Consider the following 57,031-nt stretch of genomic DNA (forward strand, 5'->3'; position numbering starts at 1 on the left):
CGGTACGGCCGACCGTGCACAGCGCGGTATTGCCGGCGGTCACGCCCGACAGGGCGACGGATTTCTTCGGCTTCGGGCCGTTCTGCGGGACTGGCTGCTGCTCTGACATCGCGTTTCCTGTCTGGTCTCTTGCCCGAGCCAAGCGCGGGGTCGATCCTGTGGCACACCGTGGTCATCGCCTGGCGCGCGCCAGGCAACGTTCAAGCAAAGAAGCGTTCGAGCACCGTGCCGGGCAAATCAGCACCGGTGGCGTGCGCCCGCTGCAGAAGCGACCAGTAGTACCGGTAGCTGGCCCGGTCGTGCAACTGGCCCTGGTGGCGGATCGGCGCCCAGTTGTTCTCGTAGGCGGCCAGCAGGATCTCGCTGGACGCGCCAATCTCCGTGCCGCTGGGGCGGAAGGCCGCCACGATCGGCTGGATCTGGCTCGGGTGGATGCTCCACTTGCGCAGGTAGCCGAATTCGGCCCGAGCGCGCAGGGCATCGTCTCCGGCGCGGGATGGCTGCTCGATATCGGTGCTGACGTTATGCGAGGGCACCTTGCCGTACCGATGGCAGGCGGCCGAGATCTCCAGCATGGCGCGCCGGATCAGCGGGTGCTCGAACTGCTGCGGCGAGCGCATGGCGTCGCCCGGGATGGCGCCGTGGTGGGCGGAAACGAAATCCATCAGCCCGAAGCTGAGACATTCCACCTGCACGAGGCGGGCGATATCGAATACCTGGTCCAATGCGGCATGCGTCTCTATCAGCACATGAATAGGGATGTGCCGTGCGATGCCGGCGGCGCGGGCCGCCTGGTTCACGTGGTCTGTGACGCGCGCGACCTCGACCACATCGGTCACCTTGGGCACCACCACATAGGCCAGCCGGGCGCCGGCGCTGCCCACCAGGATGTCGATGTCCTGGCGCCAACAGGGGTGCGCCGGGTCATGGATGCGCACGCCCACGCGGTTGAAGTGGTTTTGCGGGCTGTTGATGAGGCGTGCGCACAATTCGGCGTGCTCGCGCTCCAGCCCGACGGCGGCGCCGTCTTCGCAGTCGAAGGTGATATCGAAGACGGGCCCAAGCTCTTGCTGCAGGGCAAGCGATTTCAGCATCAGCTTTTCGTTGCCGGCATAGTGGTCGCAGACCGGCAGTTGCGTCGGAATGGCTTCGCCCTGGAACAAGACCTCGGAAGGATGCACTTTATTCAATCGAATAGCGGTTGAGGGAGGAAGGGGCGGGGCGCCAGAATGAAAAAACCGGAGCCTGCGCCGATTCGTGAATCGATGCGAGGCTCCGGTCTAGTCATTGGCGCTGCCTGGATCCTGGATCAGCCGAGCAGGTGCTGCACGCCGGCACGCTCTTCTTCCAGTTCCTTGAGCGTGATATTGATCTTTTCCTGGCTGTAGGCGTCGACTTCGAGGCCCTTGACCATTTCGTACTTGCCGTTGGCGGTGGTCACCGGGAAGCCGAACATGGTGTCTTCGGGGATGCCGTACGAACCGTCCGACGGGATGCCCATGGTGACCCACTTGCCGTTCGAGCCCAGGACCCAGTCATGCACGTGGTCGATGGCAGCGTTGGCGGCCGAAGCTGCCGACGACAGGCCACGGGCTTCGATGATGGCGGCGCCGCGCTTGCCAACGGTCGGCAGGAACACGTCGTTGTTCCAGGCGTGGTCGTTGATCAGGTCCTTGACGCTCTGGCCGTCGACGGTCGCGTAGCGGTAGTCGGCGTACATGGTCGGGCTGTGGTTGCCCCAGACGAACATCTTCTCGATCGACGCGACCGGCTTGCCGGTCTTGGCGGCGATTTGCGACAGGGCACGATTGTGATCCAGGCGCAGCATGGCGGTGAAGTTCTCCTTGGGCAGGCTCGGAGCCGACTTCATCGCGATGTAGGCGTTGGTGTTGGCCGGGTTGCCGACCACCAGCACCTTGATGTCGCGGGCGGCGACTTCGTCCAGCGCCTTGCCTTGCACCGTGAAGATCTGTGCGTTGGCTTCGAGCAGGTCCTTGCGTTCCATGCCCTTGCTACGCGGACGGGCACCGACCAGCAGCGCGACGTTGGCGTCCTTGAACGCGACCTTGGGGTCGTCGGTGATCACCACGCCGGCCAGCAGCGGGAATGCGCAATCTTCCAGTTCCATCACCACGCCCTTGACGGCGGCCTGGGCTTGCGGGAGGTCGAGCAATTGGAGGATGACCGGCTGGTCTTTGCCAAGCATGTCGCCATTGGCGATGCGGAACAGCAGGGAGTAGCCGATCTGGCCAGCGGCGCCGGTGACTGCGACGCGCATTGGGGCTTTAGCCATGAGTAATTCTCCAAACAAGAAGAGGGGGAAACTGGTCGGTGTCTGGCCGGAGGGTAGTCCGGACGTCACCGGTTGCGGGTTTGTCGCCACGGCGGCAAGCGGCAATCCGCCGGCGCGCTGCTAGCGGTACCGACTGGAGAGAGCCACAACGGGTCATGGGGTGCGACAAAGCGTAAGTCTACTGCGAAGAGGGGTGCCGTATCCAGAGCGGGTGCAGGCGTGAAACCTGCGGGAGTGTAGGCCTGCCCATTTGTGTTGTCAATTCATATGTCTTATATAAGACATAAGACATTTGATGGTGGGCTGGACGTGCTTCCTCGTTTTGTGGTGAAATTCGCCTATGTCATCCCTGCCCCCGTCCCTCGCCGGCACTGCCGTTGCTGCAGTGCAGGATAACGGCGCCGCTACGTCCGGCGCCGGGACGCAGCCGTCCGCGGCGGCGGCCTCGCCAACATTCAGCCCACTCTACCAGCAGATCAAGGCGCTCATCACGCAGAGCCTGCAGTCCGGTGAATGGAAGCCCGGCGACATGATCCCCAGTGAAATGGACCTGGCGGCCCGCTACAAGGTCAGCCAGGGCACCGTGCGCAAGGCCATCGACGAACTCGCAGCCGAGAACCTGGTGGCGCGCCGCCAGGGCAAGGGCACCTTTGTCACGACGCACCACGAGGATGGCGTGAAGTTCCGCTTCCTGCGTCTGGTGCCGGACGAGGGCGAGCCCCATTATGGGGCCAGCCAGGTGCTGGAATGCAAGCGCCTGCGCGCGCCGGCCGAAATCGCACGCCTTCTCGACATCCGCACCGGCGATGGCGTGGTGCAGATCCGCCGCGTGCTGTTTTTCTCCGGCGAGCCGACCGTGCTGGACGAAATCTGGCTGCTGGGCACCAACTTCAAGGGCCTGACGGCCGAGAAGCTGACCGAATGGAAGGGCCCGATGTATGCGCTGTTCGAGGCCGAGTTCGGCACGCGCATGATCCGGGCGAGCGAAAAAATCCGCGCGGTGGCCGCTGACCAGGCCACCGCGTCGCTGTTGTCCGTGGATGCGGGCACGCCGCTTTTGTCTGTCGAGCGCGTCTCGTTCACCTATGGCGACCGGCCCGTCGAAGTCCGCCGCGGCCTGTATGTAACCACCCGGCACTATTATCAGAACGATTTGAGCTGATACGCCGGAATGCAATCCATGTCGATTATTGCTGTTGCAGCCACGGCAGCCGCCGCTGTTGCGCAAAGCAGGGATGATTACCTCGCGGCATGGTTGCGTGCGATTGTCGGGCACGCCATGTTGGTGCGCGATAGCTGAAAATTATTGGTGCGCCGCGCAACAAAGGCGCTAAAATTATCGGGATTTGCTCCGGCTGCATCCATTTGCATCCAGGGCGCTCAGAAGTTTCGTTTTTTGTTTACCGCAAATGGGGTCTAGCAATGGCTGAAGCCAAACAAGCCAGGCCGGAGTTCAGGAACATCCATGTGACGCAGCTGGCGCGTTACAGGTTGCCCTGGGCCGGCAAGGTGTCCATCCTGCATCGCGCAAGCGGCGCTCTGATGTTCCTCCTCCTTCCTTTCGTCCTGTATCTCTTCGAGCAGAGCGTCACTTCCGAACTGAGCTTCGCAAAGTTCTCGGCGCTTCTGTCCGGCGGCTTCGTCAAGCTGGTTCTGCTGGCTCTGATCTGGGGTTACCTGCACCACTTCTGCGCCGGCATCCGTTTCCTGCTGCTCGACGTGCACGTTGGCGTGACCAAGCCCGCTTCGGCGAAGTCCGCTGTTGCCGTGCTGATCATCAGCCTGTTGCTCACCGCTGTGTTCGGCCTGAAGCTGTTCGGCCTGTTCTGAGGAGAGAGTCAACGTGGCAAATAATAATATCGGTCCCAAGCGTCTGGTCGTCGGTGCGCACTACGGTCTCAAAGACTGGCTCGCGCAGCGCGTCACCGCTGTCATCATGGTGGTCTTCACCATCGTGCTGGCAGTCGCCTTCCTGCTCTCGAACGGCGCTTCCTACGAAGCGTGGGCAGGTCTCTTCTCCAACCAGTGGATGAAGATCATCACGTTCCTCACCATCCTGTCGCTGCTGTATCACGCCTGGATTGGCGTGCGCGACATCTGGATGGACTATGTGAAGCCGATGGCAGTGCGCCTCGTGCTGCAAGTTCTTACGATTCTGTGGCTCGTCGGTTGTGCGGGCTACGCAGCTCAGATTCTCTGGAGGGTGTAATAAATGGTCGCAGTCAAGACAGGATTGCCGCGTCGTCGCTTTGACGTGGTCATCGTCGGGGCGGGCGGCGCTGGGATGCGCGCATCCCTCCAGCTCGCGGAAGCCGGCCTGAATGTCGCCGTGCTCTCCAAGGTTTTCCCGACGCGCTCGCACACCGTGGCGGCGCAGGGTGGCATTGGCGCTTCGCTCGGCAACATGAGCGAGGACAACTGGCACTATCACTTCTACGACACCATCAAGGGTTCCGATTGGCTGGGCGACCAGGACGCAATCGAATTCATGTGCCGTGAAGCCCCCAAGGTCGTCTACGAGCTCGAGCACTTCGGCATGCCGTTCGACCGTAACGCCGACGGCACCATCTACCAACGTCCGTTCGGCGGCCATACGTCGAACTACGGCGAGAAGCCGGTCCAGCGCGCTTGCGCGGCTGCCGACCGTACCGGCCACGCACTGCTGCACACGCTGTACCAGCGTAATGTGCGCGCCAAGACGCATTTCTTCGTCGAGTGGATGGCGCTGGACCTGATCCGCGACGCCGACGGCGACGTGCTGGGCGTGACCGCGCTGGAAATGGAAACCGGCGAGGTCTACATCCTCGAGGCCAAGACCACGCTGTTCGCCACCGGCGGCGCCGGCCGTATCTACGCCGCGTCGACCAATGCCTTCATCAACACCGGTGACGGCCTGGGCATGGCAGCGCGCGCAGGCGTGCCGCTGGAAGACATGGAGTTCTGGCAGTTCCACCCGACCGGCGTGGCCGGCGCGGGCGTGCTGATCACCGAAGGCGTGCGCGGGGAAGGCGGTATCCTGCGTAACAAGGACGGCGAGCGCTTCATGGAGCGCTATGCGCCGACGCTGAAGGATCTGGCGCCGCGCGACTTCGTCTCGCGCTCGATGGACCAGGAAATCAAGGAAGGCCGCGGTTGTGGCCCGAACGGCGACTACGTGCTGCTGGACCTGACGCACGTCGGGGCCGACACCATCATGAAGCGCCTGCCGTCGATCCGCGAGATCGGCGTCAAGTTCGCCAACGTCGACGCGATCAAGGAACCGATCCCGGTGGTGCCGACCATCCATTACCAGATGGGCGGTATCCCGACCAATATCAATGGCCAGGTGGTGGCGCCGAAGAACGGCAACCCCAACGAAGTCATCAACGGTTTCTACGCGATCGGCGAATGCTCCTGCGTGTCGGTGCACGGCGCCAACCGCCTGGGCACCAACTCGCTGCTGGACCTGGTGGTGTTCGGCCGCGCGGCCGGCAACCACATCGCGGCGACCTCGATCAAGCAGAAAGAGCACAAGCCGCTGCCGGCCGATGCTGCCGACCGCGCCATGTCGCGCCTGGCCAAGCTGCAATCGTCGTCGTCGGGCGAATACACCCAGGACGTGGCCAACGACATCCGCAAGAACATGCAGTCGCATGCGGGCGTGTTCCGTACGCAGAAGCTGATGGACGAAGGCGTCGAGCGCATCCTCGAAGTGGCGGAACGTGCTGACAACATCCATCTGAAGGACAAGTCCAAGGTCTTCAACACCGCACTGGTGGAAGCCCTGGAAGTGGCCAACCTGGTGGAAGTGGCCAAGGCCACCATGATTTCGGCAGCTGCCCGCAAGGAATCCCGCGGTGCGCACGCGCACAGCGACTTCCCGAATCGCGACGACGAGAGCTGGCTCAAGCACACGCTGTTCTACAGCGAAGGCAACCGCCTCGACTACAAGCCGGTGAAGATGAACCCGCTGACGGTGGAAAGCGTTCCTCCCAAGGCCCGGACCTTCTAAGCACCGCGTAGGACCCACAGGACCCACAGAAATGAAGCGTATTTTCGAAGTCTACCGCTACGACCCGGACAAGGATGCGGCCCCCCGCATGCAAACGTACGAAGTCGAGCTCGACGGTCATGAGCGCATGCTGCTGGACGCGCTGGTCAAGCTGAAGAAGCTGGACGAAACCATTTCGTTCCGCCGCTCGTGCCGCGAAGGCGTGTGCGGATCGGACGCGATGAACATCAACGGCAAGAACGGTCTGGCCTGCCTGACCAACATGCTCGAGCTGCCGGAACGCATCGTCTTGCGTCCGCTGCCCGGCCTGCCGGTGGTGCGCGACCTGATCGTCGACATGACGCAGTTCTTCAAGCAGTACAACTCGATCAAGCCGTACCTCATCAACGACGAGCCGCCGCCCGAGAAAGAGCGCCTGCAGTCGCCCGAGGAGCGCGACGAGCTGGACGGCCTGTATGAGTGCATCTTGTGCGCAAGCTGCTCGACGTCGTGCCCGTCGTTCTGGTGGAACCCGGATAAGTTCGTCGGCCCGGCCGGCCTGCTGCAAGCCTATCGCTTTATCGCGGACAGCCGCGACCAGGCGACCAGCCAGCGCCTGGACGACCTGAACGACCCGTACCGCCTGTTCCGTTGCCACAGCATCATGAACTGCGTCGACGTTTGCCCGAAGGGGTTGAACCCGACCAAGGCCATCGGCAAGATCAAAGAGCTGATGGTTCGCCGCTCGGTCTGATCCTGCGCGGTTGTTGTAAGCGGCGCGTCAGTCCGGGCTATCAAACTGCATACCCGACCGGCGCGCCGGAAGTAGGTACCTATGACCGAAAGTGTTTCCCCCAGTTTCTCCCACCAGGCCGACCCGCACCGGCGTGCACGACTGCGCTGGCGCGCGCGGCGCGGCCTCCTGGAGAACGACATCATCGTCGAACGTTTTTTCAACCGTTACGAAGAAAGCCTCTCCGACCAGGACGTGGCCTCGCTCTCCGAACTCTTCGAGCTGAGCGACAACGAGTTGATGGACCTGCTTCTTGCGCGCAAGGAGCTGGACGGTGAGCTCGACACGCCCCCGATGCAGCACGTGATTGCCCTGCTGCGTTCGGTCTGAGTTTCGTCAACATTATTAGTCAGCATTAGAAGGAACCGACATGACGCCGTCCGATGTGAAAGCCACGCTATCGTTTTCCGATGGTTCCCCCAGCGTTGAGCTGCCGATTTATACGGGTACCGTTGGCCCCGACGTAATCGATATTCGCAAGCTGTACGGACAAACCGGCAAGTTCACCTATGACCCCGGTTTCATGTCGACGGCTTCGTGCAATTCGAAGATCACCTACATCGACGGGGACAAGGGTGAGCTGCTGTATCGCGGCTACCCGATCGAGCAACTGGCTACCAAGTGCGACCACCTGGAAACCTGTTACCTGCTGCTCAAGGGCGAACTGCCCAATGCCAAGCAGAAGGAAGAATTCGTGGGCGCCGTGATGAACCACACCATGGTTCACGAGCAGATGCAGTTCTTCCTGCGCGGCTTCCGCCGCGATGCCCACCCGATGGCCGTCCTGACGGGCCTGGTGGGCGCCATGAGCGCGTTCTACCACGACGCCATGGACATCGATGATCCGCACCAGCGCGAAATCTCCGCGATCCGCCTGATCGCCAAGATGCCGACCCTGGTCGCCATGGCCTACAAGTACAACATCGGCCAGCCGTACATCTATCCGCAGAACGACCTGTCCTACTCGGGCAACTTCATGCAGATGATGTTCTCCACGCCGTGCGCCCCGTACAAGGTGAACCCGGTGCTCGAGCGCGCGCTCGACCGCATCTTCATCCTGCACGCGGACCACGAGCAGAACGCCTCCACCTCCACGGTGCGCCTGGCTGGCTCCTCGGGTACCAACCCGTTCGCCGCCATCGCCGCCGGCGTGGCTTGCCTGTGGGGCCCGGCCCACGGTGGCGCCAACGAAGCCGCCCTCAAGATGCTTGAGGAAATCGGCAGCGTCGACAACATCACCGAGTTCATCAAGCAGGTCAAGGACAAGAACTCGGGCGTGCGCCTGATGGGCTTTGGCCACCGCGTGTACAAGAACTACGATCCGCGTGCCAAGCTGATGCGCGAAACCTGCTATGAAGTGCTGAACGAACTGGGCCTGCACAACGACCCGCTGTTCAAGCTCGCCATGGAACTGGAAAAGATCGCGCTGGAAGACGAGTACTTCGTCAGCCGCAAGCTGTATCCGAACGTCGACTTCTACTCTGGCATCGTGCAACGCGCACTCGGCATCCCGACGTCGCTGTTCACCTGCATCTTCGCTCTGGCCCGTACCCCGGGCTGGATCTCGCAGTGGGAAGAAATGATCACCGATCCGGAATACAAGATCGGCCGTCCGCGCCAGCTGTTCAACGGCGCGGCAAGCCGCAACGTGCCGGATATGGGCACGCGTTAATGCCCCGGTAAGGCGGCGCTGGCAGTCACGGCGCCGTATGCATCACGAAACGCCCCGGCCATGGCCGGGGCGTTTTTGTTTTTTGCGCGTGCACGTGCACGGATCTGATCCCCCAGCCAAGACGCGAAATGGCTCGCTGGGGCGGCGCAGCAATACCAAACGCATCGGCCTTGCCAAGGCCTTGTCCTCCAAGCTCGCCGGCACTTGTGCGGCGCAAAAGATTTATTGCGTGAAACGTGGCGATAACGCCAATTTCCGACGATTTGTGCTGTGTTACTACCATTAAGATCCTCATTTGTTGTGCAAATGTGCCATCCGGCGCGGAATTTGACCCTATAATGCGGGCTGCTTTGCCGACAGCAGCCGGGCCACCCTTCCGGACTGCGTTGAGGCGAGCGGGGCAGGCGAATCACCTGCGCAATAGAGAACGCATCAACGTTGTCTTTCCGAACCAAGGTCTTCCGTTGCATGGATTGCATAGGAGGGCTGACACATGCCGGGCCCCGCACACGCTTCATTTCTTGCAGGCCCGTCTTCCGCGTCTCGGGCGTCTTTTCCAGGTTTTAGCTCGCGGGTGTTGTTCGATTGCGCAGGTCATGCCGTCTCAGCCCATGACCCAACCATAATCGAGGAGCTCCTGAATGACGCTGTCCCGTCTTACGTCCATCTCCCTGGCCACGGCCCTGTGCGCTTTCGGCGCCGCTGCCAACGCTGAAACCGTCAAGATTGCCATTGCCGGCCCCATGAGTGGCTCCGTCGCCCAGTACGGCGACATGGTCAAGGCTGGTGCGCTGACTGCCATCGAGCAGATCAATGCCGCCGGCGGTGCGGGCGGCAACAAGTTCGAAGTGGTGATGATGGACGACGCCTGCGAACCGAAGCAGGCCGTGGCGGTAGCCAACAAGATCGTCAGCCAGAAGATCCATTACGTGATCGGCCACGTGTGCTCGGGCTCGACCATCCCGGCTTCGGACATCTACGAGAACGAAGGCATCGTCATGGTGACGCCGTCGGCCACCGCGCCGCAGCTGACCGAAAACAAGAAGCGCAAATTCATCTTCCGCACCATCGGCCGCGACGACCAGCAAGGCCCGGCTGCTGCCCAGTACATCATCACCAAGATCAAGCCCAAGAAGGTCGCGATCCTGCACGACAAGCAGTCGTACGGCCAGGGCATTGCCTCGTCGGTGAAGAAGGACCTGGAAGCCGCCAAGATCCCCGTGGCTGTGTTCGAAGGCGTGAACGCCGGCGATTCGGACTACTCCGCCGTCATTACCAAGCTCAAGTCGCAAGGCGTGGACTTCGTCTACTTCGGCGGCTATCACCCGGAAATGGGCCTGCTGCTGCGCCAGGCGCGCGAGCAGGGCGTCAAGGCGACCTTCATGGGTCCTGAAGGCGTGGGCAACAAGGACGTGACGGCCATCGCCGGCGCGTCTTCGGAAGGCATGCTGGTCACGTTGCCGGCCGACTTCTCCGCCGATCCGTCCAACGCCGCGCTGGTCAAGGCCTTCGCCGACAAGAAGCGTGACGCCAACGGTCCGTTCCAGATGCCGGCCTACGCCGCGGTCCAGATCATTGGCGACGCCATCGCCGGCGCCAAGAGCACCGATCCGACCAAGGTTGCCGCGTACATGCACAAGAACGCCTTCCAGACTCCGATCGGCAAGGTCGAGTACGACGCGCAGGGCGACCTGAAGTCGTTCAAGTTCGTTGTGTTTACCTGGCACAAGGACGCCACCAAGACCGCTGCCAACTAAGCCGCACATTGGCTTTGCGCGCCCCGCTCATGGCTTGAGCGGGGCGTTTTGGTATCGGGGTCCGGTTGCCCGGCCGGCGCGGTTTATCCGCCGCGCCCGGGGCCTGGGCATATCCGGCATTACGGAGCCGGCCCGGCGCTTGCGCACCTCCTGCAACGCCGGCGTCTCCAGCTTCAAAGTTATGGGGCTTCCCGCATGAACGAGTTCCTTCCACAGTTTACCCAGCAGCTGGTCAATGGCCTGACGCTGGGTGCGATCTATGCGCTGATCGCCATTGGCTACACCATGGTCTACGGCATCATCGGCATGATCAATTTTGCCCACGGCGAGATCTATATGATCGGCGCCTACGTGGGCCTGGTGACGCTCACCGCCATCGGCGCGAGCGCGGGCTATCCGCTGCCGCTGGTGCTGGGCGCCGCCTTGCTGGTGTCCGTCCTGGTCACCGGTTTGTATGGTTTTGCCGTGGAGCGCGTGGCCTACCGGCCCCTGCGCGGCGGTCCGCGGCTGGTGCCGCTGATCTCCGCCATCGGCATGTCGATCTTCCTGCAGAACTATGTGCAGATCGGGCAGGGCGCGCGCGACATGTCCGTGCCGGTGCTGATCTCCGGCGCCATCGAGTTCCAGATGGGCAGCGATTTCACCGTGACCGTACCGTATTCGCGCCTGCTGATCGTGGGCGTGACGCTGGTGCTGATGCTCGCGCTGACGCTGTTCATCGGCCACTCGCGCATGGGCCGCGCCTGCCGTGCCTGCGCCGAGGACATGCGCATGGCCAACCTGCTCGGCATCGACACCAACCGCGTGATCTCCTTCACCTTCGTGCTGGGCGCGATGCTGGCCGCGGTGGGCGGCGTGCTGATCGGCCTGACCATCGGCAAGCTCAACCCGTATATCGGCTTCGTGGCCGGCATCAAGGCCTTCACCGCGGCCGTGCTGGGCGGCATCGGCAGCATCCCGGGCGCCATGCTCGGCGGCGTGCTGCTGGGCCTGGCCGAGACCTTTGCTTCCGGCTATATGCCGGCCGAGTACAAGGACGTGGTGGCGTTCGGCCTGCTGGTGCTGATCCTGCTGTTCCGCCCGACCGGGCTGCTGGGCAAGCCTGACGTTGAAAAGGTGTGAGGACGCTATGACACAAGCTATTTCTACGCCAATCAGTTTGGCGCAGGGCGCGCCGGCAGGGCAGAACCTGAAGAACGCCATCGTCGCGGCCGTGATGACGGCCATCCTGACCATTCCCGTGCTGGGGCTGCAGTTGAAGCTCGATGGCTACAAGGTCGTGCTCGAGCCGCACTGGAAGCCGGTGTGGCTGGCGGTGGGTGCGGTCTTCCTGTTCCAGCTCTTCAAGCCGCTGTTCCAGCGCGCCACGGCCGGCGTCAAGGTGCCGAGCCTGCCCGCGCTGGGCGCGACCCAGCAGCGCAAGGTGATCTGGCTGCTGCTGGCGGTTGGCCTGGTGTTCCCGTTCTTCGGCTCGCGCGGCGCGGTGGACGTGGCCACGCTGGCGCTGATCTACGTGATCCTGGGCCTCGGCCTGAATATCGTGGTGGGCTATGCCGGCCTGCTCGACCTGGGCTACGTCGGCTTCTACGCGGTTGGCGGCTACACCTACGCGCTGCTCAACCAATACTTCGGGCTGACCTTCTGGGAGTGCCTGCCGATCGCCGCCGGCATGTCGGCGCTGTTCGGCTTCGTGCTGGGTTTTCCGGTGCTGAGGCTGCGCGGCGACTACCTGGCCATCGTCACGCTGGGCTTCGGCGAGATCATCCGCCTGCTGCTCAACAACCTGACCGGCCTCACCGGTGGACCGGATGGCGTGTCGGGCATCCCGAAGCCGACCGTGTTCGGCATCGAGATGGCGCGCAGTTCGAGCGTGGAAGGCGTCAAGACCTTTCATGAGTTGCTGGGCTGGGACTACAGCGGCGAGCACATGGTGATCTTCCTCTACCTGCTGGCGCTGCTGCTGGTGGGCTTCACGCTGTTCGTCACCAGCCGGCTGATCCGCATGCCGATGGGCCGCGCATGGGAAGCCCTGCGCGAGGATGAAATCGCCTGCCGGTCGCTGGGCTTGAACCCGACCCGCATCAAGCTGTCGGCGTTCACGCTGGGCGCGGCCTTCGCCGGCCTGGGCGGCGCGTTCTTCGCCGCGCGCCAGGGCCTGGTCAATCCCGAATCGTTCACCTTTATCGAGTCCGCGCTGATCCTGGCGGTGGTGGTGCTGGGCGGCATGGGCTCGCAGCTGGGCGTGATCCTGGCCGCTATCCTGCTGACCGCGCTGCCGGAAATGGCGCGCGGCTTCGCCGAGTACCGCATGCTGATTTTCGGCCTGGTGATGGTGCTGATGATGATGTGGCGTCCGCAGGGCCTGCTGCCCGCGAGCCGCCCCCATGTGGAGTTGCCGCAATGAGCCAAGTTCAATCAGCGGAACTGCTGAAAGTCTCCGGCCTGCAGATGCGCTTCGGCGGCCTGCTGGCGGTCGACGGCATCGATTTCGATGTGCGCCGCGATGAGGTCTTCGCCATCATCGGCCCCAACGGCGCGGGCAAGACCACGGTGTTCAATTGCGTGGGCGGCTTTTATAAGCCCACCGCCGGCGAGGTCATGCTGGACGGGCATTCGATCGCCCGCCTGCCGAGCCACCAGGTGGCGCGCCGTGGCCTGGTGCGCACGTTCCAGAACATCCGCTTGTTCAAGCAACTGACGGTGGTCGAGAACCTGCTGGTGGCGCAACACCTGCAGGTACGCTCCGGGCTGCTGCGCGGGCTGTTTGCCACGCCGGCCTACCGCCGTGCCGAGCGCGAGGCGCTGGAGCGTGCCGCGCTGTGGCTCGAGCGCATGGGGCTGCGTGGCGTGGCCAACCGCGAGGCGGGCACGCTGTCGTATGGCCACCAGCGCCGGCTGGAAATCGCGCGCTGCATGATCACCAATCCGCGCCTGCTGATGCTTGACGAGCCGGCTGCCGGCCTCAACCCGCAGGAAAAGGTCGAGCTGTCGCAGCTGATCGACCAGTTGCGGCGCGAGCACAAGATCTCGGTGCTGCTGATCGAGCACGACATGAGTCTGGTGATGGGCGTGTCCGACCGCATCCTGGTGATGGAACACGGCCGCCCGATCCTGGTCGGCAAACCGGCCGAAGTGCGCAACGACCCGCGCGTGATCAAGGCTTACCTGGGAGAGGACTGATGCTGAAGCTGGAACAAGTCCATACCCATTACGGCGCGATCGAAGCGCTGTCTGGCGTATCGATTGAGGTGAACAAGGGCGAGATCGTCACGCTGATCGGCAGCAACGGCGCTGGCAAGACCACGCTGATGATGACCGTGTGCGGCTCGCCGCGCGCGTCGAGCGGGCGCGTGATGTTTGAAGGGCAGGACATCACGCGCCGTCCCACGCACGAGATCATGCGCCTCGGCATGGCGATCTCGCCGGAGGGGCGGCGCGTGTTTCCCAGCCTGACGGTGCTGGACAACCTGAAGATGGGCGCCTTCTTCGGCAAGCGCGACGAGATCGAGGCGGGCGTCGAGCACGTCTATAAGCTCTTCCCACGGCTCAAGCAGCGCTCCACGCAACGCGCCGGCACCATGTCCGGCGGCGAGCAGCAGATGCTGGCCATCGGCCGCGCACTGATGAGCCGGCCCCGCCTGCTGTTGCTGGACGAGCCGACGCTCGGCCTGGCACCGCTGGTGATCGCACAGATCTTCGACATCATCCGGACCATTCGTGACGAGGGCGTCACAGTGTTCCTGGTCGAGCAGAACGCCAACAAGGCGCTGGGCGTGGCGGATCGCGGCTATGTGCTGGAGACGGGGCGCGTGGTGCTGGCGGACACCGGCGCCAATCTGCTGGCCAACGACCGCATCAAGAGCGCTTACCTGGGCGGTTGAGCCCAGTTTTTCTCCCGCTCACCCGCCTGGCGGGCGAGCGGGAGAAGACCCTCGCCATTCCCCCTTTTCGCCATCGGCGAAATCCCCCTTTCGCCAATCACATTACATTTCCGCCGCCGCGCAGGCCGGCCACGGCCCGGTCGCGCGCTATCGCTGTGGCATAATCGATTGTGAAGTCAAGCATCGCAGCAAGCCGCATTTCGTTGCCCGCGTTCCTGCGAAAAATCCCCCAAACTACCGCGCGACGCCGCCAACCGTGCTGTACCAAACGGTCCCGGCCCGCCCCCCCTGCATCATGGCCAAGACGCTTTACGACAAACTTTGGGATGACCACACCGTGCACGTCGAGGATGACGGCACCACGATGCTGTACATCGATCGCCATCTGCTGCACGAAGTCACCAGCCCGCAGGCGTTCGAAGGCCTGAAGCTGGCGCAGCGCCCGGTCTGGCGCATCAGCGCCAACCTGGCGGTGTCGGACCACAACGTGCCGACCACGGATCGTAGCCAGGGCATTGCCGATCCGGTGTCGAAGCTGCAGGTGGATACGCTGGATAACAACTGCGACGCGTACGGCATCACCCAGTTCAAGATGAACGACCTGCGCCAGGGCATCGTGCACGTGATCGGGCCGGAGCAGGGCGCTACGCTGCCGGGCATGACGGTGGTCTGCGGCGATTCGCATACCAGCACGCACGGCGCGTTTGGCGCGCTGGCGCACGGCATCGGCACCTCCGAGGTGGAGCACGTGCTGGCCACGCAGACGTTGCTGGGCAAGAAGGCCAAGAACATGCTGGTGCGCGTGGAAGGCAAGCTGCCGCGCGGATGCACCGCCAAGGACATCGTGCTGGCGGTGATCGGCAAGATCGGCACCGCGGGCGGCACCGGCTACACCATCGAGTTCGCCGGCTCGGCCATTCGCGACCTGAGCATGGAAGGGCGCATGACGGTGTGCAACATGGCCATCGAGGCGGGCGCGCGCGCTGGCCTGGTGGCGGTGGACGATGTCACGCTCGAGTACGTCAAGGGCCGCCCGTTCTCGCCGCAGGGCGTGGAGTGGGAGCAGGCCGTGGGCTACTGGCGCACGCTGCATTCGGACGCCGGTGCGCATTTCGACCAGGTGGTCGAGCTGCGCGCGGAAGAGGTCCGTCCGCAGGTGACCTGGGGCACCTCGCCCGAGATGGTGGTCAGCATCGAGGACCGCGTGCCGGATCCCGAGAAGGAAAAAGACCCGAACAAGCGCAACGCCATGGAGCGCGCGCTCGAGTACATGGGCCTGCAGCCCAACGTGCCGGTGGACAGCATCAAGATCGACAAGGTCTTTATCGGTTCCTGCACCAACTCCCGCATCGAGGACATGCGCGCCGCTGCGTGGGTCGTGCAGAAGCTGGGGCGGCGCGTGGCGTCCAACGTGAAGCTGGCGATGGTGGTGCCGGGCTCGGGCCTGGTCAAGGAGCAAGCCGAGCGTGAAGGGCTGGACAAGGTCTTCAAGGCCGCGGGTTTTGAGTGGCGTGAGCCAGGCTGCTCGATGTGCCTGGCCATGAATGCCGACCGCCTGGAGGCGGGCGAGCGCTGCGCGTCGACTTCGAACCGCAACTTCGAAGGGCGCCAGGGCGCCGGTGGCCGGACTCACCTGGTGAGCCCGGCGATGGCCGCCGCGGCCGCCATCGAAGGCCACTTCGTCGATATCCGCCAGCTCAGCTAATTCGCGCAGGCTCATCATGAAACAAGCCCTGATTGTGTTGCTCGCATGCCTGGGCATGCTGCAACTGGCCGGCTGCCATACGATGGCCGGCCTTGGCAAGGACACACAGGCCGCAGGCCGCTCGCTCGAAAGCGCGGCAAAGAAGTAAGGAACCGACCATGGACAAGTTCACTGTACACAGCGGGCTCACGGTGCCGCTGGACCGCGAGAACGTCGACACCGACGCCATCATCCCCAAGCAATTCCTCAAGTCGATCAAGCGCACCGGCTTTGGCCCGAACCTGTTCGACGAATGGCGCTACAAGGATGTGGGCCAGCCCGGGCAAGACAACAGCCTCCGCCCGCTGAACCCGGACTTCGTGCTCAACCAGCCGCGTTACCAGGGCGGCTCGATCTTGCTGGCCCGCCGCAACTTCGGCTGCGGCAGCTCGCGCGAGCACGCGCCCTGGGCGCTGACGCAATATGGCTTTCGCGCCGTGATCGCGCCGAGCTTTGCCGACATCTTCTTCAACAACTGCTACAAGAACGGCCTGCTGCCGGTGGTGCTGACCGAGTTGCAGGTCGACCACATCTTCAACGAGACCAATGCGTTCAACGGCTACAAGCTGACCATCGATCTCGATAAGCAACTGGTGGTCACGCCGGGCGGCAACAGCTACCCGTTCGACATCGCGCCGTTCCGCAAGTACTGCATGCTCAACGGCTTTGACGATATCGGCCTGTCCCTGCGCCATGCCGACAAGATCAAGGCGTATGAGGCCGAGCGCGTGGCCAGGATGCCGTGGCTGAACAACCGCGTGGTCGGCTGAGGCCGGCTGGTAAGCTGAGACGCTGAGACAAAACAAGGAAGACAAAGCATGAAAATCGCAGTCCTGCCGGGTGACGGCATCGGTCCCGAGATCATCGCGGAGGCCGTCAAGGTCCTGAACGCGCTCGACGAAAAATTCGAGATGGAAACCGCCCCGGTGGGCGGCGCCGGCTACGAGGCCAGCGGCCATCCGCTGCCCGACGCCACGCTCAAGCTGGCCCAGGAAGCCGACGCCATCCTGTTCGGCGCCGTGGGCGACTGGAAGTACGACAAGCTGGATCGCCCGCTGCGTCCCGAGCAGGCCATCCTCGGCCTGCGCAAGCACCTGCAGCTGTTCGCCAACTTCCGTCCGGCGATCTGCTATCCGGAACTGACTGGTGCGTCCAGCTTGAAGCCCGAGCTGGTGGCCGGCCTGGACATCCTGATCGTGCGCGAGCTGAACGGCGACATCTACTTTGGCCAGCCGCGCGGCATGCGCGAAGCCCCGGACGGTCCTTTCAAGGGCGCACGCGAAGGCTTCGATACCATGCGCTACAGCGAGCCGGAAATCCGCCGCATCGCCCACGTGGCCTTCCAGGCCGCGGCCAAGCGCGGCAAGAGGCTGTGCAGCGTGGACAAGGCCAACGTGCTCGAGACTTTCCAGTTCTGGAAGGACGTCGTGATCGACGTGCACAAGGAATACCCGGAAGTCGAGCTGTCGCACATGTACGTGGACAACGCGGCCATGCAGCTGGTCAAGGCGCCCAAGAGCTTCGACGTGATCGTCACCGGCAATATGTTCGGCGACATCCTGTCGGACGAGGCTGCCATGCTGACGGGTTCGATCGGCATGCTGCCGTCGGCTTCGCTGGACGCCAACAACAAGGGCCTGTACGAACCGTCGCACGGCTCCGCTCCGGACATCGCGGGCAAGGGCGTGGCCAATCCGCTGGCCACCATCCTGTCGGCGGCGATGATGCTGCGCTTCTCGCTGAACCGCGCCGAACAGGCCGACCGCATCGAGAACGCCGTCAAGAAGGTGCTGGCCCAGGGCTATCGCACCGGCGACATCCTGACGCCGGGCTGCAAGCAAGTCGGCACGCGTGAAATGGGCGAGGCCGTGCTCGCGGCCCTGTAAGCCGCATTAAAGTTAAAAAGGCGCCGCATGCGGCGCCTTTTCTTTCATTTGTCCCCGATTTCCCCCGTGTGGCAGCGCCGCAAAATCGTGTAGACTTCGCGAATGGTCCGAATCTTCCAGTCCCCCTCGACTGCCATCGCCGCCCCGGTTGCTACCCGCAGCCCGGTTGGCCTGGGTTCGCACGGCCACCCGCTTACCGCAACGACGATTAAAACCATTACTACCAAAACGATCGGCTAGATCGTTCGTCGTGCCTGCTCGTCTTCCCCGCGCAGTCACGTCGGGCGAGGAAAGCGCGGGGAAGTTCAAATCACATCCGAGGTTAGTCATGATTGTAGGTCTCGTCGGCTGGCGAGGAATGGTCGGCAGCGTCCTGATGCAACGCATGCAGGAAGAGCGCGATTTCGACCATATCGAGCCCGTATTCTTCAGCACGTCCAACGCTGGCGGCCAGGCTCCGGCCATGGCCAAGAATGAAACCAAGCTCAAGGATGCGAACGACATCGAAGCGCTGAAGAAGTGCGACGTTGTCCTCACCGCCCAGGGCGGTGACTACACCAACGAGATTTTCCCGCAGCTGCGCGCAGCTGGCTGGAAGGGCTACTGGATCGACGCGGCGTCCTCGCTGCGGATGAAGGACGATGCCATCATCGTGCTGGATCCGGTCAACCTTGGTGTCATCAAGGACGCACTCACGAAGGGCGTCAAGAATTTCATCGGCGGCAACTGCACGGTCAGCTGCATGATGATGGGCCTGGGCGGCCTGTTCCAGCACGACCTGATCGACTGGATGACGTCCATGACCTACCAGGCTGCTTCGGGCGGTGGCGCGCAGCACATGCGCGAGCTGCTGACGCAGTTCGGCACGCTCAACGCGTCGGTCAAGTCGCTGCTGGATAACCCGGCATCGGCCATCCTGGAAATCGACCGCACCATCCTGGCGACCCAGCACGGCCTGTCCGCGGACGAAACCAAGCAGTTCGGCGTGCCGCTCGCTGGCAACCTGATTCCCTGGATCGACAAGGACCTGGGCAACGGCGTGTCGAAGGAAGAATGGAAGGCCGGCGCCGAGACCAACAAGATCCTGGGTCGCGGCGAAGGCTTCCTGGGCGCGACCGGCGCTGCGCCGATCGCCGTGGACGGCCTGTGCGTGCGCATTGGCGCCATGCGCTGCCATTCGCAGGCGCTGACCATCAAGCTGCGCCGCGACGTGCCGCTCGATGAGATCGAAGCCATGCTGGCCGAAAACAACCAGTGGGCCAAGGTGGTGCCGAATACCCGTGAGGCCAGCATGACCGACCTCACGCCGGCCGCCGTGACCGGCACCCTGACCATTCCGGTGGGACGCCTGCGCAAGATGCAGATGGGCGGAGAATACCTCTCGGCCTTCACCGTCGGCGACCAGCTGCTGTGGGGCGCCGCCGAGCCCCTGCGTCGTATGCTGCGCATCCTGATCGAAGCCTGAGCCAGGGACTTGCTCCCAAGCAGCGCTTGAGTCATGTCTTGGTCCATGTCTTGAGGCTCCGCGCAAGGCCTCCGTGGTTCCGTTGCAGCAAGGCAACAGAAACCACGGGCTTTGATAACAACGCCGCGCCTGTGCGCGGCGTTGTCACGCCCAGCCGCCTATTTTTCCCGGTGTTGCGTCACAATACAGGCGGCATATGCCGGGCTGCGGGGCGGTCATCCGCACGTCCGTACAAGTTGGCGCGGGGCTCAGTCGGGACGCTAACTTGCTGCGCTAAACCATTGATGTTAAGTTAATTTCACTACTAGAACACAACGGAGCACAAGGTGAGTGTGAGCCAACATCGCCGGAAAGATGCGCCTACCGCCCGCCAGCGCTGGTCAACGCTGGCCTTCACGGCACTCGGTTTGCTGCTCGCGCAGCCGGCCGCGTATGCCGCGGGGTTCGGGCAATTGCGGGTACAGTCGAATCTGGGTCAGCCGCTGCAAGCGGAAATCGATATTAGCGGCGTCAGTGCGGAAGAAGCGGACGGCCTGGCCGTCAAGCTGGCGTCGCCCGATGCATATGCCAAGGCCGGCCTGACATATCTGCCTGCGGTCAGCAGCCTGCGGCTGCAGGTCGAGCGCCGCCCCAATGGGAGCTATGTGGCACGGGTCCGGTCAACCCAGCCGCTCAGCGAGCCCTTTGTCGACATCCTGGTTGACATGACATGGGCGAGCGGCAAGGTGTCGCGCGCGTATACCTTCCTGCTGGATCCGGCAGGAGCCAAGCCTTCCAACCAGACATTCTCGCCAACCACCGTAGTGCAGGCGGGCACGCCCGACGAATCGGGCGCCACCAGCCCGGCGGCGCCCGCGCCAAGCGCCGCGCCCGTGCCCGCGCCGTCGGTGCAGGCTCCGCCTCCCGTGGCGGCCAGCCCGGCGCCACGGCCCCAGGCCAAGGCTCCAGCGCCGCGTGCGCACCGCGCCGCCACGCAGGCTTCGGCGGACGGTGCTGCCGCGGCTGGCGGCACCTACACCGTGCAGCGAGGCGACAACCTCTCCGCCATTGCCGGCGAGGCGTCCCAGGGACAGGATTCGGTATCGCTGGACCAGATGCTGGTCGCGCTTTATCGCAACAATCCGAACGCCTTCGTTGGCGGCAATATGAACCGCCTAAAGGCGGGCGCCGTGCTCAAGGTGCCTAGCCAGCAAGAGGCGCAATCGGTCACGCCCCGCGCGGCACGCCGCGAAGTGGTGGCGCGCACGCAGGGCTTCGACGCTTACCGCAGCCGCCTGGCTACGGCGGCGGCGGGGCGCTCGGTCGAGGCCGGTAGTGGCCGCGAACAGTCGGGCAACGTCACCGCGCGCGTGCAGGAACAGGCCGCCCCGGCCGCCGGCCCACGCGACGAGCTCAAGCTCAGCAAGCCCGATCGTGCCAGCCAAGCTGCTGCCGCTGCGGCAACCGAAGCCACTATCGCCAAGGAGCGCCAACTCAAGGAGGCCGAGGCACGCCTCGCGCAGCTTGAGAAGAACGTGACCGACATGCAGCGGCTGGTCGAGCTGAAGAACGCCGAGATCGCCAAGCTGGCCCAGGTGCAGAAGGGGGCGGGCAAGGACTCGGCCGCCGCACCTGCAGCTCCCGCCGCCGCACCTGCCGTGGTTCCGGCTGAGGCCGCTAAGGCCGACGCTGCCGCGCCGGCCCCGGCAACGGCCAGCGCTGGCACCAGCGCGGCCACGGCCGCCGCGGCAGCGGCGCCGCTCGCAGCATCCCCGGCGTCCGCGCCTGCGGCCACCGCTGACGCCAGTAGTGCTGGCACGAATGCCGCGGACGCCACCGTTGCGGCTGCCGCCAGGCCTGCTGCCGCTTCCGCGCCTGCCGCCAAGCGCCCGCCGGTCGTGACGCAGCCCGCGCCGGTGGCCCAGCCGTCCTTCATCGAAGACCTGCTTGCCAATCCGATGCTGCTGCCAGGCGGCGGACTCTTGATTGCCCTGCTGGGCGGCTACGCGATCTATCGCCGGCGCCAGCAACAGAAGACCAGCGACAGCGCGGCCTTCGGGGACAGCATCCTGTCGCAGGAAAGCACCGTCATGGCCGGCGGCAATTCGCTGTTCGGCACCGCGGGCGGGCAGAGCGTGGACACCTCGCAGCACAGCGTGTTCGGAGCGGATTTCCGCATTGGCAACAATGCCGCGGAAGCCAACGAGGTCGATCCGATCGCCGAGGCCGATGTCTATATCGCCTACGGGCGCGATGTGCAGGCCGAGGAAATCCTGCGCGAAGCCTTGCAGCAAAACCCTGAGCGCCAGGCGATCCGCCTCAAGCTCATGGAGATTTACAACACTCGTCAGGATGTGGAAGGTTTTCGCGTGATTGCAGAAGAAATGTTCGCCCAGACTGGAGGACACGGGGCGGAGTGGACACAGGCAGCGGAGATGGGGCGTAGCCTCGATCCGAACAATGCCTTGTACTTGAATGTGGCGCCCGATGTCGCGTCGGTTGACACCACTACCTTGCCGGCCGATCAGTGGCGCACCCACGATCCGTCGCAAGACCTGGCGGCGGCACCGCGTGAAACCCCGCTGGCGGACCTGGCAGACTTCGCGCTGCCGCTGGATGGGTTCCCCGCGCCGGCAGCCGGTGCGCCGATCACCGCGCCCGAGTCCGCCTCGCGCGTGTTCGGCAATGGCGAGGCGGCGCCTTCGGCGCTAGCCGCGCGCCTGGACGATGGCCTTGGCCTGGATCTGCCCGAGGCCGATGCCATCGGTGCTCATGACGGTCATGACGACATCCCGGCGCTGGATACGCCTACGCGTAGCCGTCCGCTCGACTTCGACATGTCCGGCATCTCGCTGGACCTCAGTCCGGCGGGCCATGCCGACGCGCGTGCCGACAGCCCGGCGCAAGTGCATGACGAGGCACGTTCCTCGTTCGGCTCGTCCCTGCCGGCGCCGACCATGCTGCGCGACGGCAAGCTGTCCGAGCCGATCGATCTGTCCCGCGTGAGTGCGGAAAGCGGGCTCGACACGGCGCGCGGCATCTCGCCGAGCACGTTGTCGGCCGACTCCGCCGATGGTGGCCGCGACATGCAGATCAAGTTCGACCTGGCCCGCGCCTATATCGAGATCGGCGACAAGGAAGGCGCGCGGGAATTGCTGCAGGAAGTGGTGGAGCAGTCGCAGGACCCGCTGCTGACCGAAGCCAAGACTTTGCTGCGGGACGTGGCCTGACAGCCAAGCTGTAGAATGGCGGGCTGTGCGCAAGCGATGCGCCCGGCAGCTCGCCACCAATGCGCCGGGAGCGTGGCTCCCGGCGCATTTGTTTTTTTGCGAGCCGGCAGCCGGGCGATCCTCATCGGCGCCGCGCCGTTTTCGCTAGCTCCCGTTGATCGTCAATTTCCGTCGTCAATTTCCGCCCCATGACCCGCATTGCCCTCGGCCTCCACTATGACGGCGCCGCCTTCTCCGGCTGGCAGTCGCAACCGCACCGCAATACGGTGCAGGACCGGCTCGAGGACGCCATCGCGCAGTTCGCCGGCAGCCGGGTGCCGACCACGGTGGCGGGCCGCACCGATACCGGCGTGCACGCGCTCGGCCAGGTGATCCACATCGACACCGAGCTGACGCGCGAACCGTTTTCCTGGGTGCGCGGCGTCAACGCCTTCCTGCCGCCCAGCATCTCGCTGCAATGGGCAAAGCCGGTGGACGACAGCTTCCATGCGCGTTTCCTGGCCTTCGAGCGCATGTATTACTACGCGCTCTACGTGGGGCCGCACCGTGTGCCGCTGGTGCACGGCAGGGCGGGCTACCTGATGCTGCCGCCAGGCAAGGGCCTGGACGTCGACGCCATGCGCACGGCCGCGGGCTGCCTGCTGGGCGAGCACGATTTCTCGGCCTTTCGCGCCGCCGAGTGCCAGGCGAAGTCGCCGGTCAAGACCATGTACGACATCACCTTGAAGGCCGACGGCGACTGGTTGTTCGTGCGCTTTCGCGCCAGCGCCTTCCTGCACCACATGGTGCGTAACCTGATGGGTTGCCTGGTGGCGGTAGGGCGGGGGCGCAACCCGCCGGAGTGGCTGGCCGAAGTGCTGGCAGGGCGCAACCGCGCCAAGGCAGCGCCCACTTTCATGCCCGACGGCCTTTACCTGGCCGGGGTGAAGTATCCTGAGCAGTACCAGATCCCGGTCGCCGAGACGGCCGCCAGCCTGTTTCATGGAGTGTTTGCCAATGACCCAGTTGCCTGAAGCAGGCAGCGCGCCGCGCCGCACCCGCATCAAGATCTGCGGGCTGACGCGCGAGGACGATGTCCGCGCCGCGGTCGATGCCGGCGCCGACGCGATCGGCCTGGTGCTCTATCCGGGCAGCCCGCGCTTTGTCGAGGTGGCACGCGCCGCAGCGCTGGCCGAAGCCGCCGGCCCCTTCGTGTCGGTGGTGGGCCTGTTCGTCAATGCCGAGGCCGATCATATTGCCCATGTGGTGGAGCGTGTGCCGCTTACGCTACTGCAATTCCACGGCGACGAGCGCCCCGAGGACTGCGCCCTGGTGGCCCAGCGCTGCCGGCTGCCGTTTCTGCGTGCGGCACGCGTGCAGCCGGGCCTCGATTTGGTAGAATTCGCGGATCTGCATCGTGATGCCGCTGCCTTGCTGCTTGATGCCTTCGTCGAAGGCTACGGCGGTGGCGGGCACGTCTTCGACTGGACCCTGATACCCCCGGCATGGCTTCCGCCCACCCACAACCCGACCGCAAGCGCCGCTCCTCGGATCGTTTTGAGTGGTGGGTTGAACGCGCAAAACGTCGCTGGCGCGATTGAGCGCGTGCGGCCCTACGCTGTCGATGTAAGCAGCGGCGTGGAGGCTGCCAAAGGCGTGAAAGACCACGCCAGGATTGCCGCCTTCGTGCGCGCGGTGCGCAGCGCGGATGCCGGGTGAGTCAAGTCGCCGTCCAGGCGCTCGGCCTCCCGCATATCCCCCGCAAACCGCACCTGCCCCGCGCACGACCCTAACGTCATCGGGCCCCTGCCAGAACGGCAAGGGCCCTGTTCAGAAGAGCTGACTCATGTACGACCTGCCCGATTCCCGTGGCCATTTCGGCCCCTATGGTGGTTCCTTTGTATCCGAGACCCTGGTGCACGCGCTGGACGAACTGCGCGAAGCCTATGCGCACTTCCAGAAGGATCCTGAGTTCGACGCGGAGTACCGCCGCGAGCTGAAGCATTTCGTCGGCCGCCCCTCGCCGATCTATCACGCACAGCGCTGGAGCGAGATGCTCGGCGGCGCGCAGATCTATCTCAAGCGCGAAGACCTCAACCACACCGGTGCCCACAAGATCAATAACGTGATCGGCCAGGCACTGCTGGCCAAGCGCATGGGCAAGCCGCGCGTGATCGCCGAGACCGGCGCCGGCCAGCACGGCGTGGCCACCGCGACCATCGCCGCGCGTTTCGGCATGGAGTGCGTGGTCTACATGGGCTCGGAAGACGTCAAGCGCCAGGCTGCCAACGTCTACCGCATGAAGCTGCTGGGTGCCACCGTGGTGCCGGTGGAAAGCGGCTCCAAGACCCTCAAGGACGCGCTCAATGAAGCCATGCGCGACTGGGTCACCAACGTCGAGAACACCTTCTACATCATCGGCACCGTGGCCGGCCCGCATCCTTACCCGATGATGGTGCGCGACTTCCAGTGCGTGATCGGCGAAGAGGCCAAGGTGCAGATGCCGGAAATGACGGGCCGCCAGCCCGATGCCGTGATCGCCTGCGTGGGCGGTGGCTCCAATGCCATGGGCATCTTCTATCCGTACATCGAGCACAAGGATGTGCGCCTGATCGGCGTGGAAGCCGCTGGCGACGGCCTGGAAACCGGCCGCCACGCCGCCGCGCTGATCGGCGGCACGCCGGGCGTGCTGCATGGCAACCGCACCTACCTGCTGCAGGACGCCAACGGCCAGATCATCGAGACCCATTCGATCTCCGCCGGCCTGGACTATCCCGGCGTCGGCCCCGAGCACGCATGGCTCAAGGATATCGGCCGCGCCGAGTATGTCCCGATCACCGATGAGGAAGCGCTGAAGGCTTTCCACGACTGTTGCCGCATCGAAGGGATCATCCCGGCGCTGGAGTCCAGCCACGCCATCGCCTACGCGTGCAAGCTCGCGCCCACGCTGCCCAAGGACAAGCTGCTGCTGGTGAACCTGTCCGGCCGTGGCGACAAGGACATGCACACCGTGGCCGAGCGTTCGGGGCTGACCCTCTGATGCGCGACTTTCTCCCGCCGGGCGCCGCTGAAGGCGGCGCCCCGTCCGCGCCCATCGCCGCACCGCAACTGACGCTTTACCAGGAAGACGTGCTGGAGGGCATCAAGCGCATAGCCGACGGCTCCATCGACCTGATCGTGGCTGATCCGCCCTATGGCCTGGGCAAGGACTACGGCAATGACTCCGATCGCCTGTCCGGGGACGCCTACCTGGAATGGTCCGCGAGCTGGATCGATGCGGTGGTGCCCAAGCTGGCGCCGCGCGCCTCGCTCTATCTGTTCTGCACCTGGCAATACTCGCCGGAGCTGTTCGTGATGCTCAAGCAGCGCCTGACCATGATCAACGAGATCATCTGGGACCGGCGCGTGCCTAGCATGGGCGGCACCACGCGCAAGTATTCCTCGGTGCACGACAACATCGGCTTTTTTGCCCGGGCCCGCGACTACTACTTCGACCTCGACCCGGTGCGCGTGCCGTACGACGCCGAGACCAAGAAGGCGCGCAGCCGTCCGCGCTTCGAGGGCAAGAAGTGGCTGGAGGTTGGCTATAACCCGAAGGACCTGTGGAGCGTGCCGCGCATCCACCGGCAGGATCCGGAGCGCGCCAATCACCCGACCCAGAAGCCGTTGCATATCGTGCAACGCATGGTGCTGGCCAGCTGCCCGCCGGGCGGGCTGGTGCTCGATCCGTTCACCGGCAGCGGCACCACCGCCGTAGCCTGCGCGTTGCACGGGCGCCGCTTCGTCGGCTTCGAGATGAATCCCGACTATGTCGACGTGGCGCGCGCGCGCGTCGCGGCATGCATTACGACGCCGCAGGCCGCGCCCGCTACCCTGAACATCGCAGCCGCGAACGATGAGCCCCTGCTGGCTGCTTCGTCCACGCCGCTGCCCACTCTCGCTCAATGACCATGTCCCGAATCAAAACGACTTTCGCGGCGCTGGCCGCGCAGAACAAGAAGGGCCTGATTCCGTTCATCACCGCCGGTGACCCCGAGCCCGGCCTGACCGTCGCGCTGATGCACGCGCTGGTGGCGGGCGGGGCCGACGTGATCGAGCTTGGCGTGCCGTTTTCCGACCCGATGGCCGACGGCCCGGTGATTCAGCGTGCCTCCGAGCGCGCGCTTGCGCAGGGCGTGACGCTGACCAAGGTGCTGGCCTGGGTGGCCGAGTTCCGCCAGACCAACGCGGCGACACCCGTGGTGCTGATGGGCTACGCCAACCCGATCGAGCGCATGGGCGAGGAAACCTTCGCCAAGGCCGCGCGCGCCGCCGGTGTCGATGGCGTGCTGGTGGTCGACTATCCGCCCGAGGAGTGCGAGTCCTTCGCCGCGCAGATGCGTGCCAACGAGATGGACCCGATCTTCCTGCTGGCGCCGACTTCCACCGACGATCGCATCGAAGCCGTGGCCAAGCTGGCCAGCGGCTACCTGTACTACGTGTCGCTCAAAGGCGTAACCGGTTCGGCCACCATCGACCTCGACAGCGTGGCCGAGCGCATTCCGCTGATCAAGCGCCATGCCAACCTGCCGGTGGGCGTGGGCTTCGGCATCCGCGACGCGCAGACCGCGCGCACGATCGGCAGCGTGGCCGACGCCGTGGTGATCGGCAGCCGCCTGGTGCAATTGCTGGAAGATGCGCCGCGCGACCAGGCGGTACAATCGCTGCAGTCGTTTATCGCGGACATCCGCCAGGCGCTGGATGCCTGAATGTGATTGAGGCGCCGCTGCCCGTGTCGACGCACGGGCGGTGAATGCAGCAAAAAACACGGATTTTGACGGCCGTTGTGCCGCAACAGGCGCATCGCCCCGGCGGAACGGGGACTGCGGACCGCAGGCATGGTAAATTCGCGGCCTGACATGTTCCGCACATGTGCCGAAAGGAGCCTTTCATGAGCTGGTTGGATAAACTCCTCCCTCCCAAGATTCAACAGACCGACCCCTCCACCCGCAAGGGCATTCCGGAAGGGCTGTGGGTCAAGTGCCCGTCGTGCGAGTCGGTGTTGTACCGGACCGACGTCGAGGCCAACCTCCACGTCTGCCCCAAGTGCGACCACCATATGCGCATCCGCGCCCGCGCCCGCCTCGACGGGCTGCTGGACGCCGAAGGCCGCTATGAAATCGGCCAGGAAATCCTGCCGGTCGACGCACTGAAGTTCAAGGACACCAAGAAATACCCGGACCGCATCAAGGCCGCCATGGACGACACCGGCGAGACCGATGCCATGGTCGTGATCGGCGGCGCCATCCACACCATTCCGGTCGTGGTGAGCTGCTTCGAGTTCGAATTCATGGGCGGCTCCATGGGCTCGGTGGTGGGCGAGCGCTTCGTGCGTGGCGCCCAGGCGGCGCTGGAGCAGAAGGTGCCGTTCATCTGCATTACCGCCACGGGCGGCGCACGCATGCAGGAAAGCCTGCTGTCGCTGCTGCAGATGGCCAAGACCACGTCCATGCTGAACCAGCTGTCGAATGCCAAGCTGCCGTTCATCAGCGTGTTGACCGATCCCACCATGGGTGGTGTTTCGGCCAGCTTTGCGTTCCTGGGCGATGTGGTGATTGCTGAGCCCAAGGCGCTGATCGGCTTTGCCGGTCCCCGCGTGATCGAGCAGACCGTGCGCGAGAAGCTGCCTGAGGGCTTCCAGCGGGCTGAATTCCTGTTGCAGAAGGGTGCGATCGATATGATTGTCGATCGTCGCAAGCTGCGGGATGAGTTGGCGCAGTTGCTGGCTTTGCTGCAGAAGCAGCCGGCGGATGCGGTGGCATAAGGGTTGGGTTGGTTGATGGTGATTAGGCGCGGACTGGGATGTTCGCGCTTTTTCGCTTTATGGGGTGGGGGCTTGGCTGCAACTGCAAAATCAGCTTCAGCTACAACCGCTTAACTTCAAGGGCAACTGCAGTTTCGCCTCCCCGAAGGGGAGGTGAAACTGCAGTTGCTTTTGTAGTTGCCCTTGACGTTAAGCCGTTGAAGTTGCCTTTGACGTTAGACCTTTGACTTACCCCAACACGCCCCAACATCACCCCTACGCAAATCCAAACTCAGCCAATCCGCCCGCAAAAGAACCACTTACCCCAAAACCGGCTCCAATAAGCCACTCCCCCGATTAACGCCGTCTCCCCACCATGCCTATCTTCCCCTCCCTCCCCGAATGGCTAACCCATCTCGAATCCGCCCACCCGGTCGGCATCGACATGGGCCTGGCGCGCATCACCCGCGTCAAGGAGGCCCTGGGGCTGCGCATCGATGCGGTGGTGTTCACCGTCGGCGGCACCAACGGCAAGGGGTCCACCTGCGCCATGCTGGAGCGCATCCTGCTTGAGGCGGGCTACAAGGTGGGTTGCCATACGTCGCCGCACCTGATGGCGTTCAACGAGCGTGCGCGCATCAATGGCGAGTTCGCCACCGACGCGCAGCTGTTGCCGCATTTCGAGGCGGTGGAGCGGGCGCGCACGAGCTTTGCGGATCCGGTGAGCCTGACGTATTTCGAGTTCACCACGCTGGCCATCATCCATGCGTTCGCCGCGGCGGGTTTGGATGCCATGATCCTGGAGGTGGGGCTGGGCGGCCGGCTGGATGCGGTGAACGTGATCGATACCGATTGCGCCATCGTGACCAGCGTGGATATCGACCACACAAATTACCTGGGCGATACGCGCGAGAAGATCGGCTACGAGAAGGCGGGGATCTTCCGTCCGGGCGTGCCGGCCATCGTGGCGGATCCGGTGCCGCCGCAGTCGGTGATCGACCATGCCGTGGCGATCGGCGCGGATCTCTGGCTGGTGGGCCGGGACTTCCATCAGCAGGCCTCCAAGGGCCAGGAGCGTCAGCAGTGGGACTGGAGTAGCCGCGAGCGCAAGCTCAACGGGCTGGGCTATCCCGCGTTGCGCGGCGCCAACCAGTTGCTCAACGCTTCGGCTGCGCTGGCGGCGCTGCAGGCGATGCGCCCGCGGCTGCCGGTGAGTGCACAGGAAGTGCGCAACGGCTTGGCCTTCGTGGAGTTGCCGGGGCGCTTCCAGGTCATGCCGGGGCGCCCGACGGTGATCTTGGATGTGGCGCATAACCCGCATGCGGCTGCCACGCTTGGCCAGAACCTCGACAACATGGGCTTCTTCCGCTACACCTACGCGGTGTTCGGCGCGATGGAGGACAAGGACATCGCCGGCGTGCTGCGGCATCTGGCCGACAGGGTCGACCACTGGTGCCTGGCTGATCTGCCGACGGCGCGCGCGGCCAGCGCGGCGGACCTGCTGGAGAAGCTGGAAGAGGGCGGTTTCCATCCGGGGCCAGATGCCACGGCAGCCTGCTTTGCCAGCCCGGAGGCGGCTTACCGGGATGCCCTCGGCAGAGCGACCGAGGATGATAGAATTCTGGTCTTCGGATCGTTCTACACCGTGGCGGGCGTGATGGCATATCGCGCCACCCGGGCAAATTGAGTCGCGCGGCCGCCGGGCAGTTTTCCGGGGCTAACACCGGGGCAAATCGCCGCGCAATCTGAGCGACAATTTCAACGGCCGGTTTTACGGCCGTCGCACCGAACCAATCTATGGGCCTGCTTTCGCTGTTTTCTTCCCGCAAGGGCAACGCCCCGGCACCGGAGCGTGGGCGCCGCTCGCGTTCGGACCCGGGGGCAGGCATCGCGTCGTCGCGGCGCCTGGCCGAGGAGTACGCGGACGACACGCTCGACCCCGAGTTTCCGCAAAAGCAGCGGGCGCGCCGGCGCCTGATCGGCGCGGTGGTGCTGATGGCGGCTGCCGTCATCGTGCTGCCGATCGTCTTCGAGACCCAGCCAAGGCCGGTCGTCGACAATATCGCGGTCAAGATCGATGGTGGCCCGGGGGGCGCCGCGGGCAAGGTGAAGCCTGATGCCCGCAAGGCGGATCCGTTGCCGCCCGCGCCGCAATCCAAGCTCGATAGCCAGGCGCTCGATGCCGGCGAGGAACTGGTTGCCGATTCGGCAGCGGCCAAGCCGGCCGCTGCGGCTACCGTCGCAGCGACCGCGGCAGCGCCTGCCGAGAAAATCGCCGACAAGCCGGCCACCCCCGCAGCCAAGCCGGGCAGCGGCAAGTTCCTGGTGCTGATCGGCGCGTTCTCCTCGGAGGAGAAGGCCAAGCTCTGGCTGAGCAAGCTCAAGGCGGGCAAGGTGCCCGCCTATATCGAGAAGAAGGTGTTGGCCGACGGCGAGCGTGTGCTGCTGCGTGCCGGTCCTTTTTCGGATCGCGACGCGGCTGACGCCGCCGAGAAGCGGGTGCGCGCCGCGGGCCTGACCGCCAAGGTGATCGAACAGTAAAGCCCGGCGCGGGCTGGTTGCCCCATGAGCCCCACTATCCTCATTACCCAGCCGCCGCACCGGGACACCGTATTACGCATGCAGCCGACTTTTTTCGATTACAGCGTTGTTTTCATCCTTATCGCCTCGGGCCTGATCGGCGTGCTGCGCGGGCTGGTGCGGGAAGTGCTATCGCTGATCGGCTGGGTGGTGGCGTTCCTGGTGGCCTACCACTTCGCCGGCACCGCGGCAGGCTGGATCCCCGAATCGGTGCCCGGTGGGCAGCTGGCGCGCAGCGCGCTGGGCTTCGCGGTGGTCTTCATCGGTACCGTGATCGCCGCGGCACTGGCCGGCACGGTGCTGGGCCAGTTGCTGGAGAGCACCGGGCTCAAGCCCGCCGACCGTGGCCTCGGGCTGGTGTTCGGGCTGCTGCGCGGCGCGCTGGTGGTGATGTTCGTGGTGACCGTGGCTGGGTTCACCAAGCTGCCTGAGGAAGCATTCTGGCGCGATGCGCTGTCCCGGCCCTACGTGATGCAGGCGATGGAGTCGCTGCGGCCCTGGCTGCCTCCCGAAGTCGCCAAATACGTCAAGACATGACATGAGGCCGGGCAGACCCGCCCGGCTGGTAGTACGCGGGCTCCTCCCTGAAGGGCGGGGCCGCCCCCTGATTCAAACGCCTTTCCTGGGAGCTTGGCATGTGCGGTATCGTCGGTGTGGTTTCATCCACGCCCGTTAACCAATTGATTTACGACAGCCTGCTGCTGTTGCAACACCGCGGACAGGATGCAGCCGGCATCGCTACCGCAAACGGCAGCACCTTCCACATGCACAAGGCCAACGGCCTGGTGCGCGACGTGTTTCGCACGCGCAATATGCGCGGCCTGCCGGGTGCCGCCGGCATCGGCCAGGTGCGTTACCCCACCGCCGGTTCGGCCTCGAGCGAGGAAGAAGCCCAACCGTTCTACGTCAATGCGCCCTACGGCGTGATCCTGGCCCACAACGGCAACCTGACCAACTGGAAACAGTTGCACGAGGAGCTGTTCAGCCGCGACCGCCGCCACATCAACACGCACTCCGACACCGAAGTGCTGCTCAACGTGCTGGCCGACGAGCTGCAGCGTGCCAGCAGCGGCCTGGCGCTGGATCCGCCCACGATCTTCAAGGCCGTGGCCGGCATGCACCGCCGCGTGCGTGGCTCGTACGCCATCGCCGCGCAGATCGCTGGCTACGGCATGCTGGCCGTGCGCGATCCGTTTGGCATCCGTCCGTTGTGCCTGGGCAGCGTGGAAACGCCGACCGGCAAGGAGTGGATGGTGGCGTCGGAGTCGGTGGCGCTCGAAGGCATCGGCTACAAGCTCGAGCGCGATGTGGAGCCTGGCGAGGCTATCTTCATCGACCTCGACGGCAAGCTCTACACCCAGCAGTGCGCGGATAATCCCGTGCTTACGCCGTGCATCTTCGAGTACGTCTACCTGGCCCGCCCGGATTCGTGCATCGATGGCGTGCCCGTCTACGACGCGCGCCTGCGCATGGGCGACTACCTGGCCGAGAAGATCCGCCGCGAAGTCTCCGCGGGTGACATCGACGTGGTGATGCCGATTCCCGACTCCAGCCGTCCGGCCGCGATGCAGGTGGCCAACAAGCTGGGCGTGAACTACCGCGAGGGCTTCTTCAAGAACCGTTATATCGGCCGCACCTTCATCATGCCCGGCCAGGCGGTGCGCAAGAAGTCGGTGCGCCAGAAGCTCAACGCCATGGGCGTGGAGTTCAAGGGCAAGAACGTGCTGATCGTGGACGATTCCATCGTGCGCGGCACCACGTCTTTCGAGATCGTGCAGATGGCGCGCGAAGCCGGCGCCAACAAGGTGATCTTTGCCTCGGCCGCGCCGCCGGTGAAGTTCCCCAACGTGTACGGCATTGATATGCCCACCCGCAGCGAGCTGGTTGCCTATGGCCGCACGGATGAAGAAATCGCCCGCATCATCGGCGCCGACAAGCTGGTTTACCAGGACGTCGAAGCCATGAAGCAGGCCGTGCGTGACATCAACCCCAAGCTGAACGACTTCGATGCCTCGTGTTTCGATGGCCGTTACGTCACAGGTGATATCGACGAAGCCTACCTGGAGCGCCTGGAAACCGCGCGCAGCCAGGCCGATCGCGATGGCACCGGTGGCCTTGGCGATAGCGAGCGCTCGCAACTGCACTTGCAACGCTCCGGCGGCAACGAGTAAGACGGCGCACGCCCGCAATCGCCGTGATGACCGGCGTGGAGTTGACGAGAAGCGAGGCCCGGCCGTAACATTGCCGGGCGTCGATTTGATTGTCAGCTTGCGGACGCGGGTACTGCCGGAGCGATAGGTTGATCGTTGGTATTGATCATTGCTCGCGGAACAGGAAATTGCCCGTCACAGGGAAATGCCCGAAACAGCTAAAGCGGAACGCCGGCTTCCCGGTTGTGCGCACCACAGGCACATTGGCAAGCCGGATTCCCGCCGCAGCGCGGGGCCTATCCCAACGAACACAAGCAGCCCGTCGATTCGGCCCCCGGCCAAAGATCGCACGGGCTTTTTTATTGCTGCCGCCGGCGCGCAGCCGGGGCAGCCAGGCTACCACCACTTACACGGATAACCGCGCGGGTACCACCGCCTCCCCATCATGAACGAACCGCTTCCCCTCGACTCCCTTGGCATCGATACGCTTGGCGTGCGTGCCGGCACCATGCGCAGCGAGTTCATGGAGCACTCGGAGGCGATGTACCTGACCTCCAGCTTCTGCTTCAACAGCGCTGCCGAGGCCGCGGAGCGCTTCGCCAATTCGGAGTCGGGCTTCACCTACTCGCGCTTCACCAACCCCACGGTAGCGATGTTCCAGAGCCGCCTGGCGGCGCTGGAAGGCGCCGAGGCGTGCATGGCAACCGCATCCGGGATGAGCGCGATCATGTCGATCGTGATGTCTGCGATGCAAGCGGGCGATCACCTGGTCAGCTCGCGCGCCATCTTCGGCTCCACCATGACGCTGTTCTCCAACATCTTCGCCAAATTCGGCGTGGAAACCACCTTTGTCGATGGCACCGACCTGGCGGCCTGGCGCGCGGCGGTCAAGCCGAACACCAAGCTGTTCTTCCTGGAAACGCCGTCCAACCCCCTCACCGAAGTGGCCGACATCGCCGCGGTGGCGGACATTGCCCACAACGCTGGCGCGCTGCTGGTGGTGGATAACTGCTTCTGTTCGCCGGCGTTGCAGCAGCCGATGAAATTCGGTGCCGATATCGTGGTCCACTCGGCCACCAAGCATATCGACGGGCAGGGCCGCGTGCTGGGCGGCGCGGTGCTGGGCTCGCACGATTTCATCATGGGCAAGGTGTTCCCCTTCGTGCGCACGGCCGGGCCGACGCTGTCGGCATTCAACGCCTGGGTGCTGCTCAAGGGCATGGAAACGCTGGCGATCCGCATGGAGCGCCACAGCCAGAGCGCGCTGGCACTGGCCGAGTTCCTGGAGTCGCATCCGGCGGTCGCGCGCGTATATCACCCGGCGCTGAAGTCCCACCCGCAGTACGAGGTGGCCCAGCGCCAGCAAAGCGGCGGCGGCGCCATCGTGTCGTTCGAACTCAAGGGGGATACCCCGGAGCAGCAGCGCGCCAATGCCTGGCGCGTGATCGACAACACGCGCGTGTGCTCGATCACCGGCAACCTGGGCGATACGCGCACCACCGTGACCCATCCCTACACGACCACGCATGGACGCGTCAGCCCGCAAGCCAAGGCGGCCGCGGGCATCGGCGAAGGGCTGATCCGCCTGGCTGTCGGCCTCGAATCGGTAGCAGACCTGAAGGCGGACTTGCTGCGCGGCCTGCAGGGCTGAAGCGTCAGGGCGCCAAGGCGCCCGCGCGCTCAGTGCGCCGGCACGGCGTCGTCGCCGCTGCCGGCCACGGCCTTGACCCCGGCCTTGGTCACGTCGTAAGTCGTCTCGACCACGGTCGATCCCACGCTCACTGCCGCGGAGCCAACCGTGGCCACGGTAGAGACCGCAGCACTGCCCACTGCCACAGTGGCGCCAACCACGCTGCAAGCGGCCATTGCGCCGCACAGGCTCAAAGCGGCCAACGTTGCAGCAGCGCGCATGACGCGGCTCTCCTGCGGCTCTTTCTTCGCTGGCGCGACGCGGACGTACATTGGAAATGGCATGGACACTGCTCGCGCTTGCGGGACGGTGGAGGTGATGTGGGCGGCCGGCCTCAGGTTTCCAGGGACACCGGACACCTTGCGCCGTGCCCGGCATCATACTCTCCCCCGGGCCGCTCGCTACCGCTATTCGCCCGCCAGCGCCACCACCGGATCCAGCCCCGCCGCCCACGTTGAGCGCCAAGGAGACGTCCCGCGCCAGGGGCAATGGCCGGCGCGGGCGCTCGCGGCAGTCCCTTCCCTCTACCGCAACCTCAGCGCAGCAAGCGCCGGCGCAGCAGCATCAGCGCCACGACCAGCGCCACGGCTGCGTAGGCACCGAGCACGATCAGGTGCAGCGCCAGGTTGTCGACCGGGCGCCCCAGCATGATGGGGCGGATCAACGCCACGGCATGCGCCAGCGGCAGCACCTGCGTGGCGGCCTGCGCGCCTGCGGGCAATTGCTCCAGCGGGAAGAACACGCCGGAGAGCAGCAGCATCGGCGTCATCACCAGCGTCTGGTAGAACATGAAGAAGTCGTAGCTGGGCGCCAACGCCGTGACGATCATGGCCAGGCTGGCAAACGCGATGCCCGCCAGCACGATCACGGGCAGCGCCAGCAGCGCGCCCGGCAACTGCGCATAACCCAGCACGCCGGCCACCAGCATGATGGCCATGCCCGACAGCACCGCCTTGCTCGCGGCCCACATGATCTCGCCCAGCACCACGTCGCCGAGCGTCAGCGGCGCATGCATGATGGCTTCCCAGGTGCGCTGTACATGCATGCGCGAGAAGGCGGAATACATCGACTCGAAGCTCGCCGACATCATCACGCTGGACGCCGTGGTGCCAGCCGCGAGAAAGGCGATGTAGGACACGCCGTTGACCTGTCCCACCAGCAGGCCGAGCCCGAGGCCAAGCCCGAACAGGTAAATCATCGGATCGGCCAGGTTGCCGATCATCGAGGGAATCGCCAGCTTTTTCCACACCATGAAGTTGCGGTACCAGACCATGGTCCAGTTGCGCATGTTCATCGGCAGCAGCGGCTGCGGGTAATGCTGCCGCGGCGCGGCGCCAGGGCGCGCCGCGGTGGCGGCGGCCGGCGCGACGGCGGGGCGGGGGTCTTGTTCGCTCATGTTCATTCCGTTGTCAGTCTGGCCTCAGTCCCGCATCTCGCGGCCGGTCAGCTTGAGGAAGACGTCTTCCAGGTTGGCGGGGCGGTGCAGGTAACGCACGCCACTGCGGCCGTGCAGCGCCGCCAGCAATGGCGCGGGCTCCTTGACGTAGCAAAACAGCGTCTCACCGCTCATCTCTGTGCGCGTCGCAAGCGGGTGCAGCTCGCCGCGCAGGGGCGCCAGGTTGTCGCCATACACTTCCACCACGTCGCAGCCGATCTGGCTGTCGATCAGTTCATGCGGCTTGCCTTCGGCAATCTTGCGGCCGCTGTCGATCACGCACAGGTAGTTGCACAGGCGCTCGGCTTCTTCCATGAAGTGCGTGGTCAGCAGGATGGTCTTGCCGTTGGCCAACAGCGACTTCAGGCGCTCCCAGATCAGGTGGCGCGCCTGCGGGTCCAGCCCCGTGGTGGGCTCGTCCATCACCAGCAGGTCGGGGTCGTTGATCAAGGCGCGCGCCACCGTCAGCCGCCGGCGCATGCCGCCCGACAGGTCTCTTACCTGCGCCTTGGCACGGCTCTCCAGCCGCGCGAATTCCAGCAGCGCCGGCACGCGCGCCTCGATCACGGCGCGCTCCAGGCCGAAGTAACGGCCAAAGATGCGCAGGTTCTCCACCACGGTGAAATCGGGATCGAGGTTATCGAACTGCGGCACCACGCCCACCCGCATGCGGGCCTGCGGCGCACGTTGTGGAATCGGCTCGCCGCACAGCGTGAGCGTGCCGGACGCCGGCGTGGTCAGTCCCAGCAGCAAGCGCAGCGTGGTGGTCTTGCCGGCGCCGTTCGGGCCCAGCAGGCCGAAGCACTGGCCGCGCTGCACGCTCAGGCTGAGATCGTCGACCACGACGGTGTCGCCGTATTGCTTGCTTACATTGCGTAGTTCAAGAATGGCAGTCAAGGCAGGAGCGGGAGTTGGGCGCGCCGCGGGCGCAATATCCATCATTATGCAGGCAGCTGCGCGGATGCTCTGTGGCGCGCTGCAGCAAGAATTCGTGGATGCGGTTATCTTGCTGGTTCGCGCCGGGGCGCGCCTGCCGGAAAAAGTTGCTGCGTGCACGGGACACAAAAACAGATCAGAGCGGATCATGGAGACAAAGCAGATGAGTGTGCAAGACACCCTGGCACAGTGGCAGGAGGCGGAACGACTGGCGCGCGCCAGGCTGGGAGGACCGGGTGTGGCAACGCTCGCGCAGTTGAGCGAACGTGCCGGGCTGCAGTTCTTCGAGGACATGCTGGCCGGCAAGCTGCCGGGTGCGCCGATTGCGCAACTGATGGACTTCTTCCCGGTGGAGTTCGAAGCGGGACGCTTCGTCTTCCAGGGCACACCTGGCCCCCAGCATTACAACCCGATCGGCAGCGTGCACGGTGGCTATGCCGCGACCTTGCTCGATTCCTGCGTGGGTTGCGCTGTCCATACCATGCTGCCGGCCGGCAAGGGCTACACCACCCTGGAGCTGAAGGTGAACTACGTGCGCCCGCTGACCGCCAAGACCGGTCCGATTCGCGCGGAGGGCAAGGTCATCAGCCTGACCACGCAGATCGGGATTGCCGAGGGCCGCATCGTCGACACGCAGGGCAAGCTCTACGCTTACGCCACTACCACCTGCCTGGTTTTTCCGATGCCGGCTGGCTGAGACGTGGCAGGGCCGGCGCCACTGTCACCGGCAAGCCACGTTGCTTATACTGATGCGTCACCCGCAGGGTGCCCAATCAACGAAACCTGGAGTTGCAATGTCCTTCGAGCACTGGCTGGCCTTTGTGTTGACAAGCATCGTCGTACTGATCATTCCCGGCCCGACCATCCTGCTGGTGATTGGCGATGCGCTTGCCCATCGTGGCCGCTCCGCCTATGCCACCGTGGCTGGCGTTGCTGCGGGCGACCTGACCGCGTTCACGCTGTCGATGGCCGGCCTCGGCGCAGTGCTGGCCACCTCGGCGGCCTTGTTCACGGCATTGAAGTGGGCCGGTGCGGCTTATCTTGTCTACCTGGGCATCCAGGCCTTGCGCGGCGCCTCGCGTGCCGGCGCCATGGCGGTCACGGCACAGTCCGGGAGCAGCCGCCAGCGCTTTGCCAAGGCATGGCTGGTCACCGCGCTGAATCCCAAGAGCATCGTGTTCTTCGTGGCCTTCGTGCCGCAGTTCCTTGACGCGCGCCTGGCCTTCTGGCCGCAGGCCGTGGTGCTGATTCCCACCTTCGTGGTGATGGCGACCGCCAACGCGGCTGTCTACGCGCTGCTGGCGCGTGCGCTGGCCAAGCGCCTCACTACCCAGCGCGCCCAGGCCAATGTACAGCGCGCGGGCGGCATCACGTTGATTGGTGCGGGCGCGCTGATTGCGGCGCGCAGCTGACGCGGGGGGCGTTGCCGACCAAGCGGGCCGCCATGCATAGTGCGGCCTGTTTGTTGCCAGTCGCAGCGGCAAGTGCCGTAGCATTAACGCGAGGCAACGCGGCAGTAGCACATACGTGCGTCTGGAACCATTAAAAAGCGAAGAGGGGAGTAAAAGTGCTGGCCGTGTCGCACGCAAAGGGCGAACGCAAGCATAGCGCCGGCCGCGCTCGATCCGATTGGAGCGATGGGCAGGGCGGTATCAGGGCCGGTCGGCGGTTGTCAGGCCACGAAGGGCCGGACATCCGACGGCGCCGCTAAAACAAGAAAAATCCGCCAGGCAATGACTGGCGGATTTATGCGGCCTGCGGCAGAAACGCGTCGAAGCGCGCTCGCCGCTTGCTGTGCCGAATCAGTACATCTTCTTCGGCAACATCTGCATGCGCAGGCGTTTGCGAAGGCGCGATTCCGCGGCTTTCTTCTTGCGCTTGCGCTCGGTCGTGGGCTTCTCGTAAGCGGTACGGCTCTTGAGTTCAACGATCAGGCCGGTCTGGAGGATGGCCCGACGGAAACGCCGCATTGCAACTTCAACGGGCTCACCTGGTTTCAAGACGATCTTAGTCAATTCTGTCCTTTAGCTTTGCCGCAAAGCGGCGGGTTCAAACGGGGGAAACATTGGCCGCTTCAGGACCCTTCTTGCCCTGTTGCGACTGGTATTGCACTCGCTGGTTATCTTGCAGCGGAGCACCCCCGCGAACCTGAGAGATGTGGACGAACAAGTCCTTGCCACCAGCGTCCGGGGTGATGAAGCCAAAACCCTTCTGGGCGTTGAAGAACTTGACGGTACCAGTTTCCATGGAAAAATCCTTTTTTGAGCGCAAAGAATGCGCCCACTTGCTTTTACACGTTTACGTAAACGCTGTCAAGAAAGCGTGCCGGAAAAGCTATGCAAATCCGTCAGGGTGGCGTATAGTACGCCCCTCTGACGCGGGGTGGAGCAGTTGGCAGCTCGTCGGGCTCATAACCCGAAGGTCGCAGGTTCAAGTCCTGCCCCCGCAACCAGACCGTATTCTACTAAAAAGCCTGCCCGGAGTCCCGGCAGGCTTTTTGTTTTGTTGCGCGGGCAGATTCCGTCACTACCGCGTTACGACTGCGCCGTCAGGCCGGAAAACGCCATCGCCAGCCAGCCGGCGGCGGCGCAGGCGCCCATCCACGCGAGCAGTACGGTAACAATCGTCGACCATTTCATGGGGGGGCGGCTCCTCAACTCGCCGGCTTGCCGGGCGTGGCGGGCTCGTCCATGGCTGGCAAGCTGATCACAAAGCGCGCGCCGCCCTCGCTGCTGCTGTCCAGCCTGACTTGGCCGCCATGCAGCAGCGCGATGCGCCGCACAATGGCCAGCCCCAGGCCGAACCCCCCGGTATGACGGTTGCGGCTGGAATCGGGCCTGTGGAAGGGCTCGAAAATGCGGGCGCGCTCCTCCGGCGCAATGCCGGGGCCATCGTCCTCCACAGTCAGGGTCAAGGCGCCTGCCGCGTCGGTCTCGGCGTGCAAGTGGATGGCGCTGCGCGCGTAGCGGGTGGCGTTGCGGCAGAGGTTGAGCAGCGCCCGCGCCACCAGCCGCGGATCGCAGACGTGATGGGGCGCCGGGCCGCTGGCGTAGGCCGACAGCGTGAGCTTGTTATCCGCCACCTCGTCGGCCACGCTGGCCGCGACACTGTCGATCAGCTCACTCACTGATACGCGCATCAGCATCATCGGCGCCGCGCCTTGCTCGAGCTGGCCTAGCGTCAGCAGCTCGGTGACCAGCTCGTCGAGCTCGCGCACGTCGCGGCGCAGGTCTTCCAGCCGCAGCACCTGGCGCGCCTGCTCCGCTTCGCCGGTGCCGGCCGACTGCAGCAGCGCGATGCCGAACTCCAGCCGCGCGATGGGCGTCTTCAGCTCGTGCGAGATGCCGTGCATCATTTCGCGCTGGTGCACGATCGAGGCTTCGATCTGTTCGGCCATCTCATTGAATTGCCCGGCGAGTGCGGAGATGTTGGAGCGCCGGGGCAGGTTGGCCCGGGTCGACAGCTTGCCGTTGCCGAAATCCCTCGCCGCCTGCTGCAGCTTGTCCAGGTCGCGCCAGTGGTACCACACCCAGGCGATGATCGACAGCAAGGTTGCGAGGGCGATCAAGCCGTAGGCCAGCACCGAGATGTTGGTGTGGTCGTCTTCCTCGCTGTACGCGTGCAGGATCTGGCCATCGCGCAGCGGCAGGTAGTAGTGCTTGGCGTCCTGGCTTAGCACCAGCTTGCCGGCGGCAAGGTCGCTGCGCTGCTGCGCATCGAGATGCGTCAGGCCGGCAGCGTCGACCAGGTCAAACGTCTCGCGTGCCTGCTTTTGCAGGATGGAAAGCGCGGCTTCGCGCTCGGGGCCCTGTTGCGGCCCGAGGAATTGGGAGAGCGTAAAGGCATAACCCTTGCGGTTTTCCCGTTCGGTCTCGGTGAAATGCTCATGGAACAGCGGGATAAACGTGTTGTTGATGACGGTCACTGCCCCGGCCGCGGCCAGGATCACCAGCAGATAGAGCTTGAGTAGCGAGCGGACCATTCATTCCTCCCATGCCGACGGGCTGAACAGGTAGCCGCGGCCCCAGATGGTCTTGATCTTGTGCGGCTCGGGCGAGGCATCCTCGAAGCGGCGGCGCAGCCGCGAGATGCCGGAGTCGACGGTGCGGTCGATGCCATCGAACTCGATGCCGCGCAATGCCTTGAGGATGTCGTCGCGGCTCAGCACGGTGCCGGCGGCGCGCGCCAGGATCAGCAGCAGGTTGAACTCGGTGGTTTTCAGGTCCACCTCCTGTCCGCGCCATGTCACCTGCCGGTTCGGCGGCGAGATCACCAGCGCGCCGAATACCAGTTCATGGTCCCGTTGCGCCGGCGTGGCGGTCTCGGCAACCCGCTCTGCGGCGGCTCGCCGTAGCAGGGCGCGGGCGCGCGCCACCAGCAGCCTCGGCTCGATGGGCTTGACCACATAGTCGTCGGCGCCGATCTCCAGCCCCGCCACCTGGTCATACGTATCGACGCGCGCGGTCAGGATCAGCACGGGCACACGCGAGAAAGCGCGAATGCCGCGGCACACCTCCATGCCATCCATATGCGGCAGCATCAGGTCGAGGATGACCAGTGCCGGCCGCAGGGCCTGGACGGCGGCCACCGCGATATCGCCGCGCCGCACCACCTCCACCACGAATTCGTAGTTGCCCAGATATTCGCTGACAAGCTGCGCGAGGCGATCATCGTCCTCGACCAGTAATACCTTGTACTTGGCCATGGTATCGCTCATGACAGGGCTCCCCGGGGCAGAAAAGTGCCGATTCTATCCGGCGAACGACTTGGTTTGGGTGCCGGAGACGCTTCAAGACAAATTTGCACAATTGAACAAGATTTCGCGCGATTTCAGGACAGACAGCCCGGCGCGCCATCCCTAATCTGCGTGCTTCGACATCAAGGCGGAGCATCCGTGCAAGAGCAAACAAGAAATCAGGGGGGTGTGGCAAGGTTGCCGGCAGCGTGCAAAGGCGTGCTTCTCGTGGCCGCGCTGGCGAGCCTGTGCCCGGCAGCGCATGCGGAAAGAACCTATTCCGTTGGCCTGGCCGCCGGCGCCGCACCGCGCTATGCGGGAAGCCGCGACTACCGGGCTGTCGGCTCACCAATACTGCGCGCCGACTTCGGCAACGGCGCCTTCATCGATATGCTGCAAGGCGCTGGCTATACCTACAAGTTCGGCAACGGCATGTTTGCCACCGCCTCGCTCGGCTACGCGCTGGGCCGTACCGACAAGAACCGCGTGGACCTGCCTGGCTCCGATCACCTGAAGGGCATGGGCGATATCCGGGGCTCGCTGATGGGTGCGTTCCAGCTCGGCGCGCGCGTGTACGGCGACACCACATTGAGCGTGACGCTGGACGCGCCGCTGACGCATCGCGAACGCGGGCTGAGCGGGCACATCGATCTGGTCATGCCGGTGATCCAGTCGGGCGCGCATATCGTGACGCTCGGTCCGAGCGTGCACTACGGCTCGGGCCGCTACATGCAGACCCTGTTCGGCGTGACCGATGCGCAGGCCGCCAACAGTGCCTTCAGTGCATATGCCCCCAAGGCCGGCTTCGATGCCGCGACGCTGTCGCTCGCATGGAACTACACCCTGTCCAAGGAATGGTCGGTGCGCACCCTGGTGGCGGCGACACGCCTGCTGGGGGACGCCGCGAAAAGCCCGATCGTGCAGAGCAAGCAGTCGTACTTCGGCATGAGCTCGATCAACTATACGTTCTGAGGAGAACGCCATGATGTGGGATTGGCACGCCAGCCTGCCCGCGCAGGATCTCGCCGCCCGTGCGCGTGCCTGCGAGACACGCCTGCCCGGCGTCGACTCCCTGCTGCTGACCGGCGCCACCGGCTTTATCGGCGGCAATGTGATGGTGGCCGCCATCAACGCCGGCCTGGCCCGGCGCTTGCTCTGCCTGGTGCGCGGCGTGGATGCCGCGGATGCACTGGCTCGCCTGCGCGAGAACGCCATCCAGTGCGGCCTGTTGCGCAGCCGGGTGGACTGGCTCACCGAGGACAACGTATTGCTTGGCGCGCTGGACAGCGATTTTGAGCCTGCCGCGCAGGCGCGCCTAGCTGGCGTCACCCATGTCATCAACTGCGCCGCGATGGCCTCGTTCTCCGCCGATGCGCAGGTCACGCGCATCAACGTGGAAGATACGTTGCGCTTTGCCTCGCGCTTCGCGGGCAGCGCAGCCTTGCAGCGCTTCATTCATGTCGGCACCGCGATGGCTTGCGGCACGCAGCGCGGGCCGAGGATTGCCGAGCGGGATGCTGGCCATGGCGGCACCAGCGATCTCAGCCACCTGGTGCCTTACACGCGCAGCAAGCAGGAAGTGGAGGTGCTGCTGCGCCACAGCTTGCCCGACCTGCCGCTGGTGGTGGCGCGTCCCTCCATCGTGGTGGGGCATACCGTGCTGGGCACGCAGCCCTCGGCCAGCATCTTCTGGCTCTTCCGGATCATCCATCAGTCGCGCCGCTATACCGCGGGCCCGCTTACCCGCATCGACGTGATCGCGGTGGACGACTGCGCGCGGGCGCTGCTGCGTCTCGCGGTCAAGCCCGAACTAGCTTTCGATGCCTACCATCTCTCGGCCGGCGCGCGCGCGCCCACTATCGCGCAGGTGATCGCCGCCATGGACGAGGCGGTCTCGAGCGATGGCGAGCCCGCCTATCGCAGGTGCCCGGCCAGCGAACTCCCCGCGCTGGCGAGCGACGTGGCGCGCAAGGAGCGCAACAGCAACCGGCGCCTGATCGAGCGCGCACTGCGGCTGTACTCGGGTTTTGCCGAGCTTGGCTATGTCTTCGACAACGGGCGCATCCGGCAGGAGATCGATTTCGAGCCCTTGTCGATCACGGACTATGTCAGCGAATGCATGCGCACGTCGCGCGGCGTTGGCATCCTCGAGCAGATGAGTTGGGATTTCAAGTCATGACGGGCATGCGTTGCGCCGTGGCCGCTTGCGTTGTCATTGGCCGTGGCATGGTGCTGGCCGGCGGGCTCAGTGCCGTGCTGGCCGCCTGCGGCAGCGGCGGGGACGAGGGCGGGCAGGCACAGGGCGAGCGCTACCGCGCGCAGATTCGCCGCACGAGCTACGGTGTGCCGCATGTGATGGCCAACGATGAAGCGGGCCTGGGCTTCGGCGTGGGCTATGCGCAGGCGGAGGATAGCGTGTGCGTGCTGGCCGACCAGTTCCTGACAGTGGCGGGCGAGCGCGCGCGCTACCTGGGCGGCAGCGCAATGGCTGACCCGGACCGGCTCTTCGACAACCGCGGCTCCGATTTTTTCTACGCGCAGCTCAACCAGGCCAGCACGCTTGACGACGCGTGGCGCGCGCAGCCGCCCGAAGTGCGCCAACTGCTCATGGGCTATGCGGCGGGCTACAACCGCTTCCTGAAGGAAGCCGGCCGGCTGGCGTTGCCTCAGGCCTGCCGCAACGCGCCGTGGGTGCGGGATATCACCGAGCGCGACCTGTTGCGCCTGATGCGCTTCTACACCTCGCTGGACGGCGCGGTGGCTTTCGCCCCAGGGTTGGTGGCTGCCGAGCCGCCGCGCGCCGATGCAGCGCCCGAGCCGGCGCGCCGTGCGCGGGTGGCGCTCGCGCAAGCGGCGGTGGCAGGGCGCGCGAGCGCCTATCGGACCGGCAGCAACGGCGTGGCCCTGGGCCGCGATGCTACCGAGAATGGCCAGGGCATGCTGCTGGGCAATCCCCACTTTCCCTGGCAAGGCATTACGCGCATGGTGCAGCTGCATCTCACGCTGCCGGGCCGCATGGATGTGATGGGCGCCACGCTGCCGGGCATCCCGCTGGTTGGCATCGGCTTCACGCGCGAGTTTGCCTGGACCCACACCACGACGTCCTCCGCGCATGAAACCTTGTTCGAGCTGGAGCTCGATCCGGCCGATCCCACGCGCTACCGCGTGGGCGGCGCCTACCGGCCGATGCGGCGCCAGCTGGTGACGATCGACGTGCGCCGCGCCGACGGCACCATCGCGCAAGAGTCGCACACGTTCTACTTAAGCGATTTCGGCATGGTGCTGGCGTTGCCGGACATCGTGCCAGGTTACGGCTGGACCACGGCCAAGGCCTACGCCTTGCGCGATGCCAATACCGAGAATCACCGGATGCTGGCCCAGTGGCATGCGATGAACAGTGCGCGTTCGCTGCGACAGCTCAGGGAGTCGGTCGAGCGTGTCCTGGGCAATCCGTGGAACAACACCATCGCGGTGGACAGCGGCGGCACGGCATTGTTCATGGCGGCAACGCCGGTGCCGAATGTCAGCGAGGCTCAGCTTGCCCAATGCGGGCGAGGCACGGCGGCAGGCAGGTTTGTGCTGCGCGGCACGCAGTTGTGCCATTGGGGCGATTATCCAGACACGCCGCAACGCGGCATCGTTGACGCCGCGCATCTGCCGGCCATCGAGCGCCACGACTACGTGCAGAACGCGAACGACAGCGCCTGGCTGACCCAGCCGGCCGCGCCGATCACCGGGTACTCGCCACTGGTGAGCCAGTCCGGCTATCCGCAAGGCGGGCGTACGCGCATTGGCATCGCGCAGCTGGAAGCCCGGCTCGCTGGCAGCGATGGCCTGCCGGGGCGCCACATGACGCAGGCGCAGCTCAAGGACATGACCCTCAGCAATCGTGTGTACTTCGCGGAGCAGGTGATGGACGACGTGCTCGCGCTGTGCCGCACCACGCCGGTAGCGCAGACGCGCGATGGCGTGCCGGTCAGGCTGGGCGCCGCTTGCGAACGCCTGGCGCAATGGGACCGGAAGGCCGAGCTGGGCAGCAACATCGGCTATCTCTACTTCGAGAAATTCTTCGCAGCCATCAGCACGCAGCCCTCGGTCTGGGCCGTGCCATTCGATGCGCGCGACCCGGCCCGCACGCCGCGCGGCCTGAAGCTGGGCGATGCCGCCGTCGCGGGGCAGCTGCGGCGGGCGCTGGCCGACGCGGTGCATGCGGTGGATAGCACTGGCATGCGGCCCGATATCACCTGGGGCGAGGTGCAGGGCGCACAGCGCGGCACGCGCAGGGTTCCTATCCATGGTGGCGCCGATGCGCTGGGTGTCTACAACATGATGGAAACCCGGGATCTGCCCGATGGCAAGCGCGAGGTCGTGCATGGCACCAGTTACCTGCAAGTGGTGTCGTTCAGCGTTGCGGGGCCGCATGCCGAAGCGTTCCTTGCCTATTCGCAATCGTCGGACCCGGCGTCGCCGCATGCAGCCGACCAGACCGAGCGTTTTTCCGGCAAGCGCTGGATTGCCTTGCCATTTACCGACGCGCAGATTAACGCCGACCCTGGTTTCAGCGAGAGGCAGATCGCGCAATGAAGGGGCCCCTGGCCGCGGCACGCTTGCCGGCCTGGCACTGGCGCGAACGTGATGCTGGCGGTACTTGCCGCCGGCGCATGAGCTAGGGCGAGGTAGGCCGGCACTGGCCGTGCCGGCCCGGCGAGCCGCGCGTGGCGTACCTTACGATGCGGCGCCTGTAGAAGTGTTACTCTTTTGAGTGATGCCTACCAGGAGATCACCGTGAGCCGCAAAACCCCCATCGAGCGCTATCGGAACATCGGTATCAGCGCGCACATCGACGCTGGCAAGACCACCACCACCGAACGCATCCTCTTCTACACCGGGGTCAACCACAAGATCGGCGAAGTCCACGACGGCGCAGCCACCATGGATTGGATGGAGCAGGAGCAGGAGCGCGGCATCACCATCACCTCGGCCGCCACCACGGCGTTCTGGAAGGGGATGGCCGGCAATTATCCTGAACATCGCATCAATATCATCGACACCCCCGGGCACGTGGATTTCACGATCGAGGTGGAGCGCTCGATGCGTGTGCTCGATGGTGCCTGCATGGTCTATGACGCGGTGGGCGGCGTGCAGCCGCAGTCGGAAACGGTCTGGCGCCAGGCCAACAAATACAAGGTGCCGCGCATCGCCTTTGTCAACAAGATGGACCGCGTCGGCGCGGACTTCTTCCGGGTGCGCTCGCAGATTGCCGAGCGGCTCAAGGGCACGCCGGTGCCGGTCCAGATACCGATCGGCGCCGAGGAAGGCTTCCAGGGGGTGATCGACCTGGTCAAGATGAAGGCGACCGTCTGGGACGACACCAGCCAGGGGCTGCACTTCGAATATCGCGAGGTGCCGCCCGAACTGCTGGAACTGGCCAAGGAATGGCGCGAGAAGATGGTCGAGGCCGCGGCGGAAGCCAGCGATGAGCTGCTGCACAAGTACCTCGGCGGCGAGCTGCTGACGGAGGACGAGATCAGGGCCGCGCTGCGCAAGCGCACCGTTGCCAACGAGATCGTACCGATGCTGTGCGGCAGCGCGTTCAAGAACAAGGGCGTGCAGACGCTGCTCGATGCGGTGATCGACTACCTGCCGTCGCCGGCGGACGTGCCCGCGATTCTCGGCCATACCGAGGACGACAAGGAGGCTGAGCGCCATCCCAATGACGACGAGCCGTTCTCCGCGCTGGCCTTCAAGATCATGACCGATCCCTTCGTCGGGCAGTTGATCTTCTTCCGCGTCTACTCGGGCGTGGTGAACTCCGGCGACACGGTCTACAACCCGGTCAAGGAAAAGAAGGAGCGGCTGGGGCGGATCCTGCAGATGCACGCCAATGTGCGCAGCGAAATCAAGGAAGTGCGCGCTGGCGACATTGCTGCGGCGGTAGGGCTGAAAGAGGCCACCACCGGTGACACGCTATGCGATCCCGATCATGTGATCATCCTCGAACGCATGAGCTTCCCGGACCCGGTGATCTCGCAGGCGGTCGAGCCCAAGACCAAGGCCGACCAGGAGAAGATGGGCCTGGCGCTGAATCGCCTGGCGCAGGAAGACCCTTCGTTCCGCGTGCATACCGACGAGGAGTCGGGCCAGACCATTATCTCTGGCATGGGCGAGCTTCACCTGGAAATCCTGGTCGATCGCATGCGCCGCGAGTTTGGTGTGGAGGCCTCGGTCGGCAAGCCGCAGGTGGCTTACCGCGAGACCATCAAGCAGGGGGTGAAGGACATCGAAGGCAAGTTCGTCAAGCAGTCCGGTGGGCGCGGCCAGTACGGCCACGTGGTGCTCGATCTGGCGCCGCAGGCGCCGGGCAAGGGCTATGAGTTCGTCGATGCCATCAAGGGCGGCGTGGTGCCGCGCGAGTTCATTCCCGCCGTGGACAAGGGCATCCGCGAAACGCTGGCGTCGGGCGTGCTGGCCGGCTACCCGGTGGTGGACGTCAAGGCCACGCTGGTGTTCGGCTCCTATCACGATGTCGACTCCAACGAGAATGCCTTCCGCATGGCCGGCTCGATGGCGTTCAAGGAGGGCATGCGCCGCGCCAAGCCGATCCTGCTCGAGCCGATGATGGCAGTGGAGGTCGAAACGCCCGAGGAATTCACTGGCAACGTGATGGGCGACCTGTCATCGCGCCGGGGCATCGTGCACGGCATGGAGGACATCGCGGGCGGAGGCGGCAAGTCGGTGCGCGCAGAAGTGCCGCTGGCCACCATGTTCGGCTACTCGACCTCGCTGCGGTCCCTGACCCAGGGCCGCGCCACCTACACCATGGAGTTCAAGCACTACACGGAAGCCCCGGCGAGCGTGGCCGAGGCAGTCATCAACAGCCGGCACACGCGCTAGCGCGCATGGAATGGCCGGGCAGGGAAATGGCGCCGCGCGCCACGCGGCGCCGCTTCGACTTGACGGGAGAGTGCAATGGCCAAGCATCCGTTTTCCCAATTCCCCGAGGACGAACAACGAGAAGTCGTGGCCCTGTGCACGCGGCTCGGCTTTGTGCCGGGGGACTTCGAGATCTCCGACGAAGGCTTCCAGCCCGATGACGGCGACCCGGCGCAACGCCAGGTCAGCGTGCGGCGCCCCGCAATGGACGCGCAGAGCGCCTATGATGCGAGCGAAGGGGCCGGCTGGATCGAGGAGTTCGAGAGCGATCTCGAATGCGGCCTGTTCGGGCAACCTTCAGGGCGGGCGTCAGCCTAGAGTCCACGCACCGGCGCGGCGTCCTGCCGCGCCACAGAAATAATTTGGAGACAATCTATGCAGCAGGGTTTGCCGGCTGGCGTGTCAGCGCTTGTGCGTTCTTTCTGGCCATCTTTTTCGTCTGCCTTCCCGTCGGTTTTTGCCTCATCGTCCCCGGCCGTGCATGCCGGCAGGCGCAGGCAGCTTGCCGCATGGCTCGCCACCGCGCTCCTTGGCCTGCCGGCGTTGGTCGCGGCACAGGCGGTGGATAGCTATCCCTCCAAGCCGATTCGCGTCGTGGTGCCTTATTCGGCGGGCGGTGGCGCGGACAGCGCGGCGCGCGTCATCACCGCTCAGATGAGCGTGCTGCTCAAGCAGCAGGTGGTGATCGACAACAAGCCGGGCGCCAGCGGCACCATCGGCGCCGCGGCGGTCGCGCAGGCGCCGGCCGATGGCTATGTGGTGCTGTACGACGCGTCCACTTTCGTTGTCAATCCGGCGCTGCGCAAGCTGCCGTTCGATGCGGCCAAGGATTTCCTGCCGGTCTCGCTGGCGGTCACGGCGCCCAATATCCTGGTGGTGCCACCCAACGCCCCCTACAAGACGGTTGGCGAGTTCCTCGGCTACGCACGTCAGCATCCCGGCAAGACAACCTACGCGTCGTACGGTCCCGGCAGCCCCGCACACATGGTTGGGGAACTGCTCAAGAGCCAGGCCAAGGTCGACCTGCTGCATGTGCCGTACAAAGGCGGCGCGCCGGCGCTGACCGACGTGATGGGCGGACAGGTCGATGCCTACTTCGCCAACGCGGCGTCGGGCTTGCCCTATGTGAAGGCCGGCAAGCTGCGGGCGCTGGCCGTGACTTCCGCCAAGCGCATGCCGGCGTTGCCCGACGTGCCGACGTTGGTGGAAAGCGGGCTGGCGGGTTTCGACGTGCTGGAGTGGAATGGTTTCTTCGTGCCCAAGGGCACGCCGCCGCAGGTGGTGGAGCGGCTGGCGGCGGCCGTGCAGGCCGCGGTCAGCGATCCCAAGGTTCATGCCCGGTTGCTGGATCTTGGTGTGGTGCCGGTCGGCAGCGGTCCACAGGCCTTCGGGCAATTCCTGCAAACCGAGCTGACGCGCTGGGCGCGGCTGGTCAAGCAGAACGGCATTGCGATCGAGTAGGGGGGGGCTGGGCGGGCGGGATGTGGCTGCGGGGCTTGGACCCGCAGCGGTTCCGCGGCCGGGCGCGGCGTTACGATGCCGAAGCACGATGCATCGAAGAAGGTAGACGTACAAATGGAAAAGGCCCGCAATTTCTTGCGGGCCCTTCACATTCTTTGGCTCCCCGAGCTGGGCTCGAACCAGCGACCTGCGGATTAACAGTCCGTCGCTCTACCAACTGAGCTATCAGGGAACAGCTGAGAAAAGGATTGTAACCAGTTTCTCGTTTATCCGTCAACACCTGCGCTGTAATTTCTTACTGCCGGTACTGCGGAACTTCTGGTTCCGCCCCGATGTTCCGAGGCAGGGCCGCATTATAGAAGGTCTTTCAGGTCTTTGCCATAAAAAAACCGCCCCGAAGGGCGATTTTTTTTCCACGCGCTGAGTCAGGCGCGCCAGGTTCAGTCGAACACCGGCGAATCGACACCGAGGATCTTGTGCAGCTTTGGCGAGGTGGTCGTGTACTGCATGTGGATCTTCTTCTCGGGGAAGATGTAGGGCGCGGCGCCGAAGGCAGCCAGCGCGGCTTCATGGAAGCCCGAGAGGATCAGCTTCTTCTTGCCGGGGTAGGTGTTGATGTCACCCACCGCGAAGATGCCCGGGATGTTGGTCTCGAACTTCTCCGTGTCCACCTTGATCTGCTTGCGCTCCAGGTCCAGGCCCCATTCGGCGATCGGGCCCAGCTTGGGCGACAGGCCGAAGAACACCAGCAGGTCGTCGAGCGGCAGGCGGCGGGTCACGCCGTCGGCGCCCGTCACCTTGATCTCCGTGAGCAGGCCGTCCTTTTCCTCATAGCCGCTGATTTGGCCCACCAGGAACTGCATCTCCATCTGCTCGCACAAGTCCTTCATCTTGGCGACCGATGCCGGCGCGGCGCGGAAGCCGTCGCGGCGATGGATCATCACCACCGATTCGGCCTTGCCGACCAGGTCCAGCGTCCAGTCGAGCGCGGAGTCGCCACCACCGACCACGACCAGGTTGCGGCCGTGGAAGCGGCTCGGATCCTTGACGCGGTAGAACAGCTGCTTGCCGTCGAACTTGTCGATGCCGTCCACCTTGACCGTGCGTGGCTGGAATGAACCCACGCCGGCGGCGATGAAGATGGTCTTGGTGATGAAGCGGGTGCCGAGCGAGGTTTCGACGAAGAAGCGGCCATCTTCGCGGCGCTCCACCACGGCCACTTCCTGGCCCAGGTGGAAGGTCGGCTCGAACGGCTCGATCTGCTTGAGCAGGTTGTCCGTCAGTTCCTGGCCGGTGCAGATGGGCACGGCTGGGATGTCGTAGATGGGCTTGTCCGGATAGAGCTCCACGCACTGGCCGCCAACCACCTTGAGGGAGTCGATCACGTGCGCCTTGATTTCGAGCAGGCCCAGTTCGAAGACCTGGAAGAGTCCGACCGGACCGGCACCGACGATCAGCGCGTCGATTTCCAGCGGGTGACCGCCGCCAGCGTTGCCGGCGGCAACGTGGTTGGTGGCGTCGGCAACGGGGTTAGGGATGCTCAAGTCCATATTCGTCCTGATACGTTGTGGGCACAGGCGTGCCCGGCATTACGGGAAAGCGCGTGGGTGGGGACGGCTTTCTGACCTGTCTTTTGGCGTTGCAGGTATCAGCGTTGCAGGTACTGCAGCTTCTCGGCCGTGTCCTTCCATTCCTCGGCTTCGGCCAGCGGGGCCTTGGTCTTAGTGATGGAGGGCCAGTTGCGTGCCAGCTCGGCGTTCAGGTCGATGAACTGTTGCTGGTCGCCCGGCACGTCTTCCTCGGCGTAGATCGCGTTGACCGGGCATTCCGCCACGCACACCGCGCAATCGATACACTCATCCGGGTCGATGGCGAGGAAGTTGGGGCCTTCGCGGAAACAATCGACCGGACACACGTCAACGCAGTCGGTATAGCGGCAACGGATGCAGGATTCGGTGACAACGTGAGTCATTTCGGTTCCAGAAAAACGGGATCGGCTTCGATGGGAATGGATTTGGCCTGTTGTGCCTTGCTCATCACGCCGGTGCGGACCCGACCCAGAGTTCACCGGGTTCACTATACGCGGCGCGAGCGAAGGCCGTGGCCTATCAAAGACCGATATTGTAGCTGAGCCATAACGCTAGGGTAGTCGCTCTATATAGCCAGATCAGATAGTTTTCTTATTTCTTTATGTGCATTTGATCCAAGACAGTTGGCGTCACGCCTGCCGATGTGCTTTTCTGGCCGGTGCGGCGTTGCCGTTGTATGCTGCCTGAGCTTGCCTGCGCGGTATTGCCGCGTGCCTAACCGAGTGAGGAGTGCTCCATGCCAAGACCAGTCCGGGAGTCGCCGCGCAACTGCCGTTTCAGCCAGGCGGTGAGCGCGTTGCTATGCCTGGCGGCGCTGGCCATGCCTGCCGCGCATGCGCAGACCCTGGCCAAGGCCGGACCGCCGGACAGCGTGGTGGCCCGCCTGATGGCCTGGCGCATGATGAGCGACAGGCCGGTATCGCTGAGTGCGCTGGCACTCTTCGACTGGGATGATTTCGGCGTGGTGGTCGAGGCGGCGGGGGAGGGCATGGCCAACTGCGGCCAGGCCGGCTTCCTGCCATGCGACGCCAGCCTGCAGCCCGAACGCGGCGCGCCGGTGCAGGTGCTGGTGTTCCGTCGCGGCACGCGGCGGGTCTACCAGGAGCGCATCACGGCCCGTTCGGCAACCTTCGCCGAACCGCTGCCCGCCGAAGTGCCCCGGGCGCAGGCCACGCTGGTTGGCTGCCCTGGCTATCGCGGGCAGGTCCTGTGGTGCCTGCGCGGCAGCGCGCGGGGCCGCCAGCCTGATCCTTTCCTCGATGGCGCATGAGGCCGGCGTGGCCGATGCGGCTCCATAGCTTGAGCGCCGCGCTTTCGGGTAGCATGGCGCTCTGACCCGGCACTGCCGTTTGGCCCGACATGATCATTACCTCATTGCTCGACACCGACCTGTACAAGTTCACCATGATGCAGGTGGTGCTGCATCACTTCCCGGCGGCACAGGTCGAATACCGCTTCAAATGCCGTAACGCGGGGGTCGACCTGACGCCCTACGTGGACGAGATCCGCGAAGAAGTGGCGCAGCTCTGCCAGGTCCGCTTTACGCCGGACGAGCTGCAATACCTGCGCGAGCTACGTTTTATCAAGAGCGATTTCGTCGACTTCCTCGGCCTGTTCCACCTCAACGAGAAATACGTGACGATCGCGCCTGCCGCTCCCGGCAGCGGCGAGATCGAGATCACCATCCGCGGGCCGTGGCTGCATACCATCCTGTTCGAGGTGCCGTTGCTGGCCATCGTCAACGAGGTCTATTTCCGCCGCACCCAGCCGCAACCTGACTGGAGCGAGGGGCGCAAGCGCCTGGAAGACAAACTGGCCTTGCTGAAGATGCCTGCCCACGCGGACTGCGTGATCGCCGACTACGGCTCGCGTCGCCGCTTTTCGCGCGACTGGCAGGAGGAGGTGTTGCGGACCATGCGCCGGGTACTCGGCCCGCAACTGGCCGGCACCAGCAATGTGCATTTCGCGCGCACGCATAACCTGGTTCCGCTCGGCACCATGGCGCATGAATACCTGCAGGCCTGCCAGGCCCTGGGGCCGCGGCTGCGCGACTCGCAGGTGTTCGCGCTGGAAGTCTGGGCCAAGGAATACCGAGGCGATCTCGGCATTGCCTTGTCCGACACCTATGGCTTCGACGCCTTCCTGCGCGATTTCGACCTGTACTTCTGCAAGCTGTTCGACGGCGTGCGGCACGATTCCGGCGACCCCATCGCCTGGGGCGAACGCATGCTGGCGCACTACGCCGCCAGCCGCGTCGACCCGTTGGGCAAGACGCTGATCTTCAGCGACAGCCTCGACATCCCGCGCGTGATCGAGCTGTACGAGCGCTTTGGCGGGCGCTGCCGGCTTGCCTTTGGCGTGGGCACCAACCTGACCAACGATCTGGGCTACACGCCGCTGCAGATTGTCATCAAGATGACCCGCTGCAATGGCCAGCCAGTGGCCAAGCTGTCGGACACGCCCGAGAAGACCATGTGCGACGATCCCGCCTACCTGGCGTACCTGCGGCAGGTGTTCGGCATCAAGGCGCCGGCGTAGCGCTCGAGTTCGATGCAGGCGCGCCGTTGCTGCAGCCCACAGATCCCTAAGCCACTAAGTCACGAAGCCTCCAACCTCCGGAAACCGACTCATGGATACCACCTCCGCCCGCGATCGCATCTTTGCCCGCATCCGCGCCGCCCAGGGCCGCGCGCCCGGGGTGAGCAACGGCGAGCGCGCGGCGGTGGCCGACTATCTCGCGCGCCATCCCGCCGGGCCCCGTCCGCCAGCGCCGGTGGACCGGATCCAGGCCTTCCACGAACAGGCGCAGAAAATGGCCTCCACGGTGGAGCGGGTGGCCACGATGGCCGATGTGCCAGCCGCGGCCGCGCGCTACCTGGACAGCCTTGGCCTGGCGCGCCGCGCCGTGGCCTGGGATACCCTGGCGGCACTGGACTGGCAAGGGCAGGGCATGATCGTGGAGTGCCGCCCGCCCATCCGCGACGCGCAGGCCGATCACGACCATGGCGACATGGTCGGCATCACGGGCTGCTTTTGCGCGATCGCCGAGACCGGCTCGCTGATGCTGCTGTCCGGCCCGCAGACCTTCGCTTCGGCGGCGCTGCTGCCGGAGACGCATATCGCGGTGGTGCCGGTCTCGCGCATCGTCGATGGCCTGGAGGACGCCTTCGCGCTGGTGCGCAGCGAGCGCGGGGAGCTGCCCCGTGCTACCAATACCATCAGCGGGCCCTCGCGCACCGGCGACATCGAGCAGACCATCGTGCTCGGCGCGCACGGCCCTTACCGCGTGCACGTGATCCTCGTCGAGCAGGACTGAGCGCGGTAGTCCAGGGCGTCCGGAATCGGCGGCGCCGCGCGGCGATTGCTTTACACTTGAGGGTCTCGCCGCGCGCCTGCGGCCCGCTTGCCGGGCCATTCGGGCTCGTGCGCTTTCTCCGCTCGCGGCCGCCATCAGGCCCGGGTGACGCAATCCGATACAAGGAGATCCCGCCCGATGCGACGTGCCCCCGCACTGCTGTCCCCGCTGGCCCCGCTGTTGTTCACCCTGCTGTTCACGCTGGCGCCGAGCCTGGCTCATGCCGCCGATCTCGATGGCGCCACGCTGTCGCCAATGTGGGCGTTGCCCTTCGCCGGCACCTTGCTGTCGATCGCGCTGTTCCCGTTGATCGCGCCGCGCTTCTGGCATCACCACTACGGCAAGATCATCGCAGCCTGGGCAGTGCTATTCCTGGTACCGTTCGCGCAGGCCTTCGGCATGCATGCCGCCGCCGCCAATGCCGTGCACGCGCTGCTGTCGGAGTACATCCCCTTTATCGCGCTGATCGCCGCACTCTATATCGTGGCCGGCGGCATCTGCGTGCGTGGCAACCTGCATGGCACGCCGCGCCTGAATACCGGCCTGCTTGCACTCGGCACGGTGCTGGCCAGCCTGATGGGCACCACCGGCGCCGCCATGCTGCTGATCCGGCCGCTGCTGCGCGCCAACGACAACCGCAGGCATGTGGCGCACGTGGTGGTGTTCTTTATTTTCCTGGCGGCCAATGCGGGTGGCGCGCTGACGCCGCTGGGCGATCCGCCGCTGTTCCTGGGTTTCCTGAAAGGCGTGGATTTTTTCTGGACCCTGCGCAACATCCTGCCCGAGACGCTGTTCATCTGCATCGCGCTGCTGGTGATTTTCTATTTCGTCGATCGCTACTACTACCTGAACAAGGAAGAAGAGTTGCCGCAGGCAGCGGACCCCACGCCCGATTCCGCGGGCATCCGCATTGAAGGCAAGCGTAATTTCGTGCTGCTGCTGGCGGTGGTGGGCCTGGTGCTGATGAGCGGGCTGTGGAAGCCCGGTATCGAGTTCAACGTGATGGGCACCATGGTCGGCCTGCCGGCGGCGGTGCGCGATGTGTTGCTGGTGGTGGTGGCGCTCGTGTCCCTGGCAATCACGCCGAGCACGGCGCGCACGGGCAACGAGTTCAACTGGGAACCGATCCTGGAAGTCGGCAAGCTGTTCGCCGGCATATTCCTCACCATCATTCCCGTGATCGCCATGCTCAAGGCCGGTACCGACGGCGCCTTCGCCAGCGTGATCCGCATGGTCAGCGATAGCGGCGGCCAGCCCATCGACAGCATGTACTTCTGGGCCACGGGCATTCTTTCGTCTTTCCTGGACAATGCGCCGACCTACCTGGTGTTCTTCAACACCGCGGGCGGCGATCCCGCCACGCTGATGACGCGCGATGCCTCAACGCTCGCGGCCATCTCGGCCGGCGCCGTGTTCATGGGCGCCAATACCTATATCGGCAACGCGCCCAACCTGATGGTCAAGGCAATTGCCGAAAGCCGCGGCGTGCGCATGCCCAGCTTCTTCGGCTACATGCTGTGGTCGATCTGCGTGCTGGTGCCGCTGTTCCTGGTGATGACCTTTATCTTCTTCCGCGTGTGAGTGTGAGCATGACCAAGCCTTCCGTTCTCGTGACCCGCGCCGTCTTTCCCGAAGTGATCGAACGGCTCGCGCAGTACTTCGACGTCGACGACAACCAGCCGGACGTGGCGCTGGATGGCGCCGCGCTCAAGGCGCGCCTCGCCGGCAAGGCCGGT

Annotated in this window: 53 protein-coding genes and 2 tRNA genes (1 of these 55 cut by a window edge); 43 read left to right on the forward strand and 12 right to left on the reverse strand. The window is 64.9% G+C overall.

Translation table 11 applies throughout. The annotated features are described in order from the left end of the window. Positions 1-200: 200 nt before the first annotated feature. Together AC1RQK_RS33965 and AC1RQK_RS33970 are read right to left on the reverse strand one after the other, a co-directional pair. Positions 201-1,181 (reverse strand): HpcH/HpaI aldolase/citrate lyase family protein, encoded by a 981-nt coding sequence (locus AC1RQK_RS33965; protein WP_492376494.1) that lies wholly within the window; start codon positions 1,179-1,181, stop codon positions 201-203. Positions 1,182-1,309: 128 nt separating this feature from the next. Further along, positions 1,310-2,293, reverse strand: coding sequence for a malate dehydrogenase (locus AC1RQK_RS33970; RefSeq protein WP_150993520.1), 984 nt, complete (start codon positions 2,291-2,293; stop codon positions 1,310-1,312). A gap of 340 nt (positions 2,294-2,633) precedes the next feature. Between AC1RQK_RS33970 and AC1RQK_RS33975 the strand changes: the two genes are divergently transcribed. The 29 genes from AC1RQK_RS33975 (at position 2,634) to AC1RQK_RS34115 (ending at position 34,812) form a co-directional block, all read left to right on the forward strand. Beyond that, complete coding sequence (locus AC1RQK_RS33975; RefSeq protein ID WP_183033200.1) at positions 2,634-3,455, forward strand: GntR family transcriptional regulator; 822 nt, start codon at positions 2,634-2,636, stop codon at positions 3,453-3,455. 260 nt (positions 3,456-3,715) lie between these two features. Then, complete coding sequence (sdhC, locus tag AC1RQK_RS33980) at positions 3,716-4,123, forward strand: succinate dehydrogenase, cytochrome b556 subunit (RefSeq protein ID WP_150993516.1); 408 nt, start codon at positions 3,716-3,718, stop codon at positions 4,121-4,123. A 13-nt stretch (positions 4,124-4,136) separates the two neighbouring features. Further along, positions 4,137-4,502 carry a succinate dehydrogenase, hydrophobic membrane anchor protein gene (gene sdhD, locus AC1RQK_RS33985; RefSeq protein ID WP_043348033.1) on the forward strand — a complete coding sequence of 122 codons (366 nt, stop codon included), beginning with the start codon at positions 4,137-4,139 and terminating at the stop codon, positions 4,500-4,502. A gap of 3 nt (positions 4,503-4,505) precedes the next feature. Beyond that, the gene (gene sdhA / locus AC1RQK_RS33990; RefSeq protein ID WP_043348030.1) at positions 4,506-6,284 is read left to right on the forward strand and encodes a succinate dehydrogenase flavoprotein subunit; all 1,779 of its coding nucleotides are present in this window, start codon (positions 4,506-4,508) and stop codon (positions 6,282-6,284) included. Between the two features lie 31 nt (positions 6,285-6,315). Next, positions 6,316-7,017 carry a succinate dehydrogenase iron-sulfur subunit gene (locus AC1RQK_RS33995; RefSeq protein WP_043348027.1) on the forward strand — a complete coding sequence of 234 codons (702 nt, stop codon included), beginning with the start codon at positions 6,316-6,318 and terminating at the stop codon, positions 7,015-7,017. 81 nt (positions 7,018-7,098) lie between these two features. After that, positions 7,099-7,386 carry an FAD assembly factor SdhE gene (locus AC1RQK_RS34000; RefSeq protein ID WP_006161620.1) on the forward strand — a complete coding sequence of 96 codons (288 nt, stop codon included), beginning with the start codon at positions 7,099-7,101 and terminating at the stop codon, positions 7,384-7,386. Between the two features lie 40 nt (positions 7,387-7,426). Next, positions 7,427-8,728, forward strand: coding sequence for a citrate synthase (gene gltA / locus AC1RQK_RS34005; RefSeq protein WP_006161619.1), 1,302 nt, complete (start codon positions 7,427-7,429; stop codon positions 8,726-8,728). 641 nt (positions 8,729-9,369) lie between these two features. Next, positions 9,370-10,485: a branched-chain amino acid ABC transporter substrate-binding protein gene (locus AC1RQK_RS34010; protein WP_150993326.1), complete on the forward strand. Its 1,116-nt coding sequence runs from the start codon at positions 9,370-9,372 to the stop codon at positions 10,483-10,485. 195 nt (positions 10,486-10,680) lie between these two features. Then, the gene (gene livH / locus AC1RQK_RS34015) at positions 10,681-11,607 is read left to right on the forward strand and encodes a high-affinity branched-chain amino acid ABC transporter permease LivH (protein WP_043348021.1); all 927 of its coding nucleotides are present in this window, start codon (positions 10,681-10,683) and stop codon (positions 11,605-11,607) included. Positions 11,608-11,614: 7 nt separating this feature from the next. Beyond that, positions 11,615-12,889, forward strand: a complete 1,275-nt coding sequence (locus tag AC1RQK_RS34020) for a high-affinity branched-chain amino acid ABC transporter permease LivM (protein WP_492813776.1) — start codon at positions 11,615-11,617, stop codon at positions 12,887-12,889. Then, positions 12,886-13,665 (forward strand): high-affinity branched-chain amino acid ABC transporter ATP-binding protein LivG, encoded by a 780-nt coding sequence (livG, locus tag AC1RQK_RS34025; RefSeq protein ID WP_043348014.1) that lies wholly within the window; start codon positions 12,886-12,888, stop codon positions 13,663-13,665. Before AC1RQK_RS34020 ends, livG begins: the two co-directional genes overlap by 4 nt. Beyond that, on the forward strand, positions 13,665-14,366 hold the full coding sequence (locus AC1RQK_RS34030; RefSeq protein WP_043348012.1) for an ABC transporter ATP-binding protein: 702 nt from the start codon (positions 13,665-13,667) through the stop codon (positions 14,364-14,366). Before livG ends, AC1RQK_RS34030 begins: the two co-directional genes overlap by 1 nt. A 295-nt stretch (positions 14,367-14,661) precedes the next feature. Beyond that, positions 14,662-16,071 carry a 3-isopropylmalate dehydratase large subunit gene (gene leuC, locus AC1RQK_RS34035; protein ID WP_174428408.1) on the forward strand — a complete coding sequence of 470 codons (1,410 nt, stop codon included), beginning with the start codon at positions 14,662-14,664 and terminating at the stop codon, positions 16,069-16,071. 16 nt (positions 16,072-16,087) lie between these two features. Further along, positions 16,088-16,219, forward strand: a complete 132-nt coding sequence (locus tag AC1RQK_RS34040; RefSeq protein ID WP_006161612.1) for an entericidin A/B family lipoprotein — start codon at positions 16,088-16,090, stop codon at positions 16,217-16,219. Positions 16,220-16,229: 10 nt separating this feature from the next. Beyond that, complete coding sequence (gene leuD, locus AC1RQK_RS34045; protein ID WP_150993316.1) at positions 16,230-16,880, forward strand: 3-isopropylmalate dehydratase small subunit; 651 nt, start codon at positions 16,230-16,232, stop codon at positions 16,878-16,880. A 48-nt stretch (positions 16,881-16,928) separates the two neighbouring features. Continuing rightward, positions 16,929-17,996: a 3-isopropylmalate dehydrogenase gene (gene leuB / locus AC1RQK_RS34050; RefSeq protein WP_492376532.1), complete on the forward strand. Its 1,068-nt coding sequence runs from the start codon at positions 16,929-16,931 to the stop codon at positions 17,994-17,996. Between the two features lie 328 nt (positions 17,997-18,324). Next, positions 18,325-19,461: an aspartate-semialdehyde dehydrogenase gene (asd, locus tag AC1RQK_RS34055; protein WP_492813780.1), complete on the forward strand. Its 1,137-nt coding sequence runs from the start codon at positions 18,325-18,327 to the stop codon at positions 19,459-19,461. Positions 19,462-19,787: 326 nt separating this feature from the next. Next, complete coding sequence (locus tag AC1RQK_RS34060) at positions 19,788-22,670, forward strand: motility hub landmark protein FimV (RefSeq protein ID WP_492813782.1); 2,883 nt, start codon at positions 19,788-19,790, stop codon at positions 22,668-22,670. 188 nt (positions 22,671-22,858) lie between these two features. Next, positions 22,859-23,683 (forward strand): tRNA pseudouridine(38-40) synthase TruA, encoded by an 825-nt coding sequence (truA, locus tag AC1RQK_RS34065; protein WP_492376529.1) that lies wholly within the window; start codon positions 22,859-22,861, stop codon positions 23,681-23,683. After that, positions 23,667-24,368, forward strand: a complete 702-nt coding sequence (locus tag AC1RQK_RS34070; RefSeq protein ID WP_492813784.1) for a phosphoribosylanthranilate isomerase — start codon at positions 23,667-23,669, stop codon at positions 24,366-24,368. The genes truA and AC1RQK_RS34070 overlap by 17 nt, the downstream gene beginning before the upstream one ends. A 127-nt stretch (positions 24,369-24,495) precedes the next feature. Next, a complete protein-coding gene (trpB, locus tag AC1RQK_RS34075) occupies positions 24,496-25,689 on the forward strand; it encodes a tryptophan synthase subunit beta (RefSeq protein ID WP_043347992.1) in 1,194 nt (397 codons plus the stop codon). Next, positions 25,689-26,597 carry a DNA-methyltransferase gene (locus AC1RQK_RS34080; protein ID WP_043347990.1) on the forward strand — a complete coding sequence of 303 codons (909 nt, stop codon included), beginning with the start codon at positions 25,689-25,691 and terminating at the stop codon, positions 26,595-26,597. The genes trpB and AC1RQK_RS34080 overlap by 1 nt, the downstream gene beginning before the upstream one ends. 2 nt (positions 26,598-26,599) lie before the next feature. Continuing rightward, a complete protein-coding gene (gene trpA, locus AC1RQK_RS34085; protein ID WP_492813787.1) occupies positions 26,600-27,397 on the forward strand; it encodes a tryptophan synthase subunit alpha in 798 nt (265 codons plus the stop codon). Between the two features lie 182 nt (positions 27,398-27,579). Next, entirely contained in the window at positions 27,580-28,452 is an 873-nt protein-coding gene (gene accD / locus AC1RQK_RS34090; RefSeq protein ID WP_043347984.1) for an acetyl-CoA carboxylase, carboxyltransferase subunit beta, read from the forward strand. A 355-nt stretch (positions 28,453-28,807) separates the two neighbouring features. Next, entirely contained in the window at positions 28,808-30,118 is a 1,311-nt protein-coding gene (folC, locus tag AC1RQK_RS34095) for a bifunctional tetrahydrofolate synthase/dihydrofolate synthase (protein WP_492376265.1), read from the forward strand. Between the two features lie 110 nt (positions 30,119-30,228). Next, positions 30,229-30,972, forward strand: a complete 744-nt coding sequence (locus tag AC1RQK_RS34100) for an SPOR domain-containing protein (protein ID WP_150983122.1) — start codon at positions 30,229-30,231, stop codon at positions 30,970-30,972. Between the two features lie 78 nt (positions 30,973-31,050). Beyond that, positions 31,051-31,548 carry a CvpA family protein gene (locus tag AC1RQK_RS34105; RefSeq protein ID WP_183034345.1) on the forward strand — a complete coding sequence of 166 codons (498 nt, stop codon included), beginning with the start codon at positions 31,051-31,053 and terminating at the stop codon, positions 31,546-31,548. 98 nt (positions 31,549-31,646) lie between these two features. Continuing rightward, positions 31,647-33,182, forward strand: coding sequence for an amidophosphoribosyltransferase (purF, locus tag AC1RQK_RS34110; protein ID WP_492376264.1), 1,536 nt, complete (start codon positions 31,647-31,649; stop codon positions 33,180-33,182). 424 nt (positions 33,183-33,606) lie between these two features. Further along, positions 33,607-34,812: an O-succinylhomoserine sulfhydrylase gene (locus AC1RQK_RS34115; protein WP_492813790.1), complete on the forward strand. Its 1,206-nt coding sequence runs from the start codon at positions 33,607-33,609 to the stop codon at positions 34,810-34,812. A gap of 29 nt (positions 34,813-34,841) precedes the next feature. Here the strand turns inward: AC1RQK_RS34115 and AC1RQK_RS34120 are convergent, their stop codons facing one another. The 3 genes from AC1RQK_RS34120 to nodI form a co-directional block, all read right to left on the reverse strand. Beyond that, positions 34,842-35,072 carry a hypothetical protein gene (locus AC1RQK_RS34120; protein WP_174425061.1) on the reverse strand — a complete coding sequence of 77 codons (231 nt, stop codon included), beginning with the start codon at positions 35,070-35,072 and terminating at the stop codon, positions 34,842-34,844. Between the two features lie 314 nt (positions 35,073-35,386). After that, entirely contained in the window at positions 35,387-36,247 is an 861-nt protein-coding gene (locus tag AC1RQK_RS34125) for an ABC transporter permease (RefSeq protein ID WP_492376262.1), read from the reverse strand. A 24-nt stretch (positions 36,248-36,271) separates the two neighbouring features. Beyond that, positions 36,272-37,183, reverse strand: a complete 912-nt coding sequence (gene nodI / locus AC1RQK_RS34130; RefSeq protein WP_492376261.1) for a nodulation factor ABC transporter ATP-binding protein NodI — start codon at positions 37,181-37,183, stop codon at positions 36,272-36,274. 202 nt (positions 37,184-37,385) lie between these two features. Between nodI and AC1RQK_RS34135 the strand changes: the two genes are divergently transcribed. Both AC1RQK_RS34135 and AC1RQK_RS34140 read left to right on the forward strand, forming a co-directional pair. Then, positions 37,386-37,919: a PaaI family thioesterase gene (locus tag AC1RQK_RS34135; RefSeq protein WP_492813793.1), complete on the forward strand. Its 534-nt coding sequence runs from the start codon at positions 37,386-37,388 to the stop codon at positions 37,917-37,919. 97 nt (positions 37,920-38,016) lie between these two features. Beyond that, positions 38,017-38,634, forward strand: coding sequence for a LysE family translocator (locus AC1RQK_RS34140; protein WP_174425066.1), 618 nt, complete (start codon positions 38,017-38,019; stop codon positions 38,632-38,634). Positions 38,635-39,024: 390 nt separating this feature from the next. On the opposite strand, the gene rpsU is transcribed toward AC1RQK_RS34140, so the two are convergent. Further along, positions 39,025-39,237 carry a 30S ribosomal protein S21 gene (rpsU, locus tag AC1RQK_RS34145; RefSeq protein ID WP_006158571.1) on the reverse strand — a complete coding sequence of 71 codons (213 nt, stop codon included), beginning with the start codon at positions 39,235-39,237 and terminating at the stop codon, positions 39,025-39,027. Positions 39,238-39,271: 34 nt separating this feature from the next. Continuing rightward, positions 39,272-39,469 (reverse strand): cold-shock protein, encoded by a 198-nt coding sequence (locus AC1RQK_RS34150; protein WP_006158572.1) that lies wholly within the window; start codon positions 39,467-39,469, stop codon positions 39,272-39,274. A 129-nt stretch (positions 39,470-39,598) separates the two neighbouring features. On the opposite strand from AC1RQK_RS34150, the gene AC1RQK_RS34155 reads away from it, so the two are divergent. Further along, positions 39,599-39,674, forward strand: a tRNA-Met gene (locus tag AC1RQK_RS34155). Between the two features lie 201 nt (positions 39,675-39,875). Here the strand turns inward: AC1RQK_RS34155 and AC1RQK_RS34160 are convergent. Together AC1RQK_RS34160 and AC1RQK_RS34165 are read right to left on the reverse strand one after the other, a co-directional pair. Then, the gene (locus tag AC1RQK_RS34160; protein WP_492813795.1) at positions 39,876-41,204 is read right to left on the reverse strand and encodes an ATP-binding protein; all 1,329 of its coding nucleotides are present in this window, start codon (positions 41,202-41,204) and stop codon (positions 39,876-39,878) included. Then, entirely contained in the window at positions 41,205-41,939 is a 735-nt protein-coding gene (locus AC1RQK_RS34165; RefSeq protein ID WP_150983133.1) for a response regulator, read from the reverse strand. Between the two features lie 237 nt (positions 41,940-42,176). On the opposite strand from AC1RQK_RS34165, the gene AC1RQK_RS34170 reads away from it, so the two are divergent. The 6 genes from AC1RQK_RS34170 (at position 42,177) to AC1RQK_RS34195 (ending at position 50,351) form a co-directional block, all read left to right on the forward strand. After that, positions 42,177-42,929, forward strand: coding sequence for a MipA/OmpV family protein (locus tag AC1RQK_RS34170; RefSeq protein WP_492813797.1), 753 nt, complete (start codon positions 42,177-42,179; stop codon positions 42,927-42,929). Positions 42,930-42,939: 10 nt separating this feature from the next. Next, positions 42,940-44,136, forward strand: coding sequence for an SDR family oxidoreductase (locus AC1RQK_RS34175; protein WP_492813799.1), 1,197 nt, complete (start codon positions 42,940-42,942; stop codon positions 44,134-44,136). After that, a complete protein-coding gene (locus AC1RQK_RS34180; RefSeq protein ID WP_492813801.1) occupies positions 44,133-46,541 on the forward strand; it encodes a penicillin acylase family protein in 2,409 nt (802 codons plus the stop codon). Before AC1RQK_RS34175 ends, AC1RQK_RS34180 begins: the two co-directional genes overlap by 4 nt. A 201-nt stretch (positions 46,542-46,742) precedes the next feature. Next, on the forward strand, positions 46,743-48,851 hold the full coding sequence (fusA, locus tag AC1RQK_RS34185; RefSeq protein WP_416049202.1) for an elongation factor G: 2,109 nt from the start codon (positions 46,743-46,745) through the stop codon (positions 48,849-48,851). Between the two features lie 75 nt (positions 48,852-48,926). Next, entirely contained in the window at positions 48,927-49,208 is a 282-nt protein-coding gene (locus tag AC1RQK_RS34190) for a hypothetical protein (RefSeq protein ID WP_492813803.1), read from the forward strand. 159 nt (positions 49,209-49,367) lie between these two features. Further along, positions 49,368-50,351: a tripartite tricarboxylate transporter substrate binding protein gene (locus tag AC1RQK_RS34195; protein WP_492813805.1), complete on the forward strand. Its 984-nt coding sequence runs from the start codon at positions 49,368-49,370 to the stop codon at positions 50,349-50,351. A gap of 156 nt (positions 50,352-50,507) precedes the next feature. On the opposite strand, the gene AC1RQK_RS34200 is transcribed toward AC1RQK_RS34195, so the two are convergent. From AC1RQK_RS34200 to fdxA, 3 genes are all read right to left on the reverse strand, one after another. Then, positions 50,508-50,583 (reverse strand) — tRNA-Asn (locus AC1RQK_RS34200). A 208-nt stretch (positions 50,584-50,791) separates the two neighbouring features. Next, positions 50,792-51,901 carry an NAD(P)/FAD-dependent oxidoreductase gene (locus AC1RQK_RS34205; protein WP_150983139.1) on the reverse strand — a complete coding sequence of 370 codons (1,110 nt, stop codon included), beginning with the start codon at positions 51,899-51,901 and terminating at the stop codon, positions 50,792-50,794. 98 nt (positions 51,902-51,999) lie between these two features. Next, on the reverse strand, positions 52,000-52,323 hold the full coding sequence (fdxA, locus tag AC1RQK_RS34210; RefSeq protein WP_043347955.1) for a ferredoxin FdxA: 324 nt from the start codon (positions 52,321-52,323) through the stop codon (positions 52,000-52,002). Between the two features lie 353 nt (positions 52,324-52,676). On the opposite strand from fdxA, the gene AC1RQK_RS34215 reads away from it, so the two are divergent. The 5 genes from AC1RQK_RS34215 to AC1RQK_RS34235 all read left to right on the forward strand — a co-directional run. Next, positions 52,677-53,210, forward strand: a complete 534-nt coding sequence (locus AC1RQK_RS34215) for a hypothetical protein (protein ID WP_492813808.1) — start codon at positions 52,677-52,679, stop codon at positions 53,208-53,210. An 89-nt stretch (positions 53,211-53,299) separates the two neighbouring features. After that, entirely contained in the window at positions 53,300-54,478 is a 1,179-nt protein-coding gene (pncB, locus tag AC1RQK_RS34220) for a nicotinate phosphoribosyltransferase (protein WP_150983141.1), read from the forward strand. A 91-nt stretch (positions 54,479-54,569) separates the two neighbouring features. Further along, the gene (locus tag AC1RQK_RS34225) at positions 54,570-55,256 is read left to right on the forward strand and encodes a LutC/YkgG family protein (protein WP_492813810.1); all 687 of its coding nucleotides are present in this window, start codon (positions 54,570-54,572) and stop codon (positions 55,254-55,256) included. A 177-nt stretch (positions 55,257-55,433) separates the two neighbouring features. After that, positions 55,434-56,876 carry a sodium:proton antiporter gene (locus AC1RQK_RS34230; protein ID WP_492813812.1) on the forward strand — a complete coding sequence of 481 codons (1,443 nt, stop codon included), beginning with the start codon at positions 55,434-55,436 and terminating at the stop codon, positions 56,874-56,876. A gap of 8 nt (positions 56,877-56,884) precedes the next feature. Continuing rightward, positions 56,885-57,031: the 5' end (the start) of a 2-hydroxyacid dehydrogenase gene (locus tag AC1RQK_RS34235; protein ID WP_492813814.1), read on the forward strand. Its footprint extends 852 nt past the window's final position; the window shows 147 of its 999 coding nt (coding positions 1-147); its start codon is at positions 56,885-56,887; the stop codon falls past the right edge of the window.

This window comes from Cupriavidus sp. GW822-FHT02D05 (genome assembly GCF_058802485.1).

Bases quoted from the DNA above. Each gene is read 5' to 3' on its own strand.
- AC1RQK_RS34010 (WP_150993326.1), top strand. From the start codon at position 9,370: ATGACGCTGTCCCGTCTTACGTCCATCTCCCTGGCCACGGCCCTGTGC.
- AC1RQK_RS34180 (WP_492813801.1), top strand. From the start codon at position 44,133: ATGACGGGCATGCGTTGCGCCGTGGCCGCTTGCGTTGTCATTGGCCGT.
- AC1RQK_RS34125 (WP_492376262.1), bottom strand. From the start codon at position 36,247: ATGAGCGAACAAGACCCCCGCCCCGCCGTCGCGCCGGCCGCCGCCACC.
- asd (WP_492813780.1), top strand. From the start codon at position 18,325: ATGATTGTAGGTCTCGTCGGCTGGCGAGGAATGGTCGGCAGCGTCCTG.
- livH (WP_043348021.1), top strand. From the start codon at position 10,681: ATGAACGAGTTCCTTCCACAGTTTACCCAGCAGCTGGTCAATGGCCTG.
- AC1RQK_RS34150 (WP_006158572.1), bottom strand. From the start codon at position 39,469: ATGGAAACTGGTACCGTCAAGTTCTTCAACGCCCAGAAGGGTTTTGGC.
- fdxA (WP_043347955.1), bottom strand. From the start codon at position 52,323: ATGACTCACGTTGTCACCGAATCCTGCATCCGTTGCCGCTATACCGAC.
- pncB (WP_150983141.1), top strand. From the start codon at position 53,300: ATGATCATTACCTCATTGCTCGACACCGACCTGTACAAGTTCACCATG.
- AC1RQK_RS34100 (WP_150983122.1), top strand. From the start codon at position 30,229: ATGGGCCTGCTTTCGCTGTTTTCTTCCCGCAAGGGCAACGCCCCGGCA.
- AC1RQK_RS34135 (WP_492813793.1), top strand. From the start codon at position 37,386: ATGAGTGTGCAAGACACCCTGGCACAGTGGCAGGAGGCGGAACGACTG.
- AC1RQK_RS34225 (WP_492813810.1), top strand. From the start codon at position 54,570: ATGGATACCACCTCCGCCCGCGATCGCATCTTTGCCCGCATCCGCGCC.
- sdhA (WP_043348030.1), top strand. From the start codon at position 4,506: ATGGTCGCAGTCAAGACAGGATTGCCGCGTCGTCGCTTTGACGTGGTC.
- folC (WP_492376265.1), top strand. From the start codon at position 28,808: ATGCCTATCTTCCCCTCCCTCCCCGAATGGCTAACCCATCTCGAATCC.
- leuB (WP_492376532.1), top strand. From the start codon at position 16,929: ATGAAAATCGCAGTCCTGCCGGGTGACGGCATCGGTCCCGAGATCATC.
- trpB (WP_043347992.1), top strand. From the start codon at position 24,496: ATGTACGACCTGCCCGATTCCCGTGGCCATTTCGGCCCCTATGGTGGT.
- AC1RQK_RS34070 (WP_492813784.1), top strand. From the start codon at position 23,667: ATGACCCAGTTGCCTGAAGCAGGCAGCGCGCCGCGCCGCACCCGCATC.
- AC1RQK_RS34230 (WP_492813812.1), top strand. From the start codon at position 55,434: ATGCGACGTGCCCCCGCACTGCTGTCCCCGCTGGCCCCGCTGTTGTTC.
- AC1RQK_RS34030 (WP_043348012.1), top strand. From the start codon at position 13,665: ATGCTGAAGCTGGAACAAGTCCATACCCATTACGGCGCGATCGAAGCG.
- truA (WP_492376529.1), top strand. From the start codon at position 22,859: ATGACCCGCATTGCCCTCGGCCTCCACTATGACGGCGCCGCCTTCTCC.
- sdhC (WP_150993516.1), top strand. From the start codon at position 3,716: ATGGCTGAAGCCAAACAAGCCAGGCCGGAGTTCAGGAACATCCATGTG.
- gltA (WP_006161619.1), top strand. From the start codon at position 7,427: ATGACGCCGTCCGATGTGAAAGCCACGCTATCGTTTTCCGATGGTTCC.
- AC1RQK_RS33995 (WP_043348027.1), top strand. From the start codon at position 6,316: ATGAAGCGTATTTTCGAAGTCTACCGCTACGACCCGGACAAGGATGCG.
- AC1RQK_RS34165 (WP_150983133.1), bottom strand. From the start codon at position 41,939: ATGAGCGATACCATGGCCAAGTACAAGGTATTACTGGTCGAGGACGAT.
- leuD (WP_150993316.1), top strand. From the start codon at position 16,230: ATGGACAAGTTCACTGTACACAGCGGGCTCACGGTGCCGCTGGACCGC.
- AC1RQK_RS34040 (WP_006161612.1), top strand. From the start codon at position 16,088: ATGAAACAAGCCCTGATTGTGTTGCTCGCATGCCTGGGCATGCTGCAA.
- AC1RQK_RS33975 (WP_183033200.1), top strand. From the start codon at position 2,634: ATGTCATCCCTGCCCCCGTCCCTCGCCGGCACTGCCGTTGCTGCAGTG.
- AC1RQK_RS34120 (WP_174425061.1), bottom strand. From the start codon at position 35,072: ATGCGCGCTGCTGCAACGTTGGCCGCTTTGAGCCTGTGCGGCGCAATG.
- livG (WP_043348014.1), top strand. From the start codon at position 12,886: ATGAGCCAAGTTCAATCAGCGGAACTGCTGAAAGTCTCCGGCCTGCAG.
- AC1RQK_RS34160 (WP_492813795.1), bottom strand. From the start codon at position 41,204: ATGGTCCGCTCGCTACTCAAGCTCTATCTGCTGGTGATCCTGGCCGCG.
- accD (WP_043347984.1), top strand. From the start codon at position 27,580: ATGAGCTGGTTGGATAAACTCCTCCCTCCCAAGATTCAACAGACCGAC.
- leuC (WP_174428408.1), top strand. From the start codon at position 14,662: ATGGCCAAGACGCTTTACGACAAACTTTGGGATGACCACACCGTGCAC.
- purF (WP_492376264.1), top strand. From the start codon at position 31,647: ATGTGCGGTATCGTCGGTGTGGTTTCATCCACGCCCGTTAACCAATTG.
- AC1RQK_RS34190 (WP_492813803.1), top strand. From the start codon at position 48,927: ATGGCCAAGCATCCGTTTTCCCAATTCCCCGAGGACGAACAACGAGAA.
- AC1RQK_RS34115 (WP_492813790.1), top strand. From the start codon at position 33,607: ATGAACGAACCGCTTCCCCTCGACTCCCTTGGCATCGATACGCTTGGC.
- AC1RQK_RS34215 (WP_492813808.1), top strand. From the start codon at position 52,677: ATGCCAAGACCAGTCCGGGAGTCGCCGCGCAACTGCCGTTTCAGCCAG.
- AC1RQK_RS34205 (WP_150983139.1), bottom strand. From the start codon at position 51,901: ATGGACTTGAGCATCCCTAACCCCGTTGCCGACGCCACCAACCACGTT.
- AC1RQK_RS33970 (WP_150993520.1), bottom strand. From the start codon at position 2,293: ATGGCTAAAGCCCCAATGCGCGTCGCAGTCACCGGCGCCGCTGGCCAG.
- AC1RQK_RS34175 (WP_492813799.1), top strand. From the start codon at position 42,940: ATGATGTGGGATTGGCACGCCAGCCTGCCCGCGCAGGATCTCGCCGCC.
- AC1RQK_RS34140 (WP_174425066.1), top strand. From the start codon at position 38,017: ATGTCCTTCGAGCACTGGCTGGCCTTTGTGTTGACAAGCATCGTCGTA.
- AC1RQK_RS34105 (WP_183034345.1), top strand. From the start codon at position 31,051: ATGCAGCCGACTTTTTTCGATTACAGCGTTGTTTTCATCCTTATCGCC.
- AC1RQK_RS34020 (WP_492813776.1), top strand. From the start codon at position 11,615: ATGACACAAGCTATTTCTACGCCAATCAGTTTGGCGCAGGGCGCGCCG.
- trpA (WP_492813787.1), top strand. From the start codon at position 26,600: ATGTCCCGAATCAAAACGACTTTCGCGGCGCTGGCCGCGCAGAACAAG.
- AC1RQK_RS34080 (WP_043347990.1), top strand. From the start codon at position 25,689: ATGCGCGACTTTCTCCCGCCGGGCGCCGCTGAAGGCGGCGCCCCGTCC.
- AC1RQK_RS34000 (WP_006161620.1), top strand. From the start codon at position 7,099: ATGACCGAAAGTGTTTCCCCCAGTTTCTCCCACCAGGCCGACCCGCAC.